General features: G+C 71.0%; 43 protein-coding genes. 37 read left to right on the top strand and 6 right to left on the bottom strand.

Features of this window, described 5'->3' with window-relative positions; translation table 11 throughout:
- Positions 1 to 39: 39 nt before the first annotated feature.
- On the bottom strand, positions 40 to 831 hold the full coding sequence (locus ACFV6X_RS31975) for a 3'-5' exonuclease (RefSeq protein ID WP_385389594.1): 792 nt from the start codon (positions 829 to 831) through the stop codon (positions 40 to 42).
- A gap of 187 nt (positions 832 to 1,018) precedes the next feature.
- Here ACFV6X_RS31975 and ACFV6X_RS31970 point away from each other — a divergent pair, with 187 nt between their 5' ends.
- From ACFV6X_RS31970 to ACFV6X_RS31955, 4 genes are all read left to right on the top strand, one after another.
- Entirely contained in the window at positions 1,019 to 1,585 is a 567-nt protein-coding gene (locus ACFV6X_RS31970; RefSeq protein WP_385389593.1) for a DUF4365 domain-containing protein, read from the top strand.
- Positions 1,582 to 2,793 carry a hypothetical protein gene (locus tag ACFV6X_RS31965; protein WP_385389592.1) on the top strand — a complete coding sequence of 404 codons (1,212 nt, stop codon included), beginning with the start codon at positions 1,582 to 1,584 and terminating at the stop codon, positions 2,791 to 2,793. Before ACFV6X_RS31970 ends, ACFV6X_RS31965 begins: the two co-directional genes overlap by 4 nt.
- 90 nt (positions 2,794 to 2,883) lie before the next feature.
- Positions 2,884 to 4,860, top strand: a complete 1,977-nt coding sequence (gene thrS / locus ACFV6X_RS31960) for a threonine--tRNA ligase (protein WP_385389591.1) — start codon at positions 2,884 to 2,886, stop codon at positions 4,858 to 4,860.
- A gap of 140 nt (positions 4,861 to 5,000) precedes the next feature.
- A complete protein-coding gene (locus ACFV6X_RS31955; RefSeq protein WP_385389589.1) occupies positions 5,001 to 5,561 on the top strand; it encodes an HIT family protein in 561 nt (186 codons plus the stop codon).
- A gap of 73 nt (positions 5,562 to 5,634) precedes the next feature.
- On the opposite strand, the gene ACFV6X_RS31950 is transcribed toward ACFV6X_RS31955, so the two are convergent.
- Both ACFV6X_RS31950 and ACFV6X_RS31945 read right to left on the bottom strand, forming a co-directional pair.
- Complete coding sequence (locus tag ACFV6X_RS31950) at positions 5,635 to 7,296, bottom strand: hypothetical protein (protein ID WP_385389587.1); 1,662 nt, start codon at positions 7,294 to 7,296, stop codon at positions 5,635 to 5,637.
- A 182-nt stretch (positions 7,297 to 7,478) separates the two neighbouring features.
- Positions 7,479 to 9,677, bottom strand: coding sequence for an elongation factor G-like protein EF-G2 (locus ACFV6X_RS31945; protein WP_385389586.1), 2,199 nt, complete (start codon positions 9,675 to 9,677; stop codon positions 7,479 to 7,481).
- Between the two features lie 283 nt (positions 9,678 to 9,960).
- Here ACFV6X_RS31945 and pgsA point away from each other — a divergent pair, with 283 nt between their 5' ends.
- The 15 genes from pgsA (at position 9,961) to ACFV6X_RS31870 (ending at position 25,829) form a co-directional block, all read left to right on the top strand.
- Entirely contained in the window at positions 9,961 to 10,644 is a 684-nt protein-coding gene (gene pgsA, locus ACFV6X_RS31940; protein ID WP_385389585.1) for a phosphatidylinositol phosphate synthase, read from the top strand.
- Positions 10,641 to 11,579: a phosphatidylinositol mannoside acyltransferase gene (locus tag ACFV6X_RS31935; RefSeq protein WP_385389584.1), complete on the top strand. Its 939-nt coding sequence runs from the start codon at positions 10,641 to 10,643 to the stop codon at positions 11,577 to 11,579. The genes pgsA and ACFV6X_RS31935 overlap by 4 nt, the downstream gene beginning before the upstream one ends.
- Complete coding sequence (locus tag ACFV6X_RS31930) at positions 11,576 to 12,739, top strand: glycosyltransferase family 4 protein (protein WP_385389582.1); 1,164 nt, start codon at positions 11,576 to 11,578, stop codon at positions 12,737 to 12,739. The genes ACFV6X_RS31935 and ACFV6X_RS31930 overlap by 4 nt, the downstream gene beginning before the upstream one ends.
- A 40-nt stretch (positions 12,740 to 12,779) precedes the next feature.
- Positions 12,780 to 13,322, top strand: coding sequence for a hypothetical protein (locus ACFV6X_RS31925; RefSeq protein ID WP_385389580.1), 543 nt, complete (start codon positions 12,780 to 12,782; stop codon positions 13,320 to 13,322).
- A gap of 114 nt (positions 13,323 to 13,436) precedes the next feature.
- Positions 13,437 to 14,360 carry a pyridoxal 5'-phosphate synthase lyase subunit PdxS gene (gene pdxS, locus ACFV6X_RS31920; protein ID WP_365449001.1) on the top strand — a complete coding sequence of 308 codons (924 nt, stop codon included), beginning with the start codon at positions 13,437 to 13,439 and terminating at the stop codon, positions 14,358 to 14,360.
- A gap of 13 nt (positions 14,361 to 14,373) precedes the next feature.
- Positions 14,374 to 14,982: a pyridoxal 5'-phosphate synthase glutaminase subunit PdxT gene (pdxT, locus tag ACFV6X_RS31915; protein ID WP_385389579.1), complete on the top strand. Its 609-nt coding sequence runs from the start codon at positions 14,374 to 14,376 to the stop codon at positions 14,980 to 14,982.
- Positions 14,983 to 15,031: 49 nt separating this feature from the next.
- On the top strand, positions 15,032 to 15,784 hold the full coding sequence (locus ACFV6X_RS31910; protein WP_365449005.1) for a YebC/PmpR family DNA-binding transcriptional regulator: 753 nt from the start codon (positions 15,032 to 15,034) through the stop codon (positions 15,782 to 15,784).
- A 140-nt stretch (positions 15,785 to 15,924) separates the two neighbouring features.
- Positions 15,925 to 16,470: a crossover junction endodeoxyribonuclease RuvC gene (ruvC, locus tag ACFV6X_RS31905; protein WP_385389577.1), complete on the top strand. Its 546-nt coding sequence runs from the start codon at positions 15,925 to 15,927 to the stop codon at positions 16,468 to 16,470.
- Complete coding sequence (gene ruvA / locus ACFV6X_RS31900; protein ID WP_385389576.1) at positions 16,467 to 17,072, top strand: Holliday junction branch migration protein RuvA; 606 nt, start codon at positions 16,467 to 16,469, stop codon at positions 17,070 to 17,072. The genes ruvC and ruvA overlap by 4 nt, the downstream gene beginning before the upstream one ends.
- 134 nt (positions 17,073 to 17,206) lie before the next feature.
- Positions 17,207 to 18,277 (top strand): Holliday junction branch migration DNA helicase RuvB, encoded by a 1,071-nt coding sequence (ruvB, locus tag ACFV6X_RS31895; protein WP_385389574.1) that lies wholly within the window; start codon positions 17,207 to 17,209, stop codon positions 18,275 to 18,277.
- Between the two features lie 162 nt (positions 18,278 to 18,439).
- Positions 18,440 to 18,931, top strand: a complete 492-nt coding sequence (gene yajC, locus ACFV6X_RS31890; RefSeq protein ID WP_385389572.1) for a preprotein translocase subunit YajC — start codon at positions 18,440 to 18,442, stop codon at positions 18,929 to 18,931.
- Between the two features lie 130 nt (positions 18,932 to 19,061).
- Positions 19,062 to 20,867 (top strand): protein translocase subunit SecD, encoded by a 1,806-nt coding sequence (secD, locus tag ACFV6X_RS31885; RefSeq protein ID WP_385389569.1) that lies wholly within the window; start codon positions 19,062 to 19,064, stop codon positions 20,865 to 20,867.
- Between the two features lies 1 nt (position 20,868).
- On the top strand, positions 20,869 to 21,984 hold the full coding sequence (gene secF / locus ACFV6X_RS31880) for a protein translocase subunit SecF (RefSeq protein WP_385389567.1): 1,116 nt from the start codon (positions 20,869 to 20,871) through the stop codon (positions 21,982 to 21,984).
- Positions 21,981 to 22,520 (top strand): adenine phosphoribosyltransferase, encoded by a 540-nt coding sequence (locus ACFV6X_RS31875; RefSeq protein WP_385389565.1) that lies wholly within the window; start codon positions 21,981 to 21,983, stop codon positions 22,518 to 22,520. Before secF ends, ACFV6X_RS31875 begins: the two co-directional genes overlap by 4 nt.
- Positions 22,521 to 23,297: 777 nt before the next feature.
- Positions 23,298 to 25,829, top strand: a complete 2,532-nt coding sequence (locus ACFV6X_RS31870; protein ID WP_385389563.1) for a RelA/SpoT family protein — start codon at positions 23,298 to 23,300, stop codon at positions 25,827 to 25,829.
- Positions 25,830 to 25,915: 86 nt separating this feature from the next.
- Here ACFV6X_RS31870 and ACFV6X_RS31865 read toward each other — a convergent pair whose 3' ends face one another.
- Positions 25,916 to 27,145: a DUF349 domain-containing protein gene (locus ACFV6X_RS31865; protein WP_385389562.1), complete on the bottom strand. Its 1,230-nt coding sequence runs from the start codon at positions 27,143 to 27,145 to the stop codon at positions 25,916 to 25,918.
- A gap of 135 nt (positions 27,146 to 27,280) precedes the next feature.
- Positions 27,281 to 28,093, bottom strand: coding sequence for a peptidylprolyl isomerase (locus tag ACFV6X_RS31860; protein ID WP_385389560.1), 813 nt, complete (start codon positions 28,091 to 28,093; stop codon positions 27,281 to 27,283).
- A gap of 180 nt (positions 28,094 to 28,273) precedes the next feature.
- On the opposite strand from ACFV6X_RS31860, the gene ACFV6X_RS31855 reads away from it, so the two are divergent.
- The 5 genes from ACFV6X_RS31855 to rpsD all read left to right on the top strand — a co-directional run bounded on the left by ACFV6X_RS31855 (position 28,274) and on the right by rpsD (position 33,413).
- On the top strand, positions 28,274 to 28,981 hold the full coding sequence (locus ACFV6X_RS31855; RefSeq protein ID WP_385389557.1) for an MBL fold metallo-hydrolase: 708 nt from the start codon (positions 28,274 to 28,276) through the stop codon (positions 28,979 to 28,981).
- A 13-nt stretch (positions 28,982 to 28,994) separates the two neighbouring features.
- Positions 28,995 to 30,257, top strand: coding sequence for a histidine--tRNA ligase (hisS, locus tag ACFV6X_RS31850; RefSeq protein ID WP_385389554.1), 1,263 nt, complete (start codon positions 28,995 to 28,997; stop codon positions 30,255 to 30,257).
- 176 nt (positions 30,258 to 30,433) lie between these two features.
- Positions 30,434 to 31,090, top strand: coding sequence for a vitamin K epoxide reductase family protein (locus ACFV6X_RS31845; protein ID WP_385389551.1), 657 nt, complete (start codon positions 30,434 to 30,436; stop codon positions 31,088 to 31,090).
- 47 nt (positions 31,091 to 31,137) lie between these two features.
- Entirely contained in the window at positions 31,138 to 32,493 is a 1,356-nt protein-coding gene (locus ACFV6X_RS31840; protein WP_385389548.1) for a replication-associated recombination protein A, read from the top strand.
- 305 nt (positions 32,494 to 32,798) lie between these two features.
- On the top strand, positions 32,799 to 33,413 hold the full coding sequence (gene rpsD / locus ACFV6X_RS31835; protein WP_123987943.1) for a 30S ribosomal protein S4: 615 nt from the start codon (positions 32,799 to 32,801) through the stop codon (positions 33,411 to 33,413).
- 24 nt (positions 33,414 to 33,437) lie between these two features.
- On the opposite strand, the gene ACFV6X_RS31830 is transcribed toward rpsD, so the two are convergent.
- Positions 33,438 to 35,597 carry an ATP-binding protein gene (locus ACFV6X_RS31830; RefSeq protein WP_385389545.1) on the bottom strand — a complete coding sequence of 720 codons (2,160 nt, stop codon included), beginning with the start codon at positions 35,595 to 35,597 and terminating at the stop codon, positions 33,438 to 33,440.
- A gap of 159 nt (positions 35,598 to 35,756) precedes the next feature.
- On the opposite strand from ACFV6X_RS31830, the gene ACFV6X_RS31825 reads away from it, so the two are divergent.
- The 13 genes from ACFV6X_RS31825 to nusB all read left to right on the top strand — a co-directional run bounded on the left by ACFV6X_RS31825 (position 35,757) and on the right by nusB (position 48,994).
- Positions 35,757 to 36,191 carry a DUF948 domain-containing protein gene (locus tag ACFV6X_RS31825; RefSeq protein ID WP_365449039.1) on the top strand — a complete coding sequence of 145 codons (435 nt, stop codon included), beginning with the start codon at positions 35,757 to 35,759 and terminating at the stop codon, positions 36,189 to 36,191.
- Between the two features lie 8 nt (positions 36,192 to 36,199).
- Positions 36,200 to 36,550: a hypothetical protein gene (locus ACFV6X_RS31820; protein WP_385389542.1), complete on the top strand. Its 351-nt coding sequence runs from the start codon at positions 36,200 to 36,202 to the stop codon at positions 36,548 to 36,550.
- The gene (gene alaS / locus ACFV6X_RS31815; RefSeq protein WP_385389540.1) at positions 36,550 to 39,222 is read left to right on the top strand and encodes an alanine--tRNA ligase; all 2,673 of its coding nucleotides are present in this window, start codon (positions 36,550 to 36,552) and stop codon (positions 39,220 to 39,222) included. The genes ACFV6X_RS31820 and alaS overlap by 1 nt, the downstream gene beginning before the upstream one ends.
- Before the next feature lie 13 nt (positions 39,223 to 39,235).
- A complete protein-coding gene (gene ruvX / locus ACFV6X_RS31810; protein ID WP_385389537.1) occupies positions 39,236 to 39,700 on the top strand; it encodes a Holliday junction resolvase RuvX in 465 nt (154 codons plus the stop codon).
- A gap of 121 nt (positions 39,701 to 39,821) precedes the next feature.
- Positions 39,822 to 41,498: an endolytic transglycosylase MltG gene (mltG, locus tag ACFV6X_RS31805; protein WP_385389534.1), complete on the top strand. Its 1,677-nt coding sequence runs from the start codon at positions 39,822 to 39,824 to the stop codon at positions 41,496 to 41,498.
- The gene (locus tag ACFV6X_RS31800) at positions 41,479 to 42,318 is read left to right on the top strand and encodes a shikimate dehydrogenase (RefSeq protein ID WP_385389532.1); all 840 of its coding nucleotides are present in this window, start codon (positions 41,479 to 41,481) and stop codon (positions 42,316 to 42,318) included. Before mltG ends, ACFV6X_RS31800 begins: the two co-directional genes overlap by 20 nt.
- Before the next feature lie 216 nt (positions 42,319 to 42,534).
- Positions 42,535 to 43,719, top strand: a complete 1,185-nt coding sequence (gene aroC / locus ACFV6X_RS31795; RefSeq protein WP_385389531.1) for a chorismate synthase — start codon at positions 42,535 to 42,537, stop codon at positions 43,717 to 43,719.
- A complete protein-coding gene (locus ACFV6X_RS31790) occupies positions 43,716 to 44,231 on the top strand; it encodes a shikimate kinase (RefSeq protein WP_385389529.1) in 516 nt (171 codons plus the stop codon). Before aroC ends, ACFV6X_RS31790 begins: the two co-directional genes overlap by 4 nt.
- A complete protein-coding gene (gene aroB, locus ACFV6X_RS31785; protein ID WP_365449055.1) occupies positions 44,228 to 45,319 on the top strand; it encodes a 3-dehydroquinate synthase in 1,092 nt (363 codons plus the stop codon). The genes ACFV6X_RS31790 and aroB overlap by 4 nt, the downstream gene beginning before the upstream one ends.
- A 163-nt stretch (positions 45,320 to 45,482) precedes the next feature.
- Positions 45,483 to 46,400, top strand: coding sequence for a Pro-rich N-terminal domain-containing protein (locus ACFV6X_RS31780; RefSeq protein WP_385389526.1), 918 nt, complete (start codon positions 45,483 to 45,485; stop codon positions 46,398 to 46,400).
- A gap of 419 nt (positions 46,401 to 46,819) precedes the next feature.
- Positions 46,820 to 47,926, top strand: coding sequence for an aminopeptidase P family protein (locus ACFV6X_RS31775; RefSeq protein WP_365460429.1), 1,107 nt, complete (start codon positions 46,820 to 46,822; stop codon positions 47,924 to 47,926).
- 61 nt (positions 47,927 to 47,987) lie between these two features.
- Entirely contained in the window at positions 47,988 to 48,554 is a 567-nt protein-coding gene (gene efp / locus ACFV6X_RS31770) for an elongation factor P (RefSeq protein ID WP_365460426.1), read from the top strand.
- Positions 48,555 to 48,556: 2 nt separating this feature from the next.
- Positions 48,557 to 48,994, top strand: coding sequence for a transcription antitermination factor NusB (gene nusB, locus ACFV6X_RS31765; protein WP_385389523.1), 438 nt, complete (start codon positions 48,557 to 48,559; stop codon positions 48,992 to 48,994).
- The last annotated feature ends 43 nt before the right edge of the window (positions 48,995 to 49,037 follow it).

Below are 49,037 nucleotides of genomic sequence, written 5' to 3'. Positions count from 1 at the left end.
CCGTTCCTCCCCCCCCTATCTTTCATGTGTCCCCCCCCCTCACCCCCCCCCCGTAACCGCCGCCCGCCGGGGGGCCCCCCCCCTTTTCCTCGGCCGGGGGCCCCCCCCCCCCCCCGCCGCGAGCCCCGGACGCAGGGGCCACGCCGGGTCCACGGCCTCCTCGTTGCCGCTGCGCGCGAACCACGCCTGCAGTCCCCGCGCCTGTGCCGCGTGCCACACCGCCTGCAAGGTGTGCAACTCGGCGGGGGACAGGCGTTCCAGCCGGGACGCGAAACGGCGCCCGATGGCCCGCACGACGTCCAGCGAGGCCATCGCGTCCGCCGCCGCGTCGTGCGCGCCGTCCAGCGGGACGCCGTAGTGCTCGCACAGGTCGGTGAGCGTGCGACGGCCCTTGCGGTAGCGGTCCAGATGCTTGTCCAGGACCCGGGGGTCGAGCACCAGCAGGGGCACCGACTCGAACCAGCGCCCCAGCGACGAAGCGCGATGCCGGCGCAGCTCGCGATCCAGGAGCGTCAGGTCGAACGGTGCGTTCATCACCACCAACGGCCGCCCGGTGCTCGCCTGTTCGGCCAGCTCGGTGGCTATCTCGTGCATCACCGGCGCAGGCCAGCGGCCGTTGCGCGTCAGATGCTCCTCCGTCAGCCCGTGCACCGCCGTCGCCTCGACGGGCACGGGCACGCCCGGGTTCACCAGCCAGTGGTGCACCCGGGGGCGCGTGCCAGGGGCGTCCTGGACGACGAGGGCGGCCGACACGATGCGGTCGGTCTCGACGTCCACGCCTGTTGTCTCCGTGTCGAATGCCGCCAGGGGGCCCTCGTACCAGCACGTCATACGTACACAACTCCTCGTTCACCCACGGCAGCTGACGCACCGTCTTCTGCCCGTTTGGTGATACCCGGGCTGTTTGCGCCGTACGCCGGGGGGAGACAACAGAAGTACGGGTCCGCGCAGTTCAGCGGCACGTTCCGTGCCTGCGGCCCGACGCGGGGAAATTCACTTGCTTGGAAGGCTGCCGGCCATGGCGATAGCGCAGCCCGAGCGGGGCGGGCTGCTGCCCGAACGCACGGGCCCCCATCGCGGTTCACTCGCCACCACCGCCTGCATGGAGACGTTGCAGGTGGGTTATCTGCACGCTGTCGCGGCCGCCGCCGGCTGCTCCCTGTCCCAGCCCTTTCCGGACAACGGCATCGACTGGCACGTCAGTCACAGCGCGCCCGGGCACACGATCGACGACGAGGTCACCATCAAGGTGCAACTCAAGGCCACGTACCAGATCGCGCCCAAGCCGCCCGGCCGTTTCTTCTCCTTCACGCTCGACAACGACCACCTGGCGAAACTCGCCCGCACCCCGGTCTCGGTGCACAAGATCCTCGTCGTGATGCTCGTCCCGCGCTCGCAGGACGACTGGCTGCGCGCCAGCCACGACCGGCTCGACCTCAGGCACTGCTGCTACTGGGTCAACCTCGCCGGCCACCCCGTCACCGGCCGGCACCGGACCAACGTCCGCATACCGACCTCACGCATCTTCGACGACCGGGTGCTGTGCGAGATCATGACGCGGGTCGGGACGGGAGGCAGACCATGACGCACCGCCCGCTCGACGAGCCCCTGAGGGCCGTACGGCCCCACCCCGAGCCCTGGGAGCAGCCGCCCGAGCCCGGCCAGGTCGACCCCGCCGTGCTCGGCGCGCTGCTGCACCGGCACGGCTGGCAGCGCCGCGGCGGCGCCGCCGGACGCTACGGCCGCTGGACGCCGCCCGGGCCAGGCGCGGGGGGCACCAGCCTGCTCGTGCCGGAGAGCCGGGCCTTCCCCGACAGCGACGACCTGCTCGCCGAGGCGCTCCTGGCCCTCTCCCGCAGCGCCATGCCGTCCGCGCGCGAGGTGCTCGTCGGGCTGAGCGTGCCCAGCGACGAGATCCGCTGGTGGCGTGACGTACCGAGTGGACCCGCGGGTGCCGCGTCCTGGACCGTCGAGGAGCAGCTGCGCTCCGCCGCCCGGCAGACGCTGCTCGCCGGGGCGCTCGCCACCCGCGCGCGTGCGGGCTACTACGGCGCCCGGCACAAGCGCTCCGCCGCCGTGATGCTGGAGAGCGTCCTGGTCGGCGCCGCGACGGGCGGCGGCGGCCTCACCGCCTTCGTCCCCGTCGACCCGGCCCGGCCGCTCGCCGTCCGCCTCCACCAGGCCCTCTACGCCGTCCGCGAGGCCATCGACTACCAGCGCGCCACCGGCGGCATGGACGCCTTCGACGGGGCCGTGGAAGCCGGTGTGAGCCGCGAGCTGACCGAGGCCCTGGTCGCCCTGGTGCGGGGCACGGAGGGCGCCCGCGTCGCCGTCGAGTGGGCGCCCGGCGCCGGACCGCCCGAGGGCGGGTCCGGGCGCGGCGAGGCCGTCGAGTTCTCGCCGGGCGACCTTCCCGTGCTGCGCGAGGCCGGGGCCCGCTTTCTGCGCGAGGAGCCGTCCGTGCCGGTGCGGATCACCGGCGAGGTGGTCCGGATGCGCAGGTCGGAGCGGCGCGGCGAGGGCACCGTACGGTTGCGGGTGCTGGCCGGCGCCGAGATACCGCACGTCCGGCTCACCCTTGACGAGGAGGACTACCGCATCGCCGGGCAGGCCCACCTCGTCGGGCTGCCGGTGCGGGTGCACGGGCGGCTGGAGAGCCGCGGCGGCTTCCGCAGGCTGACGGGCGCCTCCGGGGTCGTACCGGTGCAGGTGGACGAGGTGGAACGGGACCAGCTGCTGAAGTCGTTGCAGGAAAACCTCGACTTCTTCGAGGAGGCCTGCGGCGGGGACTGATTTCGCCTGGGGTGGTCCGGGGTCGGTACGATCCCTTATTGCGCGCGCTCTCGGTACGGCGCCGCATCCACCTTCAGTCAGGAGAGACCGGTGTCAGACGTCCGTGTGATCATCCAACGCGATTCCGAGCGGGAAGAGCGCACGGTGACGACGGGCACCACGGCCGCCGACCTCTTCGCCGGCGAGCGCTCGATCATCGCCGCGCGGGTGGGCGGTGAGCTGCGGGACCTGACCTACGCACTCGCCGACGGGGACGAGGTCGAGGGCGTCGAGATCTCCTCCGAGGACGGCCTGGGCATCCTGCGTCACTCGACCGCGCACGTCATGGCGCAGGCCGTGCAGGAGCTCTTCCCCGAGGCCAAGCTGGGCATCGGCCCGCCGGTCAAGGACGGCTTCTACTACGACTTCGACGTCGAGAAGCCCTTCCATCCCGATGACCTCAAGGCCATCGAGAAGAAGATGCAGGAGATCCAGAAGCGCGGCCAGCGCTTCTCCCGCCGCGTCGTCACCGACGACGAGGCCCGCGAGGAACTGGCCGGCGAGCCGTACAAGCTGGAGCTGATCGGCCTCAAGGGCTCCGCCTCGCACGACGACGGCGCGGACGTCGAGGTCGGCGCCGGTGAGCTGACGATCTACGACAACCTGGACGCCAAGACCGGCGAGCTGTGCTGGAAGGACCTCTGCCGTGGTCCGCACCTGCCGTCCACTCGCCTGATCCCCGCGTTCAAGCTGATGCGCAACGCGGCCGCCTACTGGCGCGGCAGCGAGAAGAACCCCATGCTCCAGCGCATCTACGGCACCGCCTGGCCGTCCAAGGACGAGCTGAAGGCGTACCTGGAGTTCCTCGCCGAGGCCGAGAAGCGCGACCACCGCAAGCTGGGCAGCGAGCTCGACCTGTTCTCCATCCCGGAGCAGATCGGCTCCGGCCTCGCCGTCTTCCACCCCAGGGGCGGCATCATCCGCCGGGTGATGGAGGACTACTCGCGGCGCCGCCACGAGGAGGAGGGCTACGAGTTCGTCTACACCCCGCACGCGACGAAGGGGAAGCTCTTCGAGACCTCGGGTCACCTGGACTGGTACGCCGACGGCATGTACCCGCCCATGCAGCTCGACGAGGGCGTGGACTACTACCTCAAGCCCATGAACTGCCCGATGCACAACCTGGTCTTCGACGCGCGCGGCCGGTCGTACCGTGAACTGCCGCTGCGGCTCTTCGAGTTCGGCACCGTGTACCGGTACGAGAAGTCCGGCGTCGTGCACGGCCTCACCCGCGCGCGTGGCTTCACGCAGGACGACGCGCACATCTACTGCACCCGTGAGCAGATGTCCGAGGAGCTGGACAAGACGCTCACCTTCGTCCTCGGCCTGCTGCGCGACTACGGCCTGACCGACTTCTACCTGGAGCTGTCCACCAAGGACCCGGAGAAGTTCGTCGGCTCGGACGAGGCATGGGAGGAGGCGACCGAGACGCTGCGCGAGGTCGCCGAGAAGCAGGGCCTGCCGCTGGTCCCGGACCCGGGTGGCGCCGCCTTCTACGGACCGAAGATCTCCGTGCAGACCAAGGACGCCATCGGGCGCACCTGGCAGATGTCGACCATCCAGCTCGACTTCAACCTGCCCGAGCGGTTCGACCTGGAGTACACCGCCGCGGACGGCTCCAAGCAGCGGCCGGTCATGATCCACCGCGCGCTGTTCGGCTCCATCGAGCGGTTCTTCGCGGTGCTCCTGGAGCACTACGCGGGCGCCTTCCCGGCGTGGCTCGCGCCCGTCCAGGCGATCGGCATCCCGATCGGCGACGCGCACGTCGAGTACCTGGAGAAGTTCGCCGCGACGGCGAAGAAGCAGGGGCTGCGGGTCGAGGTGGACTCCTCGTCCGACCGTATGCAGAAGAAGATCCGGAACGCCCAGAAGCAGAAGGTGCCGTTCATGGTCATCGCGGGCGACGAGGACATGGCCAACGGCGCCGTCTCCTTCCGCTACCGCGACGGCTCCCAGGAGAACGGCATCCCCGTCGACGAGGCCATCGCCAAGATCGCGAAGGTCGTCGAGGAGCGGACGCAGGTCTGACGCACTCCGACGCACGCCAGGGGCCCCCGGGACGCTGTTCGGCTCCCGGGGGCCTTTCGTCGGCCATGTCCGTCGGCCCTGCCTGGGCTCGGCGGGGTCTCGCAGAGCCCCGGCGACACGCCGCGAATCGCCGAAGCAATATGCTGCCTTGCATGACGAGTGAGCCGGAGCAGCAGATCGGAGTGGGGACGCAGGACGCGTTCCAGCGCCTGTGGACGCCCCACCGGATGGCCTACATCCAGGGTGAGAACAAGCCCACCGGTCCCGGGGCCGACGACGGCTGTCCCTTCTGCTCGATCCCGGCGAAATCCGACGAGGACGGGCTGGTCGTCCGGCGTGGGGCGCAGGTGTACGCGGTGCTGAACCTGTACCCGTACAACGGCGGCCACCTCATGGTGGTGCCGTACCGCCACGTCGCCGACTACACGGACCTCACCGAGCCCGAGACGACCGAGCTGGCCGAGCTGACCAAGCAGGCGATGACGGCGCTGCGCACGGCGTCGGGCGCCCAGGGCTTCAACATCGGCATGAACCAGGGCGGGGTCGCCGGCGCGGGCATCGCCGCGCATCTGCACCAGCACATCGTGCCGCGCTGGGGCGGAGACACCAACTTCATGCCCGTGGTGGGGCACACGCGGGTGCTGCCGCAGCTGCTGGCCGACACGCGGAAGATGCTGGCGGAGGCCTGGCCCACGGCGTGAGAGCGCCGGCCGGCGGGGAGACGGCGCCCCTGCGGGGCATCCCTCCGAGGCATCCGTCCCGCCACCGGGCCGCCTACGCGTCGTACAGGTCGGCCTTCCGGGGCGACGGGTCCTGCACCGCCGTGCTCAGGAACGCCGAGCGGTTGCCGAACTTCTCGGTGTCCACGCCGTTCTCCTGAAGCACCCGGATCGCCGCCGAGTGGACCACGCGGAGCACCGGCGTGGCGGCGCGCAGCGCGTCGTCGGCCATGAACCGGTGCCGCCAGGGCTTCGCGGCCCAGGCGTGCCGCAGGCCGAACGGCTCGGGCAGGGCCAGCGAGCCGCCGAGCCAGTTCAGCAGCGGCGGATACCAGGTCAGCGGCGCCCGGGCAGCCACCCGTACCACCTCGTCGGCGTCGACCAGCGGGAGCTTCACCGTCCGCGTCTCCCAGCGCTTCACGGACTTCTGCACCGACTTCTCCTTCGCCGCCGGCTTGGAGGTGAAGAGCGGGTGCACGGGGCCCAGGGCGTGGCCGGTGACCTCGATGCGCAGCGTCTCGAAGAGGACGGTCACGGTGATCAGCATGGTGATGACCAGCTGCCCGTCCCAGAGCGTCCACTGCACGCCCAGGTAGTGCCGGTCCCCGCTGCCGAACTGCTGCTTGTTGCAGATGTCCTGTATGGCGTGCGACTTGACCTGGTAGGCCTCCACGTCCGTGCCCCCCGGACGGGACACCGCCGTCGCGTTCTCGCCGATCGGCGTGACGACCCAGTGCCGTATCGACGGCTTGGGGAAGCCGCCCGTGTTCAGCGGGCCGCGTTCCAGCATGCGCAGCTGGTCGTGGATGGACCGCACCACGTCCCAGCTGCGGAAAGGATGGATCTCCCGGTCGGGATCGGCCGGTGAGAGGTCCTCCGCGAGCTGCCAGCTGCCCCAGCGGGTGCCCATGCCGAGTATGCCCTTGGGCCCGGCGTAGAAGACGGAGTTGGACTGCTGCTCGGCGCCGAGCCGGGCGAGGGACTGGCGCAGCTGCTCGGCGGCGGTCTCGCCGGGGCTGCTCGGCACCGCCTCGGGCACCTTCGCGCCGACGCTGCTGCCCGACAGCAGGCTGTCCCAGCGCTCCCGCAGGTCCTTCGCGGTGCGCTCGCAGATCTGCTTGGCCCAGAACCAGCCGATCACCGGCATGACCACCGCCGCGCGCGCGTACCAGGCCCAGAAGCCGGTGAACGGCATCTGGACCAGGAAGATCACGGCCAGCGCCCCGACCGCGACGAGCAGCGTGGTCGCGAGCGTCGAGCCCCGCTTGTCCTCACGCCGGGCGATGGTGGTGCGGATCGTGAACACCATCAGCCAGACCAGCAGCCCGGGCAGGAAGAGCAGCCCGCACACGACCATGACGATCGCGAGCAGGTTGTCGCGCTCCCGGCGGATGCGGTTGGCCGCGAGGCAGTGCTCGACGACGACCTGCGGCTCCGCGCCGAACGACTGGATCAGCGGTTCCCGGCCGGAGCCGAGCATGCGGTCGACCACCGCCCGGGAGAAGGCCTCGCCGAGGTTGGGCCGGAAGATCTTCGCCCACTTCCGGCCGGGCTTGACCTTCGACTCGTGCCATTCGTTGTTGGCCTTGAGTATCTCCTCGACCTCGTTGTCCCGGTACGCCGCCGAGGCCAGCGCGTACGTCGCCGTCTGCCCCTCGTCGCCCGTGCGCGGCACCTGCGGCCCGAAGATGTCCGCGTAACCGCTGTCAACGGTCATTCCCGCCCCCGATCGCCGCCACTGTCGCTCCTGCGGCCTTCCCGACTTCCGTGCTCCGCACACCTGTTGATCAGGTCGTCAAAGCCTATCCGCAGGCGCCGACATACGTCGGCGGACGGCCGAAGCCGCCCGCCGAACCGGAGGAGAACCACCGTCCTCGAGCCACGTACGTGCGCGTCCCGCTAGGAAGCGTCCTGCTCCATCTTCCGCAGCCGCTCGGCGACCTGAGGGGGCATCGGCTCGTGCCGCGCGTACCGCCGGCTGAACCGCGCGGTCCCGTGCGACAGCGAGCGCAGATCGACGGCGTACCGCCCGATCTCGATCTCGGGCACCTCGGCCCGTACGAGGGTGCGCCCGCCGGCGGTCTGCTCGGTGCCCAGCACCCGGCCGCGTCGCCCCGACAGGTCGCTCATCACGGCGCCCACGTAGTCGTCGCCGACCAGCACGCTCACCTCGGCCACCGGCTCCAGCAGATGGATCCTCGCGTCGGCCGCGGCCTCCCGCAGCGCGAGCGCGCCCGCCGTCTGGAACGCGGCGTCCGAGGAGTCCACGGAGTGCGCCTTGCCGTCCAGCAGCGTGATCCGCACGTCGACGAGCGAGTGTCCCGCGGCGATGCCCTTGGCGGCCTGTGCGCGGACACCCTTCTCGACCGACGGGATGAACTGGCGCGGCACCGCGCCGCCGACGACCTTGTCGACGAACTCGATGCCCGAGCCGCCCGGCAGCGGTTCCACTTCTATCTCGCAGATGGCGTACTGCCCGTGGCCGCCGGACTGCTTCACATGCCGGCCGCGCCCGCCCGCCTTGGTCGCGAACGTCTCCCGCAGGGGGACCCGGTGCGGTACGACGTCCACCTGGACGCCGTACCGGCGGCGCAGCCGTTCCAGCGCGACGTCGGCGTGTGCCTCGCCCAGGCACCACAGGACCACCTGGTGGGTGTCCTGGTTCTGCTCCAGCCGCATCGTCGGATCCTCGGCGACCAGCCGGGCCAGCCCCTGGGAGAGCTTGTCCTCGTCCGGTTTGCTGTGTGCCTGGATGGCGAGCGGCAGCAGCGGATCGGGCATGTCCCAGGGCTCCATCAGGAGCGGGTCGTCCTTGGCGGAGAGGGTGTCGCCGGTCTCCGCGCGGTTCAGCTTGGCCACGCAGGCGAGGTCGCCCGCGACGCAGTGCGAGACGGGGCGCTGCTGTTTGCCGAACGGCGTGGACAGGGCGCCGATGCGCTCGTCGACGTCGTGGTCCTCGTGGCCCCGGTCGGTCAGTCCGTGCCCGGAGACGTGCACGGTCGCGTCCGGCCGCAGCGTCCCGGAGAAGACCCGCACGAGGGAGACGCGGCCGACGTACGGGTCGGACGAGGTCCGCACGACCTCCGCGACCAGCGGCCCGTCCGGATCGCACAGATCCAGCTCGCGCGGCCTGCCGTCGATGGTGGTGACCCGGGGCTGGTCGTGCTCCAGCGGGGTCGGGAACCCTCCGGTGACCAGCTCCAGCAGCTCGACCGTGCCGAGGCCCTGGCGGGCGCCGTCGCCGGCGGGAGCCGCGGCCAGGACGGGGAAGAAGGTCCCGCGCGCGACAGCCCGCTCCAGGTCCTGCACGAGTGTCTTGACGTCGATCCGTTCACCGCCCAGGTACCGGTCCATGAGGGTCTCGTCCTCGCTCTCGGCGATGATCCCCTCGATGAGGCGGTTGCGGGCCTCCTCGATCAGCGGCAGCTGGTCCTCGCCCGGCTCGGACTCCTTGCGCTCGCCCGTCGAGTAGTCGAACAGCTTCTGCGACAGCAACCCGATCAGCCCGGTCACGGGCGCGTGCCCGTCCGGCGCCTGCGGGCCGTGCAGCGGCAGGTACAGCGGCAGCACGGCGTCGGGGTCGTCGGCGCCGAAGGCCTCCGCGCAGATCCGCGTCATCTCCTCGAAGTTCGCGCGGGCGGCCTCCAAGTGCGTGACGACGATGGCGCGCGGCATGCCGACGGCAGCGCACTCCTCCCACACCACGCGGGTCGAGCCGTCCACACCGTCCGATGCGGAGACGACGAAGAGGGCCGCGTCCGCGGCTCGCAGACCGGCCCTTAGTTCCCCGACGAAGTCGGCGTATCCGGGGGTGTCGAGAAGGTTGATCTTGATGCCGTCCCACTCGACGGGTACCAGGGAGAGCTGCACCGAGCGCTGTTGCCGGTGCTCGATCTCGTCGTAGTCGGAGACGGTGCCGCCGTCCTCCACGCGGCCCGCCCGGTTCACCGCCCCCGCGGTCAGCGCGAGAGCCTCCACCAAGGTCGTCTTTCCAGCTCCGCAGTGGCCGACCAGCACCACATTCCGTACGGACGCGGGCTGGTCGGCCGCCACTGCTCTGCCGGCGGCTCCGGGGTGTGCATTGGTCTTGTCGCCCATGATTCTGCCTCCCGTGCACGGTGAGGTCACTGTGGGCGCGGACACGCGGAACCCGCGTGCTGGGCGGCTCCGGCGACGCCCGCGATCCTTCGAGCTTTCCACTCCCGTCACGTGGCGTCCATACAGAGGACGCGAAGCCGCCGACCGGCGGCGGTTGCGGGCCGCCGGCCCGACCGCCCGACCGGCCGTGGGTGCCGAGCGGTCGCCCGCTCGCGCGCGTGGCTACGATGGGCCAGCCGACGGCCAGCAGGGCCGCGCGGCGCCAGCGACCCTCGGGAAGGCCATGCTGAACAAGTACGCGCGTGCATTTTTCACGCGTGTCCTCACACCGTTCGCCGCGTTTCTCATCCGCCGGGGCGTGAGCCCCGACACGGTCACGCTGATCGGCACCGCGGGCGTGATGGCGGGCGCCCTGGTCTTCTACCCCCAGGGCGAGTTCTTCTGGGGCACGGTCGTCATCACCCTCTTCGTCTTCTCCGACCTCGTCGACGGGAACATGGCCCGCCAGCTGGGCCGCTCCAGCCGCTGGGGCGCCTTCCTGGACTCCACCCTGGACCGGGTCGCCGACGGCGCCATCTTCGGTGGCTTCGCCCTCTGGTACGCCGGTGGTGGCGACGACCTCGTGCTGTGCGCCGTGTCGATCTTCTGCCTGGCCAGCGGCCAGGTGGTGTCGTACACCAAGGCGCGCGGCGAGTCGATCGGCCTGCCGGTCGCGGTGAACGGGCTCGTGGAGCGCGCCGAACGCCTGGTGATCTCGCTGGTCGCGGCCGGGCTCGCGGGCCTGCACGCGTTCGGCGTGCCGGGGATCCAGGTGCTGCTGCCGATCGCCCTGTGGCTCGTCGCCGCCGGCAGCCTGATCACACTGATCCAGCGGGTCGTCACGGTCCGCCGCGAGTCCGCGGAGGCGGAGGCGGCGGAGCGGGAGAACACCGACAATGCCTCTCAGGGGAGGGAGGCGGCGAAATGAGCGCTCGGGACAGCCTGACGGACGCCCTGTACGGCCTCGGCTGGAGCACGGTGAAGAAGCTGCCCGAGCCGGTGGCCGTGCGGCTCGGGAACTCCGTGGCCGACCTGGCCTGGAAGCAGCGCGGCAAGGGTGTGCTGCGGCTGGAGGCCAACTACGCGCGCGTGGTGCCCGACGCGTCCCCGGATCGGCTCGCCGAGCTCACGCGCGCGGGCATGCGCTCGTACCTGCGCTACTGGATGGAGTCCTTCCGGCTCCCGGCCTGGAGCGCCGAGCGCGTCAAGGCCGGTTTCGACCCCAAGGACCTGCACCACCTGACCGACGGCCTGGCCGCGGGCAAGGGCGTCGTACTGGCGCTGCCGCACCTGGCCAACTGGGACCTGGCCGGCGCCTGGGTCACCGCCGAGCTGGGTATTCGCTTCACCACAGTCGCCGAGCGGCTGAAGCCGGAGACGCTCTACGACCGCTTCGTTGCCTACCGCGCGGGTCTCGGCATGGAGGTCCTGCCGCACACCGGCGGCTCCGCCTTCGGCGCCCTGGCCCGGCGGCTGCGGGACGGCGGTCTGGTCTGCCTGGTCGCCGACCGTGACCTGTCGGCCTCCGGGGTGGAGGTCAGCTTCTTCGGCGACACCGCCCGGATGCCGGCCGGACCGGCGCTGCTGGCCCAGCAGACCGGGGCCCTGCTGATGCCGGTGACGCTCTGGTACGACGACTCACCCGTCATGCGGGGCCGTCTGCATCCCCCGATCGAGGTACCCGAGTCAGGCACCCGGGCCGAGAAGACGTCTGTCATGACGCAGGCCCTGGCGGACGCCTTCGCCTCGGGGATCGCCGAACATCCGGAGGACTGGCACATGTTGCAGCGGCTGTGGCTCAAGGACCTCGACCCCGCCAAGGGCGGTCCGGCGGCCCCGGATGCCACGAAGGGGTCCCAGTGAGGATCGGCATCGTCTGCCCGTACTCGTGGGACGTGCCGGGCGGCGTCCAGTTCCACATCCGCGACCTGGCCGAGTACTTCATCCGCCAGGGGCACGAGGTGTCCGTCCTCGCCCCCGCCGACGACGACACCCCGCTCCCGCCGTACGTCGTCTCGGCAGGCCGCGCGGTCCCGGTGCCCTACAACGGCTCGGTGGCCCGGCTGAACTTCGGCTTCCTGTCCGCGGCACGGGTACGCCGCTGGCTGCACGACGGCGCCTTCGACGTGATCCACATCCACGAACCGGCGTCCCCGTCGCTCGGCCTGCTGGCCTGCTGGGCCGCGCAGGGCCCCATCGTCGCCACGTTCCACACCTCCAACCCCCGCTCGCGCGCGATGATCGCCGCCTACGCGATCCTCCAGGCGGCACTGGAGAAGATCAGCGCCCGGATCGCGGTCAGCGAATACGCCCGCCGCACGCTCGTCGAGCACCTCGGCGGGGACGCCGTGGTGATCCCCAACGGCGTCGACGTCGACTTCTTCGCCAAGGCCGAGCCCCATCCCGACTGGCAGGGCGGGACCATCGGCTTCGTCGGCCGGATCGACGAGCCCCGCAAGGGCCTGCCGGTGCTGATGCGGGCGCTGCCCAGGATCCTGGCCGAGCGGCCGCAGACGCGGCTGCTGGTCGCCGGCCGCGGGGACGAGCGGCAGGCGGTGGAGTCGCTCCCCGCCGAGCTGCGCTCCCGGGTGGAGTTCCTCGGCATGATCAGCGACGAGGACAAGGCCCGCTTCCTGCGCAGCGTCGACGTGTACGTGGCACCCAACACCGGCGGCGAGAGCTTCGGGATCATCCTCGTCGAGGCGATGTCGGCGGGCGCCCCTGTGCTGGCCTCGGACCTGGACGCCTTCACCCAGGTCCTCGACCAGGGCGCAGCGGGCGAGCTGTTCGCCAACGAGGACGCGGACGCGCTGGCCAAGGCAGCGCTGCGGCTGCTGGGCAACCCCGAGCGGCGCAAGGAGCTTCGGGAGCGGGGCCGCGCGCACGTCCGCCGGTTCGACTGGTCGACGGTCGGCGCGGACATCCTGTCGGTCTACGAGACGGTCACGGACGGCACCACCGCGGTCGCCGCCGACGAGCGATCCGCCGGACTGTGGGGCCGGTTCGGGCTGGCCCGCGACTGACTGATCACGCCCGGACAGCACCCCGGTAGCCTTTCCGCCCGTGACCGCAACCCTGATCTGGATCCTCGTCGCCCTCCTCGCCGTCGGCGTGTACCTGAGCTGGACGGCGGGCCGCCTGGACCGGCTGCACGCCCGGATCGACGCCACCCGGGCCGCCCTGGACGCACAGCTGCTGCGCCGCGCCTCCGTGGCTCAGGAGGTGGCCACCTCCGGGGTGCTCGACCCGGCGGCCTCGATCGTCCTCTACGAGGCGGCGCACGCGGCCCGGCAGTCCGAGGAGGAGCACCGGGAGGTCGCCGAGAGCGAGCTGAGCCAGTCCCTGCGCGCCGTGTTCGCCGACCCCCAGCAGGTCGAGGCGGTCCGGGAGGCGCCCGGGGGAGAGGCGGCGGCCCGCGAGCTGACCGAGGCGGTCCGGCGGGTGCCGATGGCCCGCCGCTTCCACAACGACGCCGTGGGGGCCGCCCGCAGGCTGCGGCAGCACCGCAAGGTGCGCTGGTTCCGGCTGGCCGGGCACGCCCCCTTCCCCATGGCCTTCGAGATGGACGACGAGCCGCCGACGGCCCTGGCGGACCGGGCCGCCTAGCCCCGCGTGGCGGAAAACGATCCACCGGCTGTGCATTGGCCCTTGCTGTGGCCTGCACACCTCCCGTTTCCTCGGTGTTTGCAGAAACCCTCTTTCACGTCAGTGAGGTCACCCGTGTCCAGCACGCTCCCCAACCCCGCCCAGTCCCAGGACAACGCCGCCACCGGCACCGCGCGCGTGAAGCGCGGCATGGCCGAGCAGCTCAAGGGTGGCGTGATCATGGACGTCGTCACGCCGGAGCAGGCGAAGATCGCCGAGGACGCGGGCGCCGTCGCCGTCATGGCCCTGGAGCGCGTCCCGGCCGACATCCGCAAGGACGGCGGCGTGGCCCGGATGTCCGACCCGGACATGATCGAAGGCATCATCGACGCCGTCTCGATCCCGGTCATGGCCAAGTCCCGCATCGGCCACTTCGTCGAGGCCCAGGTCCTGCAGTCCCTCGGCGTCGACTACATCGACGAGTCCGAGGTGCTCACCCCCGCCGACGAGGTCAACCACTCCGACAAGTGGGCCTTCACGACCCCCTTCGTCTGCGGCGCCACCAACCTCGGTGAGGCCCTGCGCCGCATCGCCGAGGGCGCGGCCATGATCCGCTCCAAGGGCGAGGCCGGCACCGGCAACGTCGTCGAGGCGGTCCGCCACCTGCGCCAGATCAAGAACGAGATCGCCCGACTGCGCGGCTACGACAACAACGAGCTGTACGCCGCCGCCAAGGATCTGCGCGCTCCGTACGAGCTGGTCCAGGAGGTCGCCGAGCTCGGCAAGCTCCCGGTCGTGCTGTTCTCCGCCGGCGGTGTGGCGACCCCCGCCGACGCCGCGCTGATGCGCCAGCTCGGCGCCGAGGGCGTCTTCGTCGGCTCCGGCATCTTCAAGTCCGGCGACCCGGCCAAGCGCGCCGCCGCCATCGTGAAGGCGACCACCTTCTTCGACGACCCGAAGATCATCGCGGACGCGTCCCGCAACCTCGGCGAGGCCATGGTCGGCATCAACTGCGACACCCTCCCCGAGACCGAGCGCTACGCGAACCGCGGCTGGTAAGGCACTGCATCCCATGAGCAACACCCCCGTCATAGGCGTCCTGGCCCTCCAGGGCGACGTACGGGAGCACCTCATCGCCCTGGCCGCGGCCGACGCCGTGGCCAGGCCGGTCAGGCGCCCCGAGGAGTTCGACGAGATCGACGGCCTGGTGATCCCCGGCGGCGAGTCCACCACCATCTCCAAGCTGGCCAACCTGTTCGGCGTGATGGAGCCCCTCCGTGCGCGCGTGCGGGACGGCCTGCCCGTCTACGGCACGTGCGCGGGCATGATCATGCTGGCCGACAAGATCCTCGACCCGCGCTCGGGCCAGGAGACGATCGGCGGCATCGACATGATCGTGCGCCGCAACGCCTTCGGACGGCAGAACGAGTCCTTCGAGGCCGGGGTCGACGTCGCGGGCGTCACGGGAGATCCTGTGGAGGGTGTCTTCATCCGCGCCCCCTGGGTCGAGTCCGTCGGCGCCCGGGTCGAGGTGCTGGCCGAGCACGACGGCCACATCGTCGCGGTCCGCCAGGGCAACGCGCTCGCCACGTCGTTCCACCCGGAACTGACCGGCGACCACCGCGTGCACAGCCTGTTCGTCGACATGGTGCGCGCGACCCGCACAGCGGAGTCCTTGTAGGATCTCTGGCGTTCGTTGCAGAGATGGGTTACGCGAAGGAGACAGGCAGATGTCCGGCCACTCTAAATGGGCCACGACGAAGCACAAGAAGGCCGTGATCGATGCCAAGCGCGGCAAGCTCTTCGCGAAGCTGATCAAGAACATCGAGGTCGCTGCGCGCATGGGCGGCGTCGACCTGGAGGGCAACCCGACCCTCTACGACGCCGTGCAGAAGGCCAAGAAGCAGTCGGTCCCGAACAAGAACATCGACTCCGCGATCAAGCGCGGCGGTGGCCTTGAGGCCGGTGGCGCCGACTACGAGACGATCATGTACGAGGGCTACGGCCCCAACGGTGTCGCGGTCCTCATCGAGTGCCTCACCGACAACCGCAACCGCGCCGCCTCCGACGTCCGTGTCGCGATGACCCGCAACGGCGGTTCCATGGCCGACCCCGGCTCCGTGTCGTACCTGTTCCACCGCAAGGGTGTCGTCATCGTCCCCAAGGGCGAGCTCGGTGAGGACGACGTCCTGGGCGCCGTGCTCGACGCGGGCGCCGAGGAGGTCAACGACCTCGGTGAGTCCTTCGAGGTGCTCAGCGAGGCCACCGACCTGGTCGCGGTCCGCACGGCCCTGCAGGACGCCGGGATCGACTACGACTCCGCCGAGGCCAACTTCGTCCCGACCATGCAGGTCGAGCTGGACGAGGAGGGCGCGAAGAAGATCTTCAAGCTGATCGACGCGCTGGAGGACAGCGACGACGTGCAGAACGTCTTCGCCAACTTCGACGTGAGCGACGAGATCATGGAGAAGGTCGACGCGTAACACCGCCGCGGGCTCCAGCGTGCTCCACGGGCCGACGGGACACACCCCGTCGGCCCGTCGCGTTGTCGGCGGCACCCGATAGCCTGCACGAACTGGGGGTACCAGCGCAGCGGCAGCTGGGGAGAGCGAAGGAGGGGCGGGTGCGCGTACTGGGTGTGGACCCGGGACTGACCCGGTGCGGTGTCGGCGTCGTGGAGGGGGTTCCCGGACGTCCCCTCAACCTGCTGGGCGTCGGCGTCGTCCGCACGCCGGCGGACGCCGACCTGGGGCACCGCCTGGTGGCCGTCGAGCAGGGCATCGAGAAGTGGCTCGACGAGCACCGGCCCGAATTCGTCGCCGTGGAGCGGGTGTTCAGCCAGCACAACGTACGCACGGTGATGGGCACCGCCCAGGCCAGCGCCGTCGCGATGCTCTGCGCGGCCCGCCGTGGCATCCCCGTCGCCCTGCACACCCCCAGCGAGGTGAAGGCCGCCGTCACCGGCTCCGGCCGCGCCGACAAGGCTCAGGTCGGTGCCATGGTCACCCGGCTGCTGCGGCTCGACGCCCCGCCGAAGCCGGCCGACGCCGCCGACGCACTGGCACTCGCCATCTGCCACATCTGGCGTGCCCCCGCGCAGAACCGCCTTCAGCATGCCGTCGCCCAGCACACCGCAAGAACCACCGCATCGAAAGGCCGCACGGCATGATCGCCTTCGTCAGTGGCACGGTCGCCGCACTCGCACCCGACGCCGCGGTGGTCGAGGTCGGCGGCGTCGGCATGGCCGTCCAGTGCACGCCCAACACGCTGTCCACACTCCGCCTGGGTCGGCCCGCCAAGCTCGCCACCTCCCTTGTCGTACGGGAGGACTCGCTCACCCTCTACGGCTTCGTGGACGACGACGAGCGCCAGGTCTTCGAGCTGCTCCAGACCGCGAGCGGAGTGGGCCCCCGGCTCGCCCAGGCCATGCTCGCCGTGCACACGCCCGACGTCCTGCGCCGCGCCGTCGCGACCGGCGACGAGAAGACACTCACCGCCGTCCCCGGCATCGGCAAGAAGGGCGCCCAGAAGCTGCTGCTGGAGCTGAAGGACCGCCTGGGCGAGCCGATCGGCGCCCCCGCGGTCGGCTCGCCGGTCAGCACCGGCTGGCGCGACCAGCTGCACGCCGCCCTGATCGGCCTGGGGTACGCGACCCGGGAGGCCGACGAGGCGGTCGCCGCGGTCGCACCCCAGGCGGAGGCCGCCGAGGGCACGCCCCAGGTGGGTCAGCTGCTGAAGGCGGCCCTGCAGACACTCAACAGAGCCCGATGACGCGCGGCGCCGCGCACGGCACGGGACGGCGGCGGACGCGAGCCGCCCGCCGCACCGGCTGAGACCGCCCGAAGAGCGGCGCCCACCTCCTCGTACGACCCATCCGACCGCGAACGCACCCGAGGCCCACGCACATGAACTGGGACGACCCGACCGACCCCGCCGACACCGAGCGGCTGGTGGGCCCTGTCGCCGACCGTGAGGACCAGGCCGTCGAGGCCGCGCTGCGCCCCAAGGACCTGGGCGAGTTCATCGGCCAGGAGAAGGTCCGCGAGCAACTCGACCTCGTCCTGCGCGCCGCACGCGCGCGGGGCGCCACCGCCGACCACGTGCTGCTCTCCGGCGCCCCCGGCCTCGGCAAGACCACTCTCTCCATGATCATCGCGGCCGAGATGGGCGCCCCGATCCGCATCACGTCGGGCCCCGCCATCCAGCACGCGGGCGACCTGGCCGCGATCCTCTCCTCCCTCCAGGAGGGCGAGGTCCTCTTCCTCGACGAGATCCACCGCATGTCCCGGCCCGCCGAGGAGATGCTGTACATGGCGATGGAGGACTTCCGCGTCGACGTCATCGTCGGCAAGGGCCCCGGCGCCACCGCGATCCCCCTGGAGCTGCCCCCGTTCACCCTGGTCGGCGCCACCACGCGCGCGGGCCTGCTGCCGCCCCCGCTGCGCGACCGCTTCGGCTTCACCGCCCACATGGAGTTCTACGAGCCGGTTGAGCTGGAGCGCGTCATCCACCGCTCGGCGAACCTGCTGGACGTCGAGATCGACACCGACGGCGCCGCCGAGATCGCCGGCCGCTCCCGTGGCACGCCCCGGATCGCCAACCGGCTGCTGCGCCGCGTGCGGGACTACGCGCAGGTCAAGGCCGACGGGATCATCACGCGCGAGATCGCGGGCGCGGCGTTGCAGGTGTACGAGGTCGATCCCCGCGGCCTCGACCGCCTCGACCGCTCCGTGCTCGAAGCGCTGCTGAAGCTGTTCGGCGGCGGACCGGTCGGCCTGTCCACGCTCGCCGTGGCGGTGGGGGAGGAGCGCGAGACCGTCGAGGAGGTCGCCGAGCCGTTCCTCGTGCGGGAGGGTCTGCTCGCCCGGACTCCGCGCGGCCGGGTCGCCACCCCCGCGGCCTGGGCGCATCTCGGCCTCACTCCGCCCGGCCAGGGCACGGCGGGAACCGGACAACAGGACCTGTTCGGGGCGTGACGGCGAGCGCATTGGCCGCAGCAGGAACCCCGGTGCCATGCTGAGCGTTGTTCCATGCGCGCGGACTCGCTTAGACTCCGCCGATGCCGCCTTCCTCGGCGGCTGACATACCCCCATCCAACAGGCCGCCCACCTGCGCGGTCGTGCGAAGGAAATCGTCCCGTGAATAGCCTCGTGACCCTCCTCCCGTTCATCGTGCTGATCGGGGCCATGATCCTTATGACCCGCTCGGCGAAGAAGAAGCAGCAGGCCGCCGTCGACATGCGGAACCAGGTGCAGCCCGGTTCCGGAGTCCGCACCATCGGGGGCATGTACGCAACGGTCAAGGAGGTCAACGAGGACACGGTCCTCCTCGACGCCGGCCCGGGCGTCGACCTCCTCTTCGCCAAGAACTCCATCGGCGCGGTGCTCACCGACGACGAGTACAACCGCATCGTGCACGGCATCGAGCACGACCTGAAGGACGACGCGGACACCGTCCCGGACGACGCCTCCTCCCTCACCAAGGACGACGAGCCCGTCGAGGCCGCCCCCGCCGACGAGAAGTCCGTCGACCTCGGCAAGAAGGACGTGGACGAGGAGCCCGCCGACGCCGCCGAGGCGAAGCAGGACGAAGTGCCGAAGAAGACCGACGGCGACGCCGACGCGAAGTAGTCAGTCCCGGAGTGCGCGGGCCGGGCTCGGGTGCCCGGGACAGGCGCAACCCGCACGGGATCCCGACACCATGTCATGGCCGTCCGCCCGCTGACCCGGAGTGAGGCGGCCCGAGAGGGAGTACGAGAAGGTGGCAGCACCTAAAAAGGGCCGGAGCTCGAGCGCCCAGAGCAAGCCATGGCGCTCGCTGGCCCTGATTCTGATCGCCCTCGTGGCGCTCACCGGGGGAATGTTCGTCTCCGGACACACCACTCCGCGTCTCGGCATCGACCTGGCCGGTGGTACGAGCATCACGCTCGGGGCAGTCGCCGAGGACGGCAACGAGGCCGCGATCAACCCGACCAACATGAACACCGCGGTCGAGATCATGGAGCGCCGCGTCAACGGTCTGGGTGTCTCGGAGGCCGAGGTCCAGACGCAGGGCGATCGCAACATCATCGTCAACATTCCCAAGGGCACCAACTCGCAGCAGGCCCGGGAACAGGTCGGCACCACCGCCAAGCTCTACTTCCGCCCGGTCCTGGCCACCGAGCCCTCCGGCGGCACAGCCCCGCAGAACCCCCCCTCGCCCAGCGCCTCCCCGTCCCCCGGCTCGGACAAGGCGACCGACCCGGACAAGGCCACCGACCCGGAGAAGGCCACCGGCTCGGAGAGCCCCTCGCCGTCGGACTCCGCGAGTCAGAGCGGGACCCCCTCGGACGGCGCCACCACCCAGGGCCGCGCCGTCACGGACGCGCTGAAGGACGACCCCAGCCCCTCGGCGTCCGGCTCCGGGGCGCCCAGCCCCACCCCGTCGGCGAGCGGCGGCGCCACCGGCGACGACAGCAAGCTCCAGGCGCAGTACGCGGCGCTCGACTGCAGCAAGCAGTCGGTCCGCGCCAGCACCGGTGAAGGCGCCAAGCCCACCGACGCCACCGTGGGCTGCGGCGAGATCCAGGGCGTCTGGTACAAGTACCTGCTCGGCCCGGCCGGCGTCGACGGCACCGAGGTCGACGACGCCCAGGCCGTCTACGACACCCAGAGCGGCGCCGGCTGGAAGGTCCAGATGGACTTCACCTCCGCCGGTGCCAAGAAGTTCGCCGACATCACCGGCAAGCTCGCGCAGAACCAGTCGCCGCAGAACCAGTTCGGCATCGTCCTCGACGGCGAGGTCGTCTCCAGCCCGTACGTGAGCCAGTCGATCACCGGCGGCAACGCCGAGATCTCCGGCAGTTTCACGCAGGAGGAGGCCCAGGGCCTCGCCAACATGCTGTCGTACGGCGCGCTGCCGCTGACCTTCCGCGAGGACAGCGTCACCACGGTGACCGCGGCGCTCGGCGGCGACCAGCTCGAGGCCGGCCTGATCGCGGGCGCCATCGGCCTCGCCCTGGTCGTGCTCTACCTGCTCGTCTACTACCGGGGCCTGTCGTTCATCGCCCTCCTGTCGCTGCTGGTGTCCGCGGCGCTCACGTACACGCTCATGGCGCTGCTCGGCCCGGCCATCGGCTTCGCGCTGAACCTGCCGGCCGTCTGCGGTGCCATCGTCGCCATCGGCATCACGGCGGACTCGTTCATCGTGTACTTCGAACGAGTCCGGGACGAGATCCGCGAGGGCCGCTCGCTGCGTCCCGCCGTCGAGCGCGCCTGGCCGCGTGCCCGGCGCACCATCCTGGTCTCCGACTTCGTGTCGTTCCTGGCCGCGGCGGTGCTGTTCATCGTCACCGTCGGCAAGGTGCAGGGCTTCGCGTTCACGCTCGGCCTGACCACCGTGCTCGACGTCGTGGTCGTCTTCCTCTTCACCAAGCCGCTGCTGACGCTCATGGCCCGCCGGAAGTTCTTCGCGAACGGTCACCCGTGGTCCGGTCTCGACCCCAAGCGTCTGGGCGCGCGGCCACCGCTGCGCCGCACCCGCCGTCCCTCGCATCCCGCAGGCCCCGTCGAAACGAAGGAGGCCTGAGATGTCGAAGCTCGGCAACCTCGGTGCCCGACTGCACCGCGGCGAGGTCAGCTACGACTTCGTCGGCAACCGCAAGATCTGGTACGGCATCTCGATCCTGATCACCATCACGGCCATCGTCGGCCTGGCGGTGCGGGGCCTGAACATGGGCATCGAGTTCCAGGGCGGTGCCGTCTTCACCACCCCGAAGACGTCCGTCTCGGTCACCCAGGCCGAGGAGTACGCGGAGGCGGCCTCCGGGCACGACGCGATCGTCCAGCAGCTCGGCAACGGCAGCCTGCGCATCCAGATCGCGGGCATCGACACCGCCCAGGCGGACCGGATCAACCAGGCGCTGGCCGACGACATGAAGGTCGACGCCGAGAAGATCAACGCCGAACTGGTCGGCCCCAGCTGGGGTGAGCAGATCGCCAACAAGGCCTGGCAGGGCCTGGGGATCTTCCTGGTGCTGGTGGTGATCTACCTGGCGATCGCCTTCGAGTGGCGGATGGCGGTCGCGGCGTTCGTCGCGCTGATCCACGACATCACCATCACGGTCGGCATCTACGCCCTCGTGGGCTTCGAGGTCACACCGGGCACGGTGATCGGTCTGCTGACGATCCTCGGTTATTCGCTGTACGACACGGTGGTCGTCTTCGACAGCCTCAAGGAACAGACGAAGGACATCACCAAACAGACCCGCTGGACCTACAGCGACATCGCCAACCGGTCGATCAACAGCACCCTGGTCCGGTCGATCAACACCACGGTGGTCGCTCTGCTGCCGGTGGCGGGCCTGCTGTTCATCGGTGGCGGCGTGCTCGGTGCCGGCATGCTCAACGACATCTCGCTGTCGCTGTTCGTCGGCCTGGCGGCCGGTGCGTACTCCTCGATCTTCATCGCCACGCCGCTCGTCGCCGACCTCAAGGAGCGCGAGCCGAAGCTGAAGGCGCTGCGCAAGCGGGTCCTCGCCAAGCGGGCGCAGGGCGCCGACCCGGGGGAGACGTCGGCCGCCGACGACGCGGGCGAGCCGTTCGGCGACGAGCCGGACGACGCCGCTCACGCGGTGGTCGGCCCGCGCAACCAGCCCGCGTCCCGTACGCGCGGACGTGGCCGGCCCTCGGGGAAGCGCCGATGACCGACATCAGGGAGCTGCTGCTCAGCCGCATCCGTGACGTGGCCGACTACCCGGAGCCGGGCGTGATGTTCAAGGACATCACCCCGCTCCTGGCGGACCCGGCGGCGTTCACGGCGCTGACGGACGCACTGGCCGAGATCGTGGAGCGCACCGGCGCCACCAAGGTGGTCGGTCTGGAGGCCCGCGGCTTCATCCTCGGCGCCCCGGTCGCGGTGCGGGCCGGCGTCGGCTTCATCCCCGTACGCAAGGCGGGCAAGCTCCCCGGAGCGACGCTGCGCCAGGCGTACGACCTGGAGTACGGCTCGGCCGAGATCGAGGTGCACGCCGAGGACCTGAACGACGGCGACCGTGTCCTGGTCGTCGACGACGTCCTCGCGACCGGCGGCACGGCGGAGGCCTCCGTGGAGCTCATCCGCCGCGCCGGTGCCCAGATCGCGGGCGTTGCCGTCCTGATGGAACTGGCCTTCCTGAACGGCCGCGCCCGTCTGGAGCCGGCCCTGGCCGGAGCGCCGCTGGAGGCTCTGCTCACGGTCTGACCGACCCCGGCCCCGCATGCCCTGGAGGCGCCCCGCACCTGGAGGGGCGCCTCTGCTGCTTCGCCCTGCACCAGCTCACCGCGCTCCGCCAGCTCACCGGCGCTCCGCCCGGTCACGGCCCTCCGCCCGGTCACGGCCCTCCGCCGGGTCACTGCGCTCCGCCAGCTCACCGGCGCTCCGCCCGGTCACGGCCCTCCGCCAGGTCACTGCCCTCCGCCAGGGTCACCGCGCTCCGGCAGCTCACCGGCGCTCCGCCCGGTCACCGGCTCTCCGCCAGCTCACGGGCGCTCCGCCCGGTCACCGCGCTCCGGCAGCTCACCGGCGCTCCGCCAGGGTCACCGCGCTCCGGCAGCTCATCGGCGCTCCGCCAGGGTCACCGCGCTCCGGCAGCTCATCGGCGTTCCGCCCGGTCACCGGGCTCCGCCTCCGGCACGACCACCCGCTCGCGTCCCACGGCGCGGGCTCGGCCGCCGGTACCGCGCCGGCATCCGGCCCTTCGCCCGAAGGGACCGTTTCCCCGGCGCCCACGCGAGCTCCCGGGCCCCCAGCACCCCCGGCCAGCCCCCCGGCACGCAAGCCCCCGTAACGCCCTGGCCGCCCCCGCGCGAGCTGTGTGACACCGTTGACAGGAGGCCGGAGGAATCCGGTGGCCGGGGTTGGCGTTCCCTGGGTACACGGCCCTCACATCGGCCTGAAGGCGATCCTGGAGCTCAGGCTCGCTACCATGGGGTCTCCGGAGCCTGACCGGGGGACCCGGATCGCGCACGAGGAGCCCTCTTGCCAGACGAGGCCCAGCACCTGACCGCCGCCAAGCCCGAGCGCGCTTCGGAGCAGGCGGCCCAGCCCGCGCAGCACCCGAAGAACGACGCTCGCGGGTCGGTCGAGCACGCCCAGTCCGCGCCTGTCGCGAAGGGCGCCGAGCAGGCGCGTCCCAAACCGGCCGCTCCCGAGCGCCCCGCCTCCACGGCCCCGATCCGTCCCGCCGCGACGCCCCAGACGCCCCGCTCCGGCTCCTCCAACCGCGTCCGGGCCCGCCTGGCCCGCCTCGGTGTCCAGCGCGCCAACCCGTACAACCCGGTTCTGGAGCCCCTGCTCCGGATAGTCCGCAGCAACGACCCGAAGATCGAGACGTCGACGCTGCGCCAGATCGAGAAGGCCTACCAGGTAGCCGAGCGCTGGCACCGCGGCCAGAAGCGCAAGAGCGGCGATCCGTACATCACGCACCCCCTCGCCGTGACCACGATCCTCGCCGAGCTCGGCATGGATCCGGCCACCCTCATGGCGGGCCTGCTGCACGACACCGTCGAGGACACCGAGTACGGGCTGGAGGACCTGCGCCGCGACTTCGGCGACGTGGTCGCCCTGCTCGTGGACGGTGTCACCAAGCTGGACAAGGTCAAGTTCGGCGAGGCCGCGCAGGCCGAGACCGTGCGCAAGATGGTCGTGGCCATGGCCAAGGACCCGCGCGTCCTGGTCATCAAGCTCGCCGACCGCCTGCACAACATGCGCACCATGCGTTACCTCAAGCGCGAGAAGCAGGAGAAGAAGGCGCGCGAGACCCTGGAGATCTACGCGCCGCTCGCCCACCGCCTCGGCATGAACACCATCAAGTGGGAACTGGAGGACCTCGCGTTCGCGATCCTCTATCCCAAGATGTACGACGAGATCGTACGGCTGGTGGCCGAGCGGGCACCGAAGCGTGACGAGTACCTGGCCATAGTGACCGACGAGGTCCAGCAGGACCTGCGTTCCGCCCGCATCAAGGCGACGGTCACCGGCCGCCCGAAGCACTACTACAGCGTCTACCAGAAGATGATCGTCCGCGGCCGTGACTTCGCGGAGATCTACGACCTGGTGGGCATCCGCGTCCTCGTGGACACCGTCCGCGACTGCTACGCGGCCCTCGGCACGGTGCACGCGCGATGGAACCCGGTCCCCGGCCGGTTCAAGGACTACATCGCGATGCCCAAGTTCAACATGTACCAGTCGCTGCACACGACGGTGATCGGCCCCAACGGCAAGCCGGTCGAACTCCAGATCCGGACGTTCGACATGCACCGCCGCGCCGAGTACGGCATCGCCGCCCACTGGAAGTACAAGCAGGAGGCCGTCGCCGGCACCTCCAAGGTGCGTACCGACGTGCCCAAGGCGTCCGGCAAGGACAAGGACGCCATCAACGACATGGCGTGGCTGCGGCAGCTCCTCGACTGGCAGAAGGAGACCGAGGACCCCAGCGAGTTCCTGGAGTCCCTGCGCTTCGACCTCTCCCGCAACGAGGTCTTCGTCTTCACCCCCAAGGGCGACGTCATAGCGCTTCCGGCGGGTGCCACCCCCGTGGACTTCGCGTACGCCGTGCACACCGAGGTCGGTCACCGCACCATAGGGGCGCGGGTCAACGGCCGTCTCGTACCGCTCGAATCCACGCTGGACAACGGCGACCTGGTGGAGGTCTTCACCTCCAAGTCGGCGGGCGCGGGCCCGTCCCGCGACTGGCTCGGCTTCGTGAAGTCGCCGCGCGCCCGCAACAAGATCCGGGCGTGGTTCTCCAAGGAGCGCCGCGACGAGGCGATCGAGCAGGGCAAGGACGCCATCGTCCGCGCGATGCGCAAGCAGAACCTGCCGATCCAGCGCATCCTCACCGGCGACTCTCTGGTGACCCTGGCGCACGAGATGCGCTACCCGGACATCTCCGCGCTGTACGCGGCGATCGGCGAGGGCCACGTCTCCGCGCAGAACGTGGTGCAAAAGCTCGTCCAGGCTTTCGGCGGCGAGGAGGCGGCCACCGAGGAGATCGACGAGAGCGTGCCGCCGGCACGCGGACGCAGCCGCAAGCGCCGGTCCAGCGCCGACCCGGGCGTGGTCGTCAAGGGCGTCGACGACGTGTGGGTCAAGCTGGCCCGCTGCTGTACGCCCGTCCCCGGTGACCCGATCATCGGCTTCGTCACGCGCGGTAGTGGTGTATCGGTTCACCGCAGCGACTGTGTCAACGTGGAGTCACTGTCCCGTGAGCCCGAGCGCATCCTCGAGGTCGAGTGGGCGCCCACCCAGTCCTCGGTCTTCCTGGTCGCCATCCAGGTCGAGGCCCTCGACCGCTCCCGGCTCCTCTCCGACGTCACGCGCGTGCTGTCCGATCAGCACGTCAACATCCTCTCCGCGGCCGTCCAGACCTCCCGCGACCGCGTCGCCACCTCGCGCTTCACCTTCGAGATGGGCGACCCGAAGCACCTCGGCCATGTGCTGAAGGCGGTCCGGGGCGTCGAGGGCGTCTACGACGTGTACCGGGTGACGTCGGCGCGCACCAGGGCGTAAGGGGCGCGCACCGGGCGTAGGCGGCCCCGCACACGAGAACGGGCCCCGTACCTCGGTACGGGGCCCGCTGCCTCGGTGTGCGTTCGTCAGCCGCCGAACTCCTGAAGGCCCTTCAGGGCCTGGTCCAGGAGCGCCTGGCGGCCCTCCAGCTCACGCTCCAGCTTGTCGGCCTTGGCGTTGTTGCCCTGGGTGCGCGCCTGCTCGATCTGCTTCTGGAGTTTGTCGACCGCCGCCTGGAGCTGGCCGGTCAGACCCTCGGCACGCGCGCGTGCCTCCGGGTTCGTCCGGCGCCACTCGGCCTCCTCGGCCTCCTGGATGGCCCGCTCCACGGCGTGCATCCGGCCCTCGACCTTCGGCCGGGCGTCGCGCGGCACATGGCCGATGGCCTCCCAGCGCTCGTTCACCGAGCGGAAGGCGGCCCGCGCGGTCTTCAGATCGGTGACCGGGAGGATCTTCTCGGCCTCCTCGGCCAGCTCCTCCTTGAGCTTGAGGTTCTCCGACTGCTCCGCGTCCCGCTCGGCGAAGACCGAGCTGCGGGCGGCGAAGAAGACGTCCTGGGCGCCGCGGAAGCGGTTCCAGAGGTCGTCCTCGTGCTCGCGCTGGGCGCGGCCCGCCGCCTTCCACTCCGTCATCAGGTCGCGGTAGCGCGCGGCCGTCGGACCCCAGTCCGTCGAGGCCGACAGCCCCTCGGCCTCGGCGACCAGCCGCTCCTTGGTCTTGCGGGCGTCCTCGCGCTGCGCGTCCAGCTGGGCGAAGTGCGCCTTGCGACGCTTGGAGAACGCCGACCTGGCGTGCGAGAAGCGGTGCCACAGCTCGTCGTCCGACTTGCGGTCCAGCCGCGGCAGTCCCTTCCAGGTGTCCACCAGGGCCCGCAGCCGCTCACCGGCCGCCCGCCACTGGTCGGACTGGGCCAGTTCCTCCGCCTCGGCGACCAGCGCCTCCTTGGAGTGCCGGGCCTCGTCGGTCTGCCGCGCCCGCTGCGCCTTGCGCTCCTCGCGGCGCGCCTCGACGGTCTGCACGAGCTTGTCCAGCCGGGTCCGCAGCGCGTCCAGATCACCGACGGCGTGGTGAGCGTCGATCTGCTCGCGCAGATGGTCGACGGCCGCCGTCGCGTCCTTCGCCGACAGGTCGGTGGTCTTCACTCGCTTCTCGAGGAGGCCGATCTCGACAACCAGGCCCTCGTACTTGCGCTCGAAGTAGGCCAACGCTTCCTCGGGGGAGCCGGCCTGCCAGGAACCGACGACCTGCTCGCCGTCGGCCGTACGCACGTACACGGTCCCCGTCTCGTCGACGCGGCCCCACGGGTCGCTGCTCACAGCGCCTCCTCCACATGATGCCTGCGGGGGGCCTCAGCTCCCCCGGGCATCGTCCACAGTTTCGTCACGGCCAACATAGGCGACCGGCGGGTTGCCTGTCCGCATCCCGCGCGACCGAAATTTCGCAGTTGGGGGTCAGGATTTCGCGACGGTTGCCTTGTTGACCACGACCGTCGCGTTGGGTGCTCCGTCACCGGCGCCGGTGCTCTCGCCCGCCTCGGCGATCTTCTTCAGAACCGCCATTCCGGACTCGGAGACGGTACCGAACGGTGTGTAGCTGGGTGGCAGCTGACTGTCCTGGTAGACCAGGAAGAACTGGCTGCCGTTGGTGTGGGGACCGGAGTTGGCCATCGCGACCGTGCCCGCCGGATAGACGTTGCCCTTCAGGCTCTTGTCCTTGAGGTTCTCGTCCTTGAACTGGTACCCGGGGCCACCGCTGCCACTGGCCGTCGGGTCGCCGCACTGGAGCACGTAGATGCCGTTGGTCGTCAGCCGGTGGCACTTGGTGTGGTCGAAGTAGCCCTTGCCCGCCAGGAAGTTGAACGAGTTGACGGTGTGGGGGGCCGCCGACGCCTTCAGGGCGACGTCTATGTCGCCGCAGGTCGTCGCGAGGCTCATGGTGTAGTCGGCCGACTTGTCGATGGTCATCGCCGGCTCCTTCTTCCAGGTCTCCGTCGTGGCCTTGCCGGCGGCCGGCTTGTCGCACGGGTCCGGAGCCTTGGACGGCGACGCGCTCTCCGTGACCTCCGCGCCCGCGTTGGTCTTGCCGTCGTCCTTGAGCACGCCGGTCGTGTACAGCGCGAGGCTGCCGATCAGGACCACGCCGAGCGCCGACGCGATCACGGCGTTGCGCGTGCGCGACTTGCGCCGGGCGTCGGTGCGCCGCTGCTGCTGCCGCAAGAACTTCTCCCGGGCGAGCTGACGCCGCCGCTGTTCCTGGCTGACCACCGGATCTACTCCTCATGCGTCTAGAACGTCGACCGGTACGTGTGCGTCCTGTGGGCCGACCGCCTGCGTGTGCCCCGTACCGTATATGGGTTCGCTGAGGAATCGGCAGCGCCGGTAGGCTCTTGACGTCCGGCGAGGCCGTCGCCGAAGCCACCCGAATCGACACAACGAAGGACGATCGTGCTCATTGCCGGGTTCCCCGCCGGGGCCTGGGGGACGAACTGTTATCTCGTCGCCCCCGCCGCCGGTGAGGAGTGCGTGATCATCGACCCGGGCCACCAAGCGGCCCCTGGAGTCGAGGAAGCGCTGAAGAAGCATCGGCTCAAGCCCGTCGCCGTCGTCCTCAGCCATGGCCACATCGACCACGTGGCCTCGGTCGTCCCGGTCTGCGGAGCGCACGACATACCGGCCTGGATCCACCCCGAGGACCGCTACATGATGAGCGACCCGGAGAAGGGCATCGGCCGGTCCATCGGGATGCCGCTCATGGGCGAGCTCACCGTGGGGGAGCCGGACGACGTGAGGGAGCTCGCCGACGGGGCGAGGCTGGAACTGGCGGGACTGGAGTTCTCCGTGGCGCACGCTCCGGGCCATACCAAGGGGTCGGTGACCTTCCGGATGCCCGAGGCAGCGGACATCCCGTCCGTGTTCTTCTCCGGGGATCTGCTGTTCGCCGGCTCCGTCGGACGCACCGACCTGCCCGGCGGTGACATGGCCGAGATGCTCGACTCGCTGGCCCGTGTGTGCCTGCCGCTCGACGACTCGACCGTGGTGCTGTCCGGCCACGGCCCCCAGACCACCATCGGCCAGGAGCGCGCCACCAACCCGTATCTGCGGCAGGTGGCCGCCGGCCAGGGAGTCCCCGGGACTCCCCGACGAGGAATGTGACGAGAGACTTCCCGTGAGCACCTTCAAGGCCCCTAAGGGCACGTACGACCTGATCCCGCCGGACAGCGCCAAGTACCTGGCCGTCCGCGAGGCGATCGCCGCCCCGCTGCGCAACTCCGGCTACGGCTACATCGAGACGCCCGGCTTCGAGAGCGTCGAGCTCTTCGCGCGCGGTGTCGGCGAGTCCACCGACATCGTCACCAAGGAGATGTACGCCTTCGAGACCAAGGGCGGCGACCGGCTCGCCCTGCGCCCCGAGGGCACGGCGTCGGTGCTGCGCGCCGCGCTGGAGGCCAACCTGCACAAGGCGGGCAACCTGCCCGTCAAGCTCTGGTACTCGGGCTCGTACTACCGCTACGAGCGCCCCCAGAAGGGCCGTTACCGCCACTTCTCCCAGGTCGGTGCCGAGGCGATCGGCGCGGAGGACCCCGCCCTCGACGCCGAGTTGATCATCCTGGCCGACCAGGCGTACCGGTCGCTGGGCCTGAGCAACTTCCGCATCCTGCTCAACAGCCTGGGCGACAAGGAGTGCCGACCCGTCTACCGGGCCGCCCTCCAGGAGTTCCTGCGCGGCCTGGACCTCGACGAGGACACCCTGCGCCGGGCGGACATCAATCCGCTGCGGGTGCTGGACGACAAGCGCGAGTCGGTGCAGAAGCAGCTCACCGGCGCCCCCCTGCTGCGCGACTACCTCTGCGACGCCTGCAAGGCGTACCACGAGGAGGTCCGCGAGCTGATCACCGCCGCGGGCGTCGCCTTCGAGGACGACCCGAAGCTGGTGCGCGGGCTGGACTACTACACACGGACCACCTTCGAGTTCGTCCACGACGGCCTCGGCTCGCAGTCCGCGGTGGGCGGCGGCGGGCGCTACGACGGCCTGTCCGAGATGATCGGCGGCCCCGCGCTGCCGTCCGTCGGCTGGGCCCTCGGTGTCGACCGCACGGTGCTCGCCCTGGAGGCGGAGGGCGTCGAGCTCGAACTCCCCGCCGCCACCAGCGTGTTCGCGGTGCCGCTCGGGGAGGAGGCCCGGCGCGTGCTGTTCGCCAAGGTCACCGAGCTGCGCAAGCTCGGGGTCGCCGCCGACTTCTCCTACGGCGCCAAGGGCCTCAAGGGCGCCATGAAGAACGCCAACCGCAGCGGTGCGCGCTACACGATCGTGGCTGGCGAACGCGACCTCGCGGAGGGCGTGGTCCAGCTCAAGGACATGGAGTCCGGCGAGCAGACGGCCGTCGGCGTCAACGAGATCGTGGCCGAACTGGAAGCCCGGCTGGGCTGATCACGTCGACGGGGGCGCCGGAGGTCCCAGGGGGCGTCCGGCGCCCCTCACGCATGTCCGGAACCGATCGGCGGGCCGTGGCTCCTTATGTGCAGCGAACGGTGGACTTACGCGCGGGTGCGGCACAATGTCCCCTGCCGGAAGCAGGCCCCCACCGAAGTGACGGAATCGGCGTGATGAGCAAGACGACAGTCAAGGACGTCTCCACCGAGCCGGAGCCGCGCGGCGCGGCGGCCGAGCCGCGCACGGTCGGCGGCAGCCGGGCCTTCGCCCTGCTGCTGGTGATCACGGGCGCGGCGGGGCTGCTCGCCGCGTGGGTCATCACGCTCGACAAGTTCAAGATCCTGGAGGCCAAGGCCCGGGGCGAGACGTTCACGCCGAGCTGCAGCCTCAACCCGATCGTCTCCTGCGGCAGCGTCATGGAGAGCGCCCAGGCCTCCGTCTTCGGGTTCCCCAACCCGATGCTGGGCCTGGTCAGCTACGGCATCGTGATCTGCGTGGGCGCGAGCCTGCTCGCCCGGGCCCGCTTCCCGCGCTGGTACTGGCTCACCTTCAACGCGGGCACGCTGTTCGGCGTCGTCTTCTGCGCCTGGCTGATGTTCCAGTCGCTGTACCGGATCAACGCGCTGTGCCTGTGGTGCTCGCTGGCCTGGGTCGCCACGATCGTCATGTTCTGGTACGTGACGTCGTTCAACATCCGCAACGGTTTCCTGCTGGCCCCCGCCGGCCTCAAGCGGTTCTTCGCCGAGTTCACCTGGGTGCTGCCGGTCACGCACATCGGGATCATCGTCATGCTGATCCTGACCCGCTGGGGCAGTCAGCTCTGGGCCTGAGCACGGGGGCGGGCGGCGTTGTCGGTGCCGTGATTTAGGGTTTCAGCGTGGAGCCCGACCTGTTCACCGCCGCCGCAGAAGAACGCCAGGAGAAGGACCCGACCGCGAGTCCCCTGGCGGTGCGGATGCGCCCCCGCACCCTCGACGAGGTCGTGGGCCAGCAGCATCTGCTGAAGCCCGGCTCGCCCCTGCGCCGGCTGGTCGGCGAGGGCGCCGGAGGACCGGCGGGCCCGTCCTCGGTGATCCTCTGGGGCCCGCCCGGCACCGGCAAGACGACCCTGGCGTACGTCGTCTCCAAGGCGACCGACAAGCGGTTCGTGGAGCTGTCCGCGATCACCGCCGGCGTCAAGGAGGTCCGTGCGGTCATCGACGGCGCCCGCCGCGCCACCGGCGGCTTCGGCAAGGAGACCGTCCTCTTCCTGGACGAGATCCACCGCTTCAGCAAGGCCCAGCAGGACTCTCTCCTCCCGGCCGTCGAGAACCGCTGGGTCACGCTGATCGCGGCCACGACCGAGAACCCGTACTTCTCGATCATCTCGCCCCTGCTCTCCCGCTCCCTGCTGCTGACGCTCGAACCCCTCACCGACGACGACGTGCGCGACCTGATCCGTCGCGCCCTCGCGGACGAGCGCGGTCTGGCCGGCGCCGTCACCCTCCCCGAGGACACCGAGGCCCATCTCCTGCGGATCGCCGGCGGTGACGCCCGCCGCGCCCTGACCGCCCTGGAGGCCGCCGCCGGAGCCGCCCTGGACAAGGGCGAGGCCGAGATCGGCCTCACGACGCTGGAGGAGACGGTCGATCGCGCCGCCGTGAAGTACGACCGCGACGGCGATCAGCACTACGACGTGGCCAGCGCCCTCATCAAGTCGATCCGCGGCTCCGACGTCGACGCCGCGCTGCACTATCTGGCCCGGATGATCGAGGCCGGCGAGGACCCGCGCTTCATCGCCCGCCGCCTGATGATCTCCGCCAGTGAGGACATCGGCCTCGCCGACCCGGGCGCCCTGCCGATCGCGGTCGCGGCGGCCCAGGCGGTCGCCATGGTCGGCTTCCCCGAGGCCGCCCTCACCCTCAGCCACGCCACCATCGCGCTCGCCCTGGCGCCGAAGTCCAACGCCGCGACGACCGCGATCGGCGCCGCCCTGGACGACGTACGCAAGGGGCACGCGGGGCCGGTGCCCGCGCATCTGCGGGACTCCCACTACAAGGGCGCGGGCAAGCTCGGTCACGGGCAGGGGTACGTGTACCCGCACGACCTGCCCGAGGGCATCGCCGAGCAGCAGTACGCGCCGGACGCCCTCAAGGACCGGGAGTACTACACGCCGACCCGGCACGGCGCGGAGGCGCGGTACGCGGACGCCGTCGAGTGGACCAGGAAACACCTCGGTCGTAAGCGGTCCTGAGCACCCTGTAGAATTCCTCGCAGTGCTGAGTCCCGTGCAGTCAGAGCGGGACAGCCAGTCGGAGACCCAGTCCCTCGCGGGCTGACTCCAGGAGCGTCGCGCACCGTCGAATGGTGTCGCGGGCAGCCCACCACCACCCAAGCACGACGGGATCGGTCGGTGGGCCGTTCGTGTGCTGCACGTATGTGCCCAGACCAGGGGAGCGGCTGCCCGGCAGGTCCTCGCGGACCTGGTGGGTTTCCCCGGCTGCGGATGCGACCTCCCTCAGATCTGACGAGCCGGAAACTAGGAAAGAGACACAGACAGTGGCGAACCAGTCCCGCCCCAAGGTCAAGAAGTCGCGTGCCCTCGGCATCGCGCTGACCCCGAAGGCCGTCAAGTACTTCGAGGCCCGCCCCTACCCGCCGGGTGAGCACGGCCGCGGCCGCAAGCAGAACTCGGACTACAAGGTCCGTCTGCTGGAGAAGCAGCGTCTGCGCGCGCAGTACGACGTGTCCGAGCGTCAGCTCGTCCGCGCCTACGAGCGTGCCTCCAAGGTTCAGGGCAAGACCGGTGAGGCCCTGATCATCGAGCTGGAGCGTCGCCTCGACGCCCTGGTCCTGCGTTCGGGCATCGCCCGCACGATCTACCAGGCCCGTCAGATGGTCGTCCACGGCCACATCGAGGTCAACGGTCAGAAGGTCGACAAGCCCTCGTTCCGCGTCCGTCCCGACGACGTCGTGATGGTCCGCGAGCGCAGCCGCGAGAAGACCCTCTTCTCCATCGCCCGTGAGGGCGGTTTCGCCCCCGACGGCGAGACCCCGCGCTACCTCCAGGTGAACCTCCGCGCCCTGGCCTTCCGCCTGGACCGTGAGCCGAACCGCAAGGAGATCCCGGTGATCTGCGACGAGCAGCTCGTCGTCGAGTACTACGCCCGCTGACCCGGACGTAGCACCGCCCGCGCATCAGCCCGCCGTCTCCCCGCCCTTCCGGGTGGGCGAGGCGGCGGGCTCTCGCATGTGCGCGACGCCCCGGGCCTGCCGTACCGGCCCGCGCGGCTCCGGCAGCGCCGCCACCTGCCACGGCCGGCCGAGCGCCAGACCCACCGCCTCCTCCCGATCGAGCCGCGCCCCCTGCCGTACGCACGCCTCGTAGCGTTCGTCGCCGAGCAGTTGCCGGGCCGTCGCCTCGCACAGGGCGTGCGGAGTGTTGTAGTACGCCGAGCCGAACAGCGGCAGGCCCACCGACGGCCACATTCCCCGCGCCGCCCCCTGGAGCACCGCGGCCTCGGCCGGATCGCCGTCCGCCGTGGTCACCAGCGCCAGCAGCTCGATCGCCAGCACCGAGCCGAGCAGGTCGTGGAAGGCGTGGGCGCCGGACAGGCAGTCGGTGAGCAGGGCGCGGGCACCGGCCGGGTCGCCCTCGGTCCAGGTGGCGTACGCCAGGACGAACAGCGCGTAGCCGCGGGCCCAGCGCTCGCCGTGGTCCTCGCACACCCGGCGCACGTCGTCGCACAGCTTCACCGCGTCGGCCAGATCGCCCTGGAACGCCCGTGCCATCGCCAGCTCCACCTGGCCCATCAGGACGTTGCTGTTCAGCTCGCCGATCTCCTGGTAGCGGTCCAACGCCGAGCGCAGCAGCGTTTCTGCGCGGGGCATGTCGTCCGTGACCAGCGCCAGACAGCCGGTGCGGTGCTCCGCGTACGCCAGTGCCGTAACGTTCCCGGACCGCTCCGCCTCCTCCCGGCACTCCTGGAGCGCGGCCAGGGCCGGCACCGGATCGCCCTGGAGGACAGCGACGTAACCGAGCACCCACAGGGCCTTCAGCCGGGAGTGCTCGTTGCCGGAGTCCAGTTGCAGACCCCGCTCCAGCCAGTGCCGGCCCTCCGACAGCCGGCCGCAGCCCGCCCAGTAGAACCACAGCGAGCCCGCGAGGTACTGGCCCAGATGGGCCTCCTCCGGCTCGGTCAGGCAGTAGTCCAGGGCGGAGCGCAGATTCGGCAGCTCCACGTCGACGCACGCCGCCACCTGGCCCTGGCGCGGCGAGAACCAGTCCAGCTCGCACCAGGTCGCCAGGCCGACGTACCAGTCGCGGTGCCGCCGCCGCAGCCGGGCCGCGTCACCGGCCGCCGTCAGCCACTCCGCGCCGTACGCCCGGACCGTGTCCAGCATCCGGTAGCGCGGCCCTGCCGGAGTCTCCTCGCGGGTCACCACTGACTGCGCGATCAGCTCGGTCAGCACGTCGAGGACGTCGTCGGCGTCCAGCCCGCCGCCACTGCACACGTACTCGGCGGCCTCCAGGTCGAACGCGCCGGCGAACACCGACAGCCGCGCCCACAGCAACCGTTCCCCGGGCGTGCACAGCTCGTGGCTCCAGCCGATCGCCGTGCGCAGCGTCTGATGCCGATGCGGCGCCTCCCGTCCGCCGCCGGTCAGCATCCGGAACCGGTCGTCGAGCCGGCCCAGCAACTTCCCGGGGGACAGCGCCCGCAGCCGTCCCGCCGCCAGCTCGATCGCCAGCGGGATCCCGTCCAGACGCCGGCACACCTCCCGTACCGCCCGGTCGTCGTCGCACGCCGCCCCGTGCTGTGCGGCACGGTCCGCGAACAGCTCGACCGCCTCCACCTCGCCCAGCGGCGCCAACGGGAACAGCCGCTCGCCCGTCACCCCCAGCGGTCTGCGCCCCACCGCGAGCACGCGCAGCCCCGGGGCCTGCCGCAGCAGCTCCGTCACCAGCGAGGCGCACACGTCCACCAGATGCTCGAACCCGTCAAGGAGCAGGAGGAGTTGGCGCTCGGCGAGATGGGCGAGGAGGGTCTCACGCGGCGGCCGTGTGGTGTGGTCGGTCAGCCCCAGCGCCTCCACGACCGCGTAGTCCACGAACTCCGGATCGCGCACCGGCTCCAGATCCACGCGCCACACCCCGCCCGGCGCCGCGCACCCGGCGGCCGCCCGCGCCGCGAGCCGCGACTTGCCGACCCCGCCGGTCCCGGTCACGGTCACCAGCCGGGAGGCGTCCAGTGTCCGGGCCAGCCCGGCCAGTTCGGCCGACCGACCCACGAACGCGTCCAGCTCCACAGGAAGATTGCCCGGAGTGGGCCCGCCGTCGCGCTGAGGTGGTCGCATGGGACACGGAGCGTACTGAACCGTGTTCAGTCCGTACAATCGCTTCCCGCAACTCGGCCCCTGCCGCGCCGTAATCCGGTACGGAGCGCGAGCCCCGGCGCGATAGGCTCGGTGCACGACTTTTTCGATGTTCAGGCACGTTTAGGGAGCGGGTGCGCAGTGTCCGGTGGAGAGGTGGCCGGCATCCTGGTGGCCGTCTTCTGGGCGATCCTGGTCTCCTTCCTCGCCGTGGCTCTGGCGAGGCTGGCCCAGACGCTCAGGGCGACCACCAAGCTGGTGGCGGACGTGACCGACCAGGCTGTACCGCTGCTGGCGGACGCCTCCTCGGCGGTGCGCTCCGCGCAGACCCAGATCGACCGGGTCGACGCCATCGCCTCGGACGTCCAGGAGGTCACGTCGAACGCGTCCGCGCTGTCCACGACCGTCGCCTCCACCTTCGGCGGCCCGCTGGTCAAGGTCGCCGCCTTCGGGTACGGCGTGCGCCGGGCCCTCGGCGGCCGCAAGGAGGACGTGCCCGCGAAGTCGTCGAGGCGTACCGTGATCGTGGGCCGGACCGTCCCGGCCGCGCGGCGGGCCAAGCGGAAGAAGGACTGAGACCAGCGATGTTCCGCCGTACGTTCTGGTTCACCACGGGTGTCGCCACCGGCGTGTGGGCCACCACCAAGGTCAACCGCAAGCTGAAGCAGCTCACCCCCGAGAGCCTCGCCGCCACGGCCGCGAACAAGGCGATCGAGGCGGGCCACCGCCTCAAGGACCGAGCGGTGGGCTTCGCGCTCGACGTCCGCGCCAACATGGCCCAGCGGGAGGCCGAACTCCAGGACGCGCTCGGCCTGGACGCCGACCCGGAGCTTCCCTCCGCGCGGCGGTACGCCGCCATCGAGAACCGCAACAAGCCGAAGACGTACGTCATCGACCACACGACGTACACGTACAACCGGAATGAGGACCACTGATGGAGTCGGCTGAGATCCGCCGCCGCTGGCTGAGCTTCTTCGAGGAGCGCGGGCACACCGTCGTCCCTTCGGCGTCGCTCATCGCGGACGACCCGACTCTGCTCCTCGTCCCCGCCGGCATGGTGCCCTTCAAGCCCTACTTCCTGGGCGAGGTCAAGCCGCCGTTCCCGCGTGCCACCAGCGTGCAGAAGTGCGTGCGCACGCCGGACATCGAGGAGGTCGGCAAGACCACCCGGCACGGCACGTTCTTCCAGATGTGCGGCAACTTCTCCTTCGGCGACTACTTCAAGGAAGGCGCCATCAAGTACGCCTGGGAGCTGCTCACCAGCCCCCAGGACAAGGGTGGTTACGGCCTGGAGCCGGAGAAGCTCTGGATCACCGTCTACAAGGACGACGACGAGGCCGAGCGCATCTGGCACGAGGTCGTCGGCGTGCCGAAGGAGCGCATCCAGCGCCTGGGCATGAAGGACAACTACTGGTCCATGGGCGTCCCCGGCCCCTGCGGCCCGTGTTCCGAGATCAACTACGACCGCGGCCCCGAGTTCGGCGCCGAGGGCGGCCCCGCCGTCAACGACGAGCGGTACGTGGAGATCTGGAACCTCGTCTTCATGCAGTACGAGCGTGGCGAGGGCATCGGCAAGGACAACTTCGAGATCCTCGGCGACCTCCCGAGCCAGAACATCGACACGGGCCTCGGCCTGGAACGACTCGCCATGATTCTGCAGGGCGTGCAGAACATGTACGAGATCGACACCTCGATGGCCGTCATCAGGAAGGCCACCGAGCTGACCGGCGTGGCCTACGGCGACGCCCACGACTCGGACGTCTCGCTGCGCGTCGTCACCGACCATATGCGCACGTCCGTGATGCTCATCGGCGACGGCGTCACCCCCGGCAACGAGGGCCGCGGCTATGTGCTGCGCCGCATCATGCGCCGCGCCATCCGCAACATGCGCCTGCTCGGCGCCACCGGCCCCGTCGTCAAGGACCTGGTCGACACGGTCATCGCGATGATGGGCCAGCAGTACCCCGAGCTCATCACCGACCGCGAGCGCATCGAGAAGGTCGCCGTCGCCGAGGAGAACGCCTTCCTCAAGACGCTGAAGGCCGGCACCAACATCCTCGACACGGCCGTGACCGACACCAAGGCCGCCGGCGGCACCGTCCTCTCCGGCGACAAGGCCTTCCTGCTCCACGACACCTGGGGCTTCCCGATCGACCTCACCCTGGAGATGGCCGCCGAGCAGGGCCTGTCCGTGGACGAGGACGGCTTCCGGCGCCTGATGAAGGAGCAGCGGGAGCGCGCCAAGGCCGACGCCCAGGCCAAGAAGACCGGCCACGCCGACGTCGGCGCCTACCGTGAGATCGCCGACAGCGCCGGCGCGACCGACTTCATCGGCTACACCGACACCGAGGGTGAGACCACGATCGTCGGCATCCTCGTCGACGGCGTCTCCTCCCCGGCCGCCACCGAGGGCGACGAGGTCGAGATCGTCCTGGACCGCACCCCGTTCTACGCCGAGGGCGGCGGCCAGATCGGCGACACCGGCCGCATCAAGGTGGACTCCGGTGCCGTGATCGAGGTCCGCGACTGCCAGAAGCCGGTCCCGGGTGTGTACGTCCACAAGGGCGTCGTCCAGGTCGGCGAGGTGACCGTCGGCGCCAAGGCCCACGCCGCCATCGACGGCCGTCGCCGCACGGCCATCGCCCGCGCCCACTCGGCCACCCACCTCACCCACCAGGCCCTGCGCGACGCGCTCGGCCCGACGGCCGCCCAGGCCGGTTCCGAGAACCAGCCCGGCCGCTTCCGCTTCGACTTCGGCTCGCCGGCCGCCGTTCCGACGGCCGTGATGACCGACGTCGAGCAGAAGATCAACGAGGTGCTCGCCCGCGACCTCGACGTGCACGCCGAGGTCATGGGAATCGACGAGGCGAAGAAGCAGGGCGCCATCGCCGAGTTCGGTGAGAAGTACGGCGAGCGCGTCCGCGTCGTGACCATCGGCGACTTCTCCAAGGAGCTGTGCGGCGGCACGCACGTGCACAACACCGCCCAGCTCGGCCTGGTGAAGCTGCTCGGCGAGTCCTCCATCGGCTCGGGTGTGCGCCGTATCGAGGCGCTGGTCGGCATGGACGCCTACAACTTCCTCGCCCGTGAGCACACGGTTGTCGCCCAGCTCCAGGAGCTGGTCAAGGGCCGCCCGGAGGAGCTTCCGGAGAAGGTCTCCGCCATGCTCGGCAAGCTGAAGGACGCCGAGAAGGAGATCGAGAAGTTCCGCGCCGAGAAGGTGCTCCAGGCCGCCGCCGGTCTCGCCGAGTCCGCCAAGGACGTACGCGGTGTCGCGCTCGTCACCGGCCAGGTCCCCGACGGCACCACCGCCGACGACCTGCGCAAGCTGGTGCTGGACGTGCGCGGCCGTATCCAGGGCGGCCGGGCGGCCGTGGTGGCCCTGTTCACTACGGTGGGCGGCAAGCCGCTGACGGTCATCGCCACCAACGAGGCCGCCCGTGAACGCGGCCTCAAGGCCGGTGACCTGGTCCGCGCGGCCGCCAAGACCCTCGGCGGCGGCGGCGGTGGCAAGCCGGACGTCGCCCAGGGCGGTGGCCAGAACCCGGCCGCCGTCGGCGATGCCGTCGACGCCGTCGAGCGGCTCGTGGCGGAGACGGCCAAGTAAGGACTTGGTGGAGATGCGTAGAGGACGTCGGCTCGCGATCGACGTCGGGGACGCCCGGATCGGGGTCGCCTCGTGCGATCCCGACGGGATCCTCGCCACGCCCGTCGAGACGGTCCCCGGCCGGGACGTCCCCGCGGCTCACCGCCGGCTGAGGCAGATCGTCGAGGAGTACGAGCCGATCGAGGTCGTCGTCGGACTCCCTCGCTCCCTCAAGGGGGGCGAGGGTCCCGCCGCGGTGAAGGTCCGTGGCTTCGCCCAGGAGCTGGCCAGGGGCATCGCCCCGGTCCCGGTCCGGCTCGTGGACGAGCGGATGACGACCGTGACGGCGGGTCAGAGCCTTCGGGCCGCCGGCATGAGATCCAAGAAGGGCCGCTCGGTCATCGACCAGGCCGCCGCCGTCATCATTCTGCAGCAGGCACTGGAATCCGAACGGGTGTCAGGTAAAGCCCCGGGCGAGGGCGTCGAAGTGGTCATCTGATCGCGATACGGTAACGTTCCGCGCGATGCGGCAGCATTCGAACAGCCGCCGCACAGCAAGAGGCGGGACGGGAGCCGAGCCGGAAGCCACGCGACCGCCGCCTCGCGGCTCTAGGGGATCGATGACTGAGTATGGCCGGGGCCAAGGCTCCGAACCGTGGCATCCGGAGGACCCGTTGTACGGGGACGGCGGATGGGGAGGACAGCAGGCCCCCGCGGGCCAGCAGTCCCCCTACGGCGGCCAGCCGCAGCACTATCCAGAGCAGCCGCAGCAGCCGCAGTACGGCGACTGGGGCACCGGCGAGCACCCCGGCTACGGCCAGGCGCAGCAGCACTACCAGCAGCAGTACGACCAGCAGCAGTACGCCGCGCAGGCGCAGCAGTCGTACGGCGCCCAGCAGCAGTACGACACCGGCAGCTGGCCCACCGGTACGCAGCAGCACCTGCCCTACGCCGCCGATCCGGCCGACCCCTACACCCAGCAGGGCGTCGCCTACGGCGGTGAGCAGCCCGACTTCTACGGCACGCCCGACGCCTACCCACCGCCCGAGCCGCCGAGTCGCCGGCGCGCCGAACCGGAGCCCAGGACCGACTGGGACCCGGGCCCCGACCAGGGCGAGCACGCCTTCTTCTCGGGGGCGGACGATGACGACGACGAGCCCGCGGACCGGCGCGGGCGCGGCGAGCGGCGGGGTCGGGGCGGCAAGGGCAAGGGCAAGAAGAGCCGCAACGGATGTGCCTGCCTCGTGGTCGCCCTGGTGTTCGGCGGCGGTCTGGCCGGTGTCGCCTACTTCGGCTACCAGTTCTACCAGGATCGTTTCGGCACGGCCCCGGACTTCGCGGGCGAGGGCACGAGCGAGCAGGTGACCGTCGAGATCCCCAAGGGCGCGAGCGGCGCGGAGATCGGCCGCCGGCTGAAGGAGGCCGGCGTCGTCAAGAGCGTCGACGCCTTCGTGGCCGCGCAGTCGCAGAACCCCGACAGCGGTTCGATCCAGGCGGGCGCCTATCTGCTGAAGAAGCAGATGTCGGCGGCGAGCGCCGTCGAGATGATGCTCGACCCGAAGAGCCAGAACAACGTGATGGTCACCCCGGGCCAGCGCAACGGGGGCGTCTACAACGCCATCGACGAGAAGCTCGGCCTGGAGTCCGGCACCACCCAGGATGTCGCCGAGAAGCAGTACAAGAAGCTCGGCCTGCCCAGCTGGGCGAACAACGACCCCGACATCAAGGACCCGCTGGAGGGCTTCCTCTACCCGGGCACCTATCCCGCGGCCAAGGGCATGAAGCCCGAGGCGGTCCTCAAGGAAATGGTCGGCCAGGCCAGCCGGCAGTACGCCCAGTACGACCTCCCCGCCAAGGCGAAGGCGTTGGACCTGGAGGACCCGCTGCAGGTCATCACGGTCGCCAGCCTCGTCCAGGCGGAGGGCAAGACGGAGGACGACTTCCGCAAGATGGCCGAGGTGGTATACAACCGCCTCAAGCCGGACAACACGGAGACCAACCAGCTCCTCCAGTTCGACTCGACCTTCAACTACCTGAAGGGCGAGAGCAACATCAACATCAGCGAATCCGAGATCCAGAGCAACCAGGATCCGTTCAACACGTACACCCAGAAGGGTCTGCCGCCCGGACCGATCGGCAACCCCGGCGCCGAGGCGCTGAAGGCGTCGCTGAACCCGACCGACGAGGGCTGGATGTACTTCGTGGCGACCGACGGCCGCCACAACACCGAGTTCGCCCGGACGCACGACGACTTCCTGGAGCTCAAGGAAAAGTTCAATGAAAGCTCGGGCAACTGAGGCCCGCCGGGCCGCCGTCCTCGGCTCGCCCATCGCCCACTCCCTGTCCCCGGTGCTGCACCGGGCGGCATACCGGGAACTGGGTCTGACGGGCTGGACCTACGACCGGTTCGAGGTGGACGAGGACGGGCTGCCGGGGTTCTTCGCGCAGCTCGGCCCCGAGTGGGCCGGGCTGTCGCTGACCATGCCGCTGAAGCGGGCCGTGATCCCGCTGCTCGACGAGATCAGCGACACCGCCGCCTCGGTCGAGGCGGTCAACACGGTCGTCCTCACGGACGACGGCCGCCGCGTCGGCGACAACACCGACATCCCCGGCATGGTCGCCGCCCTGCGCGAGCACGGCATCGAGCAGACCGACACGGCCGCGATCCTCGGCGCCGGCGCCACCGCGTCGTCGGCGCTCGCCGCGCTGGCCCGGATCTGCACCGGCGAGGTCGTCGCGTACGTCCGCAGCGCGGCCCGCGCCGCCGAGATGCGCCGGTGGGGCGAGCGGCTGGAGGTCGACGTCCGCGTCGCGGACTGGGCGGACGCGGCCGAGGCGCTGCACCACCCGCTGGTCGTCGCGACCACGCCGGCCGGTACGACCGACGCGCTCGCCTCCGCCGTGCCCGAGCGGCCCGTGACGCTCTTCGACGTGCTGTACGACCCGTGGCCGACGACGCTGGCGGCGCGCTGGTCGGCGTACGGCGGGGCCGTCGTCAGCGGGCTCGACCTGCTGGTCCATCAGGCGGTGCTCCAGGTGGAGCAGGTCACGGGCCGCGCGCCCGCGCCGCTGGACGCGATGCGCAAGGCGGGCGAGCACGCCCTGGCCGGTCGCTAGGTCTCGTCCCCGGTCGAGCGCGCGGAACCCGGCGCGGCCGCCGGTCTCTTCCTGACACAGTCCGTCCGACTGCTGGACCGGCGGCCTGACCAGCGGTCCGGACGTGGGAGGATCGAACGTGGCGGGCCTGGGCCGCGCACCCGGGGTCGCGCCACCGCGCTACGCGAGCAGACGCGTATGCCGGTCACTACCGGGCGCGAGCACAGAGGAGCACCGTTGAGCAGGTTGCGCTGGCTGACCGCGGGGGAGTCCCACGGTCCCGCACTCGTCGCGACGCTGGAGGGCCTTCCCGCCGGCGTGCCGATCACCACGGAGATGGTGGCGGACCACCTGGCGAGGCGGCGGCTCGGCTATGGACGCGGTGCGCGCATGAAGTTCGAGCAGGACCAGGTCACCTTCCTCGGTGGTGTGCGGCACGGGCTGACCCTCGGCTCGCCGGTCGCCGTCATGGTCGGCAACACCGAGTGGCCTAAGTGGGACAAGGTCATGGCGGCCGACCCCGTGGACCCGGAGGAGCTGGCCGCGTTGGCCCGCAACGCGCCGCTGACCCGCCCCCGGCCCGGCCACGCCGATCTCGCCGGCATGCAGAAGTACGGCTTCGACGAGGCCCGTCCGATCCTGGAGCGGGCGTCGGCCCGGGAGACCGCGGCCCGTGTGGCGCTCGGCGCGGTCGCGCGGTCGTACCTGAAGGAGACCGCGGGCATCGAGATCGTCAGCCATGTCGTGGAGCTCGCGGCGGCCAAGGCGCCCTACGGCGTCCACCCGACCCCGGCCGACGTCGAGAAGCTGGACGCCGACCCGGTGCGCTGCCTGGACGCCGACGCGTCGAAGGCGATGGTGGCGGAGATCGACCAGGCCCACAAGGACGGCGACACGCTCGGCGGCGTCGTCGAGGTGCTCGCGTACGGCGTGCCGGTGGGCCTCGGCTCGCACGTGCACTGGGACCGCCGGCTGGACGCCCGGCTGGCCGCCGCGCTGATGGGCATTCAGGCGATCAAGGGCGTCGAGGTCGGCGACGGCTTCGAGCTGGCCCGGGTGCCTGGCTCGAAGGCGCACGACGAGATCGTCACCACGGACGACGGCATCCGGCGCGCCACCGGCCGCTCCGGCGGCACCGAGGGCGGTCTCACCACCGGTGAGCTGCTGCGGGTGCGCGCGGCGATGAAGCCGATCGCGACCGTGCCGCGGGCGCTCCGGACGGTGGACGTGGTCACGGGCGAGCCCGCCCAGGCCCACCACCAGCGCTCGGACGTGTGCGCGGTACCGGCAGCCGGCATCGTCGCCGAGGCGATGGTCGCGCTGGTCCTCGCGGACGCGGTCGCGGAGAAGTTCGGCGGCGACAGCGTGACCGAGACCGCCCGCAACGTGCGCTCCTACCTCGACAACCTGGTGATCCGATGAGCGGGCCGCTGGCCGTGCTCGTCGGTCCCATGGGTGTCGGCAAGTCCACCGTGGGCCATCTGCTCGCCGAGCGGCTCGGCGTCGGCTTCCGGGACACCGACGAGGACATCGTCGCCGACCAGGGCCGCACCATCGCCGACATCTTCGTCGAGGACGGCGAGGCCACCTTCCGCGCGCTGGAGAAGCGGGCGGTGCGCACGGCGCTGGCCGAGCACACCGGTGTGCTGGCGCTGGGCGGAGGCGCCGTGCTCGACGCCGGCTCCCGTGAGCTGCTCGCCGGGCACCAGGTCGTGTACCTGTCGATGGACGTCGAGGAGGCGGCCCGGCGGACCGGCCTGAACGCGGCCCGGCCGTTGCTGGCCATCAACCCGCGCAAGCAGTGGCGGGAGCTGATGGAGGCCCGGCGGCACCTGTACGAGGAGGTGGCACGGTCGGTGGTGGCCACCGACGACCGTACGCCCGAAGAGGTCACCCAAGAGGTGCTGAACGCCCTGGAGTTGAAGGAAGCATGAGCGAGTCAGTGACGCGGATCCAGGTCGGCGGCACCGCGGGCAGTGAGCCGTACGAGGTCCTGGTGGGCCGTCAACTGCTCGGTGAACTGGGCGGTCTGATCGGCGACCGGGCCAAGCGGGTCGCCGTCGTCCATCCCGAGGCGCTGGCCGAGACCGGTGAGGCGCTGCGCGCCGACCTGGCCGAGCAGGGCTACGAGGCGGTCGCCATCCAGGTGCCCAACGCGGAGGAGGCCAAGACGGCCGAGGTCGCCGCGTACTGCTGGAAGGCGCTGGGCCAGTCCGGCTTCACCCGCACCGACGTCGTCGTGGGCGTCGGCGGCGGCGCGACCACCGACCTCGCCGGCTTCGTGGCCGCGACCTGGCTGCGCGGGGTGCGCTGGATCGCGATCCCCACCACGGTCCTCGCCATGGTCGACGCGGCCGTCGGCGGCAAGACCGGCATCAACACGGCCGAGGGCAAGAACCTGGTGGGCGCCTTCCACCCGCCCGTCGGCGTCCTGTGCGACCTCGCCGCGCTGGACTCGCTCCCGGTCAACGACTACGTCTCCGGGCTGGCCGAGGTCATCAAGGCGGGCTTCATCGCCGACCCGGCGATCCTGGAGCTCATCGAGTCCGACCCGGAGGCCGCGCGCACGCCCGCCGGCCCGCACACGGCCGAGCTCGTCGAGCGCTCCATCCGCGTCAAAGCCGAGGTCGTCTCCTCCGACCTGAGGGAGTCGGGCCTGCGGGAGATCCTCAACTACGGCCACACCCTCGGCCACGCCATCGAGAAGAACGAGCGCTACCAGTGGCGGCACGGCGCCGCGGTCTCCGTGGGCATGCACTTCGCTGCCGAACTGGGCCGGCTCGCGGGCCGGCTGGACGACGCCACGGCCGACCGGCACCGCACGATCCTGGAGGCGGTCGGGCTGCCGCTGCACTACCGCTACGACCAGTGGCCCAAGCTGCTCCAGACCATGAAGGTCGACAAGAAGTCCCGCGGCGACATGCTGCGCTTCATCGTGCTGGACGGCCTGGCCAAGCCGACGGTCCTGGAGGGACCCGATCCGGCGATGCTGCTGGCGGCGTACGGCGAGGTCGGGCAGTAGATCCGGCGAGGGGTCCGGTACGTCCCGCGGGGCCCCTTCCGCCCGATTCTCCTTGCCCCGCCGGGCACTTCGGGCCGTCCCCCGCCGTTCACCAAAGGACGGCGGGGGACGGTACCGTTCGGTAGCGAGCGCCAATTGCCTGTACGAGACGGAGTGGCACCGGATGCAGCACGCAGTGGGGTCTCCGCTGCCGCCGCCCCACCAGCCGGGGCAGGGACCGGCCGACGGCTGGTCGCCGGCCGCACAACACCCGGGTCCGGGTCCGCACCACCAGGGGCCCGCGCCCGTTCCTCCGGGGCCCGCCCCCGTTCCTCCGGGGCCCGCGCCAGTCCCGCCCGCGTCCGTCCCTCCGGGCTCCGCCCCCGTGCTCCCGCCCCCCGGTTTCTCCGGCCCGCCCTCGGCTCCGCACCACCCCCCGATGGCACCGCCGCCCCCGGACACCACGGGCCACGTCCGGCTGCCCCCCGGTGGCCCGGTGACGATGCCTTCCGCACCGGCCACCACCACCGTCCCCGACCCGGGTACCACCACCCTCGCGGTCCTGCTCATCGGCCCGGCGGGGGCGGGCAAGACCAGCGTCGCCAAGTACTGGGCGGACCACCGCCGGGTGCCCACGGCCCACATCAGCCTCGACGACGTACGCGAATGGGTGCGCTCGGGCTTCGCCGACCCCCAGTCGGGCTGGAACGACAACTCCGAGGCGCAGTACCGCCTGGCCCGCCGCACCTGCGGCTTCGCCGCGCGCAACTTCCTGGCCAACGGCATCTCGTGCATCCTCGACGACGCGGTCTTCCCCGACCGCCCCGTCGTGGGTCTGGGCGGCTGGAAGCGCCACGTGGGTCCCGGCCTGCTGCCCGTCGTCCTCCTCCCCGGCCTCGACATCGTCCTGGAGCGCAACGCGGAACGCTCGGGCAACCGACGCCTCACCGACGAGGAGGTGGCCCGCATCCACGGCCGCATGGCCGGCTGGTACGGCTCGGGCCTCCCCATCATCGACAACTCCCAGCTGGACGTCCCCAGCACGGCCCGAGTCCTCGACGAGGTCCTCACCCGCTCCATAGCAAGCCCCCCGAACTGGTGACACGGGCGGCGACGCCGAAACGGCACCCCCTGAAGGGGCCCGGGGAACTGCGCGACAAGCCCCCGCCGGCGGCCGGCCGTAGCCCTCTGAAGGTCAGGGGACTCTGTCGACGCCGGAACGGCACCGCCCTGAAGAAGCGCGGCGAACTGCGCGACAAGCCCCCACCGGCCGTAAGCCGCCGCAGACAGCGCCGCGCACTGCCATAGGCGCCACAGAGAGCCCCCCTCGACAGCCGCCGCCGATGACAGCCCCCGCACTTCCGTAGGCGCCGCTTCCACCCCCGCACTTCCGCAGGCGCATCCACCCCCCGCCTCTCCACAGGCGCCGCAGACAACACCCCGCGAACCTCCACAGCCGCCCCACCGCCCACTCGGCCTCCCCGAGCGGCGCCACCGCCGCAAAGCTCTTACGCTCGGCACATGTCAGAGGTGTACGCGACCCGCCGAACCCGGCTACGGGAACGCTGCAACGCGGCCGGCAGCGCGGGAGCGCTGATCTCCCGGCCCGCCAACGTGCGCTACCTCGCGGGCGTGGCCCCCCACGGGGCCGTACTGCTGCTGGGCAAGCGCGAGGACCTGCTGGTCAGCCACGGCCCCCCGGACGACCGCCCCACCGAGGGCCGCCTGGACGAGACCCTGCGCCTGCACACGCTCCCCGCCCCCGGCGGCGACTGTGCCGTCGCCGCCGCCGACCTCGCCACCGACCAGGGCGCCGACTCCCTTGCCGTCGAGGAACACCACCTCACCGTCGCCCGTCACCGGGCCATCGGCTCGGCCGCCCCCGCCCTGCGCCTCGCCGATCTCGGCAACGCGGTCGAGCAGCTCAGGGTCGTCAAGGACGAGGAGGAGATCTCCTGCCTCCGCATCGGCGCCGAGATCGCCGACCAGGCCCTCGGTGAGCTCCTGGAGTCCATCCTCGTGGGCCGCACCGAACGCCACCTGGCCCTGGAACTCGAACGCCGCCTCGTCGACCACGGCGCCGACGGCCCCGCCTTCCCCACCTCCGTCGCCACCGGCGCGAACTCCGGCAGACGAGGCCACCGCCCCACGGACCGCCGCGTCGAGGAGGGCGACTTCCTCTCCGTCTGCCTGGGCGCCACCTACCGCGGCTACCGCTGCGAGATCGGCCGCACGTTCGTGATCGGCACCTCCCCGGCGGACTGGCAGATCGAGCTCTACGACCTGGTCTTCGCCGCTCAGCGGGCCGGCCGTGAGATGCTGGCCCCCGGCTCCGCCTACCGTGACGTGGACCGCGCGGCACGCCAGGTGCTGGACTCCGCCGGGTACGGTCAGGGCCTTCCGGAGCTCATCGGTCACGGCGTGGGGCTCGAAATCGACGAGGACCCTCAGCTGGCCCCCACGGCCATGGGTAAACTGGACGCTTGCGTGCCGGTCACCGTCGAACCGGGGGTCCACCTCCCGGGCCGGGGCGGTGTCCGGATCGATGACACGCTCGTCGTACGCCCCGAGGCGGACGGCGGACCCGAGCTACTCACCATCACGACCAAGGAGCTGCTCGCGCTCTAGCCTCACAGCTGTCGCGCCTGCCCCCGGGTCGTCCACGTAAGTCCAGGAGATTGAAGCAACCGTGGCTTCCACGAACGACCTCAAGAACGGCATGGTGCTCAAGCTCGACGGCGGCCAGCTCTGGTCCGTCGTCGAGTTCCAGCACGTCAAGCCCGGCAAGGGCCCGGCCTTCGTGCGCACCAAGCTCAAGAACGTGCTTTCGGGCAAGGTCGTCGACAAGACCTTCAACGCCGGCGTGAAGGTCGAGACGGCCACCGTCGACAAGCGCGACATGCAGTTCTCCTACATGGACGGCGACTACTTCGTCTTCATGGACATGGAGACCTACGACCAGCTCATGGTCGACCGCAAGGCCGTCGGTGACGCCGCCAACTTCCTGATCGAGGGCTTCACCGCCACCGTCGCGCAGCACGAGGGCGAGGTGCTCTTCGTCGAGCTGCCGGCCGCCGTCGAGCTCGTCGTCCAGGAGACCGAGCCCGGCGTCCAGGGCGACCGCTCCACCGGCGGCACCAAGCCCGCCACCCTGGAGACCGGTCACCAGATCCAGGTCCCGCTCTTCATCACCACCGGTGAGAAGATCAAGGTCGACACCCGCACCAGCGACTACCTCGGCCGGGTGAACAGCTAACCGTGGCTGCCCGCAACACGGCCCGCAAGCGCGCCTTCCAGATCCTCTTCGAGGGCGACCAGCGTGATGTCGACGTCCTGACGGTCCTTGCCGACTGGATCCGGCACTCGCGGACCGACACCCGGCAGCCGCCGGTGAGCGAGTACACGATGCAGCTGGTCGAGGGCTACGCGGAGCACGCGACGCGCATCGACGAGCTGATCGCCCAGTACTCGGTCGGCTGGACGCTCGACCGGATGCCGGTCGTCGACCGCAACATCCTGCGGCTCGGCGCGTACGAACTGATCTGGGTCGACGAGACCCCGGACGCGGTCGTGCTGGACGAGATGGTGCAGCTGGCGAAGGAGTTCTCGACGGACGAGTCGCCCTCGTTCGTCAACGGCCTGCTCGGCCGGCTGAAGGACCTCAAGCCCTCGCTGCGGCGCACCGCCGAGGACTGAGCACCCCCGGAACGCCGGAGGGCCGCAGCGCAGGCTGCGGCCC

Source organism: Streptomyces sp. NPDC059861, assembly GCF_042731435.1.
GTDB lineage: Bacteria > Actinomycetota > Actinomycetes > Streptomycetales > Streptomycetaceae > Streptomyces.
This window is presented reverse-complemented; position numbering and strand designations above follow the sequence as displayed.

Bases quoted from the DNA above. Each gene is read 5' to 3' on its own strand.
- ACFV6X_RS31975 (WP_385389594.1), bottom strand. From the start codon at position 831: ATGACGTGCTGGTACGAGGGCCCCCTGGCGGCATTCGACACGGAGACA.
- ACFV6X_RS31970 (WP_385389593.1), top strand. From the start codon at position 1,019: ATGGCGATAGCGCAGCCCGAGCGGGGCGGGCTGCTGCCCGAACGCACG.
- ACFV6X_RS31965 (WP_385389592.1), top strand. From the start codon at position 1,582: ATGACGCACCGCCCGCTCGACGAGCCCCTGAGGGCCGTACGGCCCCAC.
- ACFV6X_RS31955 (WP_385389589.1), top strand. From the start codon at position 5,001: ATGCTGCCTTGCATGACGAGTGAGCCGGAGCAGCAGATCGGAGTGGGG.
- ACFV6X_RS31950 (WP_385389587.1), bottom strand. From the start codon at position 7,296: ATGACCGTTGACAGCGGTTACGCGGACATCTTCGGGCCGCAGGTGCCG.
- ACFV6X_RS31945 (WP_385389586.1), bottom strand. From the start codon at position 9,677: ATGGGCGACAAGACCAATGCACACCCCGGAGCCGCCGGCAGAGCAGTG.
- pgsA (WP_385389585.1), top strand. From the start codon at position 9,961: ATGCTGAACAAGTACGCGCGTGCATTTTTCACGCGTGTCCTCACACCG.
- ACFV6X_RS31935 (WP_385389584.1), top strand. From the start codon at position 10,641: ATGAGCGCTCGGGACAGCCTGACGGACGCCCTGTACGGCCTCGGCTGG.
- pdxT (WP_385389579.1), top strand. From the start codon at position 14,374: ATGAGCAACACCCCCGTCATAGGCGTCCTGGCCCTCCAGGGCGACGTA.
- ACFV6X_RS31910 (WP_365449005.1), top strand. From the start codon at position 15,032: ATGTCCGGCCACTCTAAATGGGCCACGACGAAGCACAAGAAGGCCGTG.
- ruvA (WP_385389576.1), top strand. From the start codon at position 16,467: ATGATCGCCTTCGTCAGTGGCACGGTCGCCGCACTCGCACCCGACGCC.
- ruvB (WP_385389574.1), top strand. From the start codon at position 17,207: ATGAACTGGGACGACCCGACCGACCCCGCCGACACCGAGCGGCTGGTG.
- secF (WP_385389567.1), top strand. From the start codon at position 20,869: ATGTCGAAGCTCGGCAACCTCGGTGCCCGACTGCACCGCGGCGAGGTC.
- ACFV6X_RS31875 (WP_385389565.1), top strand. From the start codon at position 21,981: ATGACCGACATCAGGGAGCTGCTGCTCAGCCGCATCCGTGACGTGGCC.
- ACFV6X_RS31845 (WP_385389551.1), top strand. From the start codon at position 30,434: ATGAGCAAGACGACAGTCAAGGACGTCTCCACCGAGCCGGAGCCGCGC.
- ACFV6X_RS31830 (WP_385389545.1), bottom strand. From the start codon at position 35,597: ATGCGACCACCTCAGCGCGACGGCGGGCCCACTCCGGGCAATCTTCCT.
- ACFV6X_RS31820 (WP_385389542.1), top strand. From the start codon at position 36,200: ATGTTCCGCCGTACGTTCTGGTTCACCACGGGTGTCGCCACCGGCGTG.
- alaS (WP_385389540.1), top strand. From the start codon at position 36,550: ATGGAGTCGGCTGAGATCCGCCGCCGCTGGCTGAGCTTCTTCGAGGAG.
- ruvX (WP_385389537.1), top strand. From the start codon at position 39,236: ATGCGTAGAGGACGTCGGCTCGCGATCGACGTCGGGGACGCCCGGATC.
- mltG (WP_385389534.1), top strand. From the start codon at position 39,822: ATGACTGAGTATGGCCGGGGCCAAGGCTCCGAACCGTGGCATCCGGAG.
- ACFV6X_RS31800 (WP_385389532.1), top strand. From the start codon at position 41,479: ATGAAAGCTCGGGCAACTGAGGCCCGCCGGGCCGCCGTCCTCGGCTCG.
- ACFV6X_RS31790 (WP_385389529.1), top strand. From the start codon at position 43,716: ATGAGCGGGCCGCTGGCCGTGCTCGTCGGTCCCATGGGTGTCGGCAAG.
- aroB (WP_365449055.1), top strand. From the start codon at position 44,228: ATGAGCGAGTCAGTGACGCGGATCCAGGTCGGCGGCACCGCGGGCAGT.
- ACFV6X_RS31780 (WP_385389526.1), top strand. From the start codon at position 45,483: ATGCAGCACGCAGTGGGGTCTCCGCTGCCGCCGCCCCACCAGCCGGGG.
- ACFV6X_RS31775 (WP_365460429.1), top strand. From the start codon at position 46,820: ATGTCAGAGGTGTACGCGACCCGCCGAACCCGGCTACGGGAACGCTGC.